At 69.5% G+C, this 54603-nt stretch carries 58 protein-coding genes and 3 pseudogenes (1 of these 61 only partly in view); 37 read left to right on the forward strand and 24 right to left on the reverse strand.

The features are described from left to right. Positions 1–342 precede the first annotated feature (342 nt). Positions 343–912 (reverse strand): GNAT family N-acetyltransferase, encoded by a 570-nt coding sequence (locus tag ACGF2Y_RS22105; protein ID WP_392950060.1) that lies wholly within the window; start codon positions 910–912, stop codon positions 343–345. After that, positions 909–2192 carry an XRE family transcriptional regulator gene (locus tag ACGF2Y_RS22110; protein ID WP_392950063.1) on the reverse strand — a complete coding sequence of 428 codons (1284 nt, stop codon included), beginning with the start codon at positions 2190–2192 and terminating at the stop codon, positions 909–911. The genes ACGF2Y_RS22105 and ACGF2Y_RS22110 overlap by 4 nt, the downstream gene beginning before the upstream one ends. A gap of 225 nt (positions 2193–2417) precedes the next feature. Here ACGF2Y_RS22110 and ACGF2Y_RS22115 point away from each other — a divergent pair. The 7 genes and pseudogenes from ACGF2Y_RS22115 to ACGF2Y_RS22145 all read left to right on the forward strand — a co-directional run bounded on the left by ACGF2Y_RS22115 (position 2418) and on the right by ACGF2Y_RS22145 (position 12841). After that, positions 2418–2863: pseudogene (locus ACGF2Y_RS22115) on the forward strand (ATP-binding protein). A 511-nt stretch (positions 2864–3374) separates the two neighbouring features. Beyond that, on the forward strand, positions 3375–3554 hold the full coding sequence (locus ACGF2Y_RS22120) for an FxLD family lanthipeptide (protein ID WP_016825826.1): 180 nt from the start codon (positions 3375–3377) through the stop codon (positions 3552–3554). 226 nt (positions 3555–3780) lie between these two features. Beyond that, positions 3781–6735, forward strand: coding sequence for a lantibiotic dehydratase (locus tag ACGF2Y_RS22125; protein ID WP_392950390.1), 2955 nt, complete (start codon positions 3781–3783; stop codon positions 6733–6735). Further along, positions 6702–7997 carry a lanthionine synthetase C family protein gene (locus tag ACGF2Y_RS22130; RefSeq protein WP_392950067.1) on the forward strand — a complete coding sequence of 432 codons (1296 nt, stop codon included), beginning with the start codon at positions 6702–6704 and terminating at the stop codon, positions 7995–7997. Before ACGF2Y_RS22125 ends, ACGF2Y_RS22130 begins: the two co-directional genes overlap by 34 nt. A 21-nt stretch (positions 7998–8018) precedes the next feature. Further along, the gene (gene fxlM, locus ACGF2Y_RS22135; RefSeq protein ID WP_392950069.1) at positions 8019–10100 is read left to right on the forward strand and encodes a methyltransferase, FxLD system; all 2082 of its coding nucleotides are present in this window, start codon (positions 8019–8021) and stop codon (positions 10098–10100) included. Between the two features lie 88 nt (positions 10101–10188). Further along, entirely contained in the window at positions 10189–11307 is a 1119-nt protein-coding gene (locus tag ACGF2Y_RS22140; protein WP_392950072.1) for a hypothetical protein, read from the forward strand. 193 nt (positions 11308–11500) lie between these two features. Continuing rightward, complete coding sequence (locus tag ACGF2Y_RS22145; protein WP_392950392.1) at positions 11501–12841, forward strand: tyrosine-type recombinase/integrase; 1341 nt, start codon at positions 11501–11503, stop codon at positions 12839–12841. A gap of 47 nt (positions 12842–12888) precedes the next feature. Here ACGF2Y_RS22145 and ACGF2Y_RS22150 read toward each other — a convergent pair whose 3' ends face one another. Next, positions 12889–13473, reverse strand: coding sequence for a hypothetical protein (locus tag ACGF2Y_RS22150; protein ID WP_392950075.1), 585 nt, complete (start codon positions 13471–13473; stop codon positions 12889–12891). Between the two features lie 331 nt (positions 13474–13804). Between ACGF2Y_RS22150 and hemL the strand changes: the two genes are divergently transcribed. The 7 genes from hemL to ccsB all read left to right on the forward strand — a co-directional run bounded on the left by hemL (position 13805) and on the right by ccsB (position 21903). Then, positions 13805–15076, forward strand: a complete 1272-nt coding sequence (gene hemL, locus ACGF2Y_RS22155) for a glutamate-1-semialdehyde 2,1-aminomutase (RefSeq protein WP_392950394.1) — start codon at positions 13805–13807, stop codon at positions 15074–15076. Continuing rightward, positions 15073–15822 (forward strand): histidine phosphatase family protein, encoded by a 750-nt coding sequence (locus tag ACGF2Y_RS22160; RefSeq protein WP_392950078.1) that lies wholly within the window; start codon positions 15073–15075, stop codon positions 15820–15822. Before hemL ends, ACGF2Y_RS22160 begins: the two co-directional genes overlap by 4 nt. Positions 15823–16251: 429 nt before the next feature. Beyond that, positions 16252–17526: a hypothetical protein gene (locus ACGF2Y_RS22165; RefSeq protein ID WP_392950081.1), complete on the forward strand. Its 1275-nt coding sequence runs from the start codon at positions 16252–16254 to the stop codon at positions 17524–17526. Positions 17527–17593: 67 nt separating this feature from the next. Further along, a complete protein-coding gene (locus ACGF2Y_RS22170; protein ID WP_392950084.1) occupies positions 17594–18196 on the forward strand; it encodes a TlpA family protein disulfide reductase in 603 nt (200 codons plus the stop codon). Positions 18197–18200: 4 nt separating this feature from the next. Next, positions 18201–18983, forward strand: coding sequence for a cytochrome c biogenesis CcdA family protein (locus ACGF2Y_RS22175; protein WP_392950086.1), 783 nt, complete (start codon positions 18201–18203; stop codon positions 18981–18983). 5 nt (positions 18984–18988) lie between these two features. Beyond that, entirely contained in the window at positions 18989–20824 is a 1836-nt protein-coding gene (locus tag ACGF2Y_RS22180; RefSeq protein ID WP_392950089.1) for a cytochrome c biogenesis protein ResB, read from the forward strand. Beyond that, positions 20821–21903 (forward strand): c-type cytochrome biogenesis protein CcsB, encoded by a 1083-nt coding sequence (ccsB, locus tag ACGF2Y_RS22185; protein ID WP_392950092.1) that lies wholly within the window; start codon positions 20821–20823, stop codon positions 21901–21903. The genes ACGF2Y_RS22180 and ccsB overlap by 4 nt, the downstream gene beginning before the upstream one ends. A gap of 128 nt (positions 21904–22031) precedes the next feature. Here ccsB and ACGF2Y_RS22190 read toward each other — a convergent pair whose 3' ends face one another. Continuing rightward, positions 22032–22535: a PLD nuclease N-terminal domain-containing protein gene (locus ACGF2Y_RS22190; protein ID WP_392950095.1), complete on the reverse strand. Its 504-nt coding sequence runs from the start codon at positions 22533–22535 to the stop codon at positions 22032–22034. Positions 22536–22677: 142 nt separating this feature from the next. On the opposite strand from ACGF2Y_RS22190, the gene ACGF2Y_RS22195 reads away from it, so the two are divergent. After that, a complete protein-coding gene (locus ACGF2Y_RS22195; protein ID WP_392950098.1) occupies positions 22678–24135 on the forward strand; it encodes a menaquinone biosynthesis decarboxylase in 1458 nt (485 codons plus the stop codon). Continuing rightward, positions 24132–25055, forward strand: a complete 924-nt coding sequence (gene mqnP / locus ACGF2Y_RS22200) for a menaquinone biosynthesis prenyltransferase MqnP (RefSeq protein ID WP_392950100.1) — start codon at positions 24132–24134, stop codon at positions 25053–25055. Before ACGF2Y_RS22195 ends, mqnP begins: the two co-directional genes overlap by 4 nt. A gap of 19 nt (positions 25056–25074) precedes the next feature. Here mqnP and ACGF2Y_RS22205 read toward each other — a convergent pair whose 3' ends face one another. Next, a complete protein-coding gene (locus tag ACGF2Y_RS22205) occupies positions 25075–25701 on the reverse strand; it encodes a rhomboid family intramembrane serine protease (RefSeq protein ID WP_392950103.1) in 627 nt (208 codons plus the stop codon). Between the two features lie 121 nt (positions 25702–25822). Between ACGF2Y_RS22205 and ACGF2Y_RS22210 the strand changes: the two genes are divergently transcribed. Beyond that, complete coding sequence (locus ACGF2Y_RS22210) at positions 25823–26509, forward strand: UbiX family flavin prenyltransferase (RefSeq protein WP_392950106.1); 687 nt, start codon at positions 25823–25825, stop codon at positions 26507–26509. A gap of 52 nt (positions 26510–26561) precedes the next feature. On the opposite strand, the gene ACGF2Y_RS22215 is transcribed toward ACGF2Y_RS22210, so the two are convergent. Then, positions 26562–26708 (reverse strand): hypothetical protein, encoded by a 147-nt coding sequence (locus ACGF2Y_RS22215; RefSeq protein ID WP_392950419.1) that lies wholly within the window; start codon positions 26706–26708, stop codon positions 26562–26564. A 121-nt stretch (positions 26709–26829) separates the two neighbouring features. Between ACGF2Y_RS22215 and ACGF2Y_RS22220 the strand changes: the two genes are divergently transcribed. The 5 genes from ACGF2Y_RS22220 (at position 26830) to ACGF2Y_RS22240 (ending at position 31615) form a co-directional block, all read left to right on the forward strand. Next, positions 26830–27285 carry an Lrp/AsnC family transcriptional regulator gene (locus ACGF2Y_RS22220; protein ID WP_392950108.1) on the forward strand — a complete coding sequence of 152 codons (456 nt, stop codon included), beginning with the start codon at positions 26830–26832 and terminating at the stop codon, positions 27283–27285. Positions 27286–27379: 94 nt separating this feature from the next. Further along, positions 27380–28543 carry an aminofutalosine synthase MqnE gene (gene mqnE, locus ACGF2Y_RS22225; protein ID WP_392950397.1) on the forward strand — a complete coding sequence of 388 codons (1164 nt, stop codon included), beginning with the start codon at positions 27380–27382 and terminating at the stop codon, positions 28541–28543. A gap of 251 nt (positions 28544–28794) precedes the next feature. Further along, a complete protein-coding gene (locus ACGF2Y_RS22230; protein WP_392950110.1) occupies positions 28795–29334 on the forward strand; it encodes a GNAT family N-acetyltransferase in 540 nt (179 codons plus the stop codon). Between the two features lie 117 nt (positions 29335–29451). Continuing rightward, the gene (locus ACGF2Y_RS22235; protein ID WP_392950113.1) at positions 29452–29745 is read left to right on the forward strand and encodes a DUF4229 domain-containing protein; all 294 of its coding nucleotides are present in this window, start codon (positions 29452–29454) and stop codon (positions 29743–29745) included. Positions 29746–30241: 496 nt separating this feature from the next. Next, entirely contained in the window at positions 30242–31615 is a 1374-nt protein-coding gene (locus ACGF2Y_RS22240) for a dicarboxylate/amino acid:cation symporter (protein ID WP_392950116.1), read from the forward strand. Between the two features lie 98 nt (positions 31616–31713). Here ACGF2Y_RS22240 and ACGF2Y_RS22245 read toward each other — a convergent pair whose 3' ends face one another. Next, entirely contained in the window at positions 31714–31974 is a 261-nt protein-coding gene (locus ACGF2Y_RS22245) for a hypothetical protein (protein ID WP_392950119.1), read from the reverse strand. Between the two features lie 200 nt (positions 31975–32174). Between ACGF2Y_RS22245 and ACGF2Y_RS22250 the strand changes: the two genes are divergently transcribed. Continuing rightward, complete coding sequence (locus ACGF2Y_RS22250; protein WP_392950122.1) at positions 32175–32819, forward strand: TetR/AcrR family transcriptional regulator; 645 nt, start codon at positions 32175–32177, stop codon at positions 32817–32819. Positions 32820–32832: 13 nt separating this feature from the next. On the opposite strand, the gene ACGF2Y_RS22255 is transcribed toward ACGF2Y_RS22250, so the two are convergent. Both ACGF2Y_RS22255 and ACGF2Y_RS22260 read right to left on the reverse strand, forming a co-directional pair. Beyond that, positions 32833–33759: a MaoC/PaaZ C-terminal domain-containing protein gene (locus ACGF2Y_RS22255; RefSeq protein ID WP_392950125.1), complete on the reverse strand. Its 927-nt coding sequence runs from the start codon at positions 33757–33759 to the stop codon at positions 32833–32835. Continuing rightward, the gene (locus ACGF2Y_RS22260) at positions 33756–34256 is read right to left on the reverse strand and encodes a hypothetical protein (protein WP_392950128.1); all 501 of its coding nucleotides are present in this window, start codon (positions 34254–34256) and stop codon (positions 33756–33758) included. The genes ACGF2Y_RS22255 and ACGF2Y_RS22260 overlap by 4 nt, the downstream gene beginning before the upstream one ends. Positions 34257–34740: 484 nt before the next feature. On the opposite strand from ACGF2Y_RS22260, the gene ACGF2Y_RS22265 reads away from it, so the two are divergent. Beyond that, a complete protein-coding gene (locus ACGF2Y_RS22265) occupies positions 34741–36675 on the forward strand; it encodes an AMP-dependent synthetase/ligase (RefSeq protein WP_392950131.1) in 1935 nt (644 codons plus the stop codon). Between the two features lie 48 nt (positions 36676–36723). Here ACGF2Y_RS22265 and ACGF2Y_RS22270 read toward each other — a convergent pair whose 3' ends face one another. After that, positions 36724–37332, reverse strand: a complete 609-nt coding sequence (locus tag ACGF2Y_RS22270) for a hypothetical protein (protein ID WP_392950133.1) — start codon at positions 37330–37332, stop codon at positions 36724–36726. A 142-nt stretch (positions 37333–37474) separates the two neighbouring features. Continuing rightward, positions 37475–37828, reverse strand: a pseudogene (locus ACGF2Y_RS22275) (PIN domain-containing protein); the annotation flags it as partial. Positions 37829–37915: 87 nt separating this feature from the next. Between ACGF2Y_RS22275 and ACGF2Y_RS22280 the strand changes: the two are divergent. Then, positions 37916–38170 carry a DUF6332 family protein gene (locus tag ACGF2Y_RS22280; RefSeq protein ID WP_392950400.1) on the forward strand — a complete coding sequence of 85 codons (255 nt, stop codon included), beginning with the start codon at positions 37916–37918 and terminating at the stop codon, positions 38168–38170. A 20-nt stretch (positions 38171–38190) separates the two neighbouring features. On the opposite strand, the gene ACGF2Y_RS22285 is transcribed toward ACGF2Y_RS22280, so the two are convergent. From ACGF2Y_RS22285 to ACGF2Y_RS22295, 3 genes are read right to left on the reverse strand one after another with little or no spacing between them, the layout of a single operon-like run. After that, positions 38191–38703 (reverse strand): hypothetical protein, encoded by a 513-nt coding sequence (locus tag ACGF2Y_RS22285; protein WP_392950134.1) that lies wholly within the window; start codon positions 38701–38703, stop codon positions 38191–38193. Continuing rightward, positions 38700–38996: a hypothetical protein gene (locus ACGF2Y_RS22290; RefSeq protein WP_392950137.1), complete on the reverse strand. Its 297-nt coding sequence runs from the start codon at positions 38994–38996 to the stop codon at positions 38700–38702. The genes ACGF2Y_RS22285 and ACGF2Y_RS22290 overlap by 4 nt, the downstream gene beginning before the upstream one ends. 47 nt (positions 38997–39043) lie before the next feature. After that, entirely contained in the window at positions 39044–39466 is a 423-nt protein-coding gene (locus tag ACGF2Y_RS22295) for an ATP-binding protein (protein ID WP_392950138.1), read from the reverse strand. A gap of 193 nt (positions 39467–39659) precedes the next feature. On the opposite strand from ACGF2Y_RS22295, the gene ACGF2Y_RS22300 reads away from it, so the two are divergent. From ACGF2Y_RS22300 to ACGF2Y_RS22310, 3 genes are read left to right on the forward strand one after another with little or no spacing between them, the layout of a single operon-like run. Further along, complete coding sequence (locus ACGF2Y_RS22300; protein WP_103531531.1) at positions 39660–40514, forward strand: helix-turn-helix transcriptional regulator; 855 nt, start codon at positions 39660–39662, stop codon at positions 40512–40514. Further along, positions 40511–40735: a DUF397 domain-containing protein gene (locus ACGF2Y_RS22305; protein WP_103531532.1), complete on the forward strand. Its 225-nt coding sequence runs from the start codon at positions 40511–40513 to the stop codon at positions 40733–40735. The genes ACGF2Y_RS22300 and ACGF2Y_RS22305 overlap by 4 nt, the downstream gene beginning before the upstream one ends. A gap of 35 nt (positions 40736–40770) precedes the next feature. Further along, a complete protein-coding gene (locus ACGF2Y_RS22310) occupies positions 40771–40974 on the forward strand; it encodes a DUF397 domain-containing protein (RefSeq protein ID WP_392950143.1) in 204 nt (67 codons plus the stop codon). Positions 40975–41005: 31 nt separating this feature from the next. Here ACGF2Y_RS22310 and ACGF2Y_RS22315 read toward each other — a convergent pair whose 3' ends face one another. From ACGF2Y_RS22315 to ACGF2Y_RS22330, 4 genes are read right to left on the reverse strand one after another with little or no spacing between them, the layout of a single operon-like run. Next, positions 41006–41308, reverse strand: coding sequence for a DUF6087 family protein (locus ACGF2Y_RS22315; protein WP_392950146.1), 303 nt, complete (start codon positions 41306–41308; stop codon positions 41006–41008). 54 nt (positions 41309–41362) lie between these two features. Continuing rightward, positions 41363–42226 (reverse strand): helix-turn-helix domain-containing protein, encoded by an 864-nt coding sequence (locus ACGF2Y_RS22320; protein WP_392950149.1) that lies wholly within the window; start codon positions 42224–42226, stop codon positions 41363–41365. Between the two features lie 10 nt (positions 42227–42236). Beyond that, on the reverse strand, positions 42237–42755 hold the full coding sequence (locus ACGF2Y_RS22325) for a DUF6879 family protein (RefSeq protein ID WP_392950152.1): 519 nt from the start codon (positions 42753–42755) through the stop codon (positions 42237–42239). Next, a complete protein-coding gene (locus ACGF2Y_RS22330; RefSeq protein ID WP_392950154.1) occupies positions 42755–43066 on the reverse strand; it encodes a hypothetical protein in 312 nt (103 codons plus the stop codon). Before ACGF2Y_RS22330 ends, ACGF2Y_RS22325 begins: the two co-directional genes overlap by 1 nt. Before the next feature lie 223 nt (positions 43067–43289). Here ACGF2Y_RS22330 and ACGF2Y_RS22335 point away from each other — a divergent pair, with 223 nt between their 5' ends. The 4 genes from ACGF2Y_RS22335 (at position 43290) to ACGF2Y_RS22350 (ending at position 46249) form a co-directional block, all read left to right on the forward strand. Then, positions 43290–43826: a CYTH domain-containing protein gene (locus ACGF2Y_RS22335; RefSeq protein ID WP_392950156.1), complete on the forward strand. Its 537-nt coding sequence runs from the start codon at positions 43290–43292 to the stop codon at positions 43824–43826. Positions 43827–43889: 63 nt separating this feature from the next. Beyond that, entirely contained in the window at positions 43890–44996 is a 1107-nt protein-coding gene (locus ACGF2Y_RS22340; protein ID WP_392950159.1) for a radical SAM protein, read from the forward strand. Positions 44997–45002: 6 nt separating this feature from the next. Next, positions 45003–45380 carry a DUF6924 domain-containing protein gene (locus tag ACGF2Y_RS22345; RefSeq protein ID WP_392950161.1) on the forward strand — a complete coding sequence of 126 codons (378 nt, stop codon included), beginning with the start codon at positions 45003–45005 and terminating at the stop codon, positions 45378–45380. Between the two features lie 125 nt (positions 45381–45505). After that, a complete protein-coding gene (locus tag ACGF2Y_RS22350) occupies positions 45506–46249 on the forward strand; it encodes a CPBP family intramembrane glutamic endopeptidase (RefSeq protein ID WP_392950164.1) in 744 nt (247 codons plus the stop codon). Here ACGF2Y_RS22350 and ACGF2Y_RS22355 read toward each other — a convergent pair. The 6 genes and pseudogenes from ACGF2Y_RS22355 to ACGF2Y_RS22380 all read right to left on the reverse strand — a co-directional run bounded on the left by ACGF2Y_RS22355 (position 46222) and on the right by ACGF2Y_RS22380 (position 49010). Beyond that, positions 46222–46428 (reverse strand): VOC family protein, encoded by a 207-nt coding sequence (locus tag ACGF2Y_RS22355; protein ID WP_392950167.1) that lies wholly within the window; start codon positions 46426–46428, stop codon positions 46222–46224. The genes ACGF2Y_RS22350 and ACGF2Y_RS22355 overlap by 28 nt on opposite strands. Positions 46429–46614: 186 nt before the next feature. After that, on the reverse strand, positions 46615–47022 hold the full coding sequence (locus ACGF2Y_RS22360; protein ID WP_392950169.1) for a PIN domain nuclease: 408 nt from the start codon (positions 47020–47022) through the stop codon (positions 46615–46617). Then, a complete protein-coding gene (locus tag ACGF2Y_RS22365) occupies positions 47019–47246 on the reverse strand; it encodes a type II toxin-antitoxin system VapB family antitoxin (RefSeq protein ID WP_392950172.1) in 228 nt (75 codons plus the stop codon). The genes ACGF2Y_RS22360 and ACGF2Y_RS22365 overlap by 4 nt, the downstream gene beginning before the upstream one ends. A gap of 145 nt (positions 47247–47391) precedes the next feature. Beyond that, a pseudogene (locus tag ACGF2Y_RS22370) lies at positions 47392–47568 on the reverse strand (aldo/keto reductase); the annotation flags it as partial. A gap of 62 nt (positions 47569–47630) precedes the next feature. Then, entirely contained in the window at positions 47631–48029 is a 399-nt protein-coding gene (locus ACGF2Y_RS22375; RefSeq protein ID WP_392950175.1) for a VOC family protein, read from the reverse strand. Between the two features lie 171 nt (positions 48030–48200). Continuing rightward, the gene (locus tag ACGF2Y_RS22380; RefSeq protein WP_392950178.1) at positions 48201–49010 is read right to left on the reverse strand and encodes an NAD-dependent epimerase/dehydratase family protein; all 810 of its coding nucleotides are present in this window, start codon (positions 49008–49010) and stop codon (positions 48201–48203) included. Between the two features lie 351 nt (positions 49011–49361). Between ACGF2Y_RS22380 and ACGF2Y_RS22385 the strand changes: the two genes are divergently transcribed. From ACGF2Y_RS22385 to ACGF2Y_RS22405, 5 genes are all read left to right on the forward strand, one after another. Further along, a complete protein-coding gene (locus ACGF2Y_RS22385) occupies positions 49362–50018 on the forward strand; it encodes a GntR family transcriptional regulator (protein WP_392950180.1) in 657 nt (218 codons plus the stop codon). 74 nt (positions 50019–50092) lie between these two features. Further along, positions 50093–50995, forward strand: a complete 903-nt coding sequence (locus ACGF2Y_RS22390) for a dihydrodipicolinate synthase family protein (RefSeq protein WP_392950402.1) — start codon at positions 50093–50095, stop codon at positions 50993–50995. Further along, positions 50992–52734: an L-arabinonate dehydratase gene (araD, locus tag ACGF2Y_RS22395; protein WP_392950183.1), complete on the forward strand. Its 1743-nt coding sequence runs from the start codon at positions 50992–50994 to the stop codon at positions 52732–52734. Before ACGF2Y_RS22390 ends, araD begins: the two co-directional genes overlap by 4 nt. 287 nt (positions 52735–53021) lie before the next feature. Further along, complete coding sequence (locus tag ACGF2Y_RS22400; protein ID WP_392950186.1) at positions 53022–53954, forward strand: carbohydrate ABC transporter permease; 933 nt, start codon at positions 53022–53024, stop codon at positions 53952–53954. Further along, a protein-coding gene (locus ACGF2Y_RS22405; RefSeq protein WP_392950189.1) for a carbohydrate ABC transporter permease crosses the window boundary here: on the forward strand, positions 53951–54603 show its 5' portion. The gene runs 259 nt beyond the window's last position; 653 of the gene's 912 nt are visible here — the first part of the coding sequence; its start codon is at positions 53951–53953; its stop codon lies beyond the right edge, outside the window. Before ACGF2Y_RS22400 ends, ACGF2Y_RS22405 begins: the two co-directional genes overlap by 4 nt.

Below are 54603 nucleotides of genomic sequence, written 5' to 3' on the forward strand. Positions count from 1 at the left end.
GGGTATTTACGGGGTGCTGCCATGGTGCTGGTAGTTCTCCTTCGCCAGGACGGTAACCCTGGCATCAGGGACTCCACAAATCTCAGTACAGCTCACGCCGGGCGGAGAATCGTCCATTGCCCTGCGTGGACCGGGAACCCCCAACCGTGTCTCCGTCCTCGTCCTCCGTTCATTATTCGACGACGTGAGACGGCGAATGAGCAGCGTGCCGAGGCGCATTGCTTTGACACTCCCTTTGTGGTCGGCGCTATGCCAGCGGATGGGACAGGCGTGCATGGAGCCATGGCCGTCCCATAACCCAAGTGCGATTACGGTCGCACGGAGCACTGACAATGCCGCCGCCTACTCCGCCATTCCCAACCTCCGCGGTGGTCGACGGTTGGTGTGGAACATGACGGTAAGCACAGGTGAGGCTGGCGATGGCTGGCTCTGCCCGATGTCCTCGTACCCCCACGACTTGTAGAGCGCGTGGACCTTTCCGTCGCCGGCGGCCCGGTTGACCATGAGCGTGACGTGCGGCTCGTCGCGTGTGGCGAGGAGGGCGTCGTGGATGCGGCGGGCCGTGCCGGTCTTGCGCCAGGCCGGGTGCACGCCGATCTCCTTCAGAGCCGTGGCCGGGCGCTTCGTGTACTTCTCCGCCGGCGTCGGGCTGGTGCGCTGCCAGTAGCGGTCCCCGTGCTCGATGGTGTTGCTGTACGCGTAGCCGACCGGTTGGCCGGCCGCGTACGCGAGGACGGCCGTAAAACCTGGTTCGGCGGAGTGCCGGTCGATGCGTTCGCCGAACGCGGTCACCGCGTAGTTCGGCAGGTGGAGCAGCGGGGCGCGTACCTCGGCGTACACGTCGAGGAGGTCGCCGCGAGCGGTGTCCAGGTTAGTGAAAGTGCGCAGCTCGGTGGCGGGTGCCATGGTCATGCGGCCGTTCTCCATGTGGTGGTGTGCTCGATCCAAACCTGGACGGTGGTGCTGCGCGGGGCGGTGGCGCGGAGCGCGGCCCCGAACTCTTGGAGCATCCGCGACACGCGGGCGTGGCGGGTGGCGGCGTCGATGGGGACTTTCATCGCGGTGGCTGTTGCGGCCTCGGCGGCGCCCTGGGCGAGCAGGGCGTGTGCGAGACGGGTCGTGGTGATGGCCCGGGACCTGAGCATGTGGGGCCGGAGCGAGGACAGGCAGCGGTGAGCGTGGTACTCGGCCGTTGGGTAGTCGCCGAGCGCCAGGTACGCGGAGAGGGCCAAGGAGTCCAGTTCGGCCTGGTCGTAGAAGGCGAGCAACCAGACCGGCCGGTCGTCGGCGGGATCGGCGCGCAGCATGGCGTCCTGCGCCTGCTCGAACGCGCGGCGTGCATCGGTCCGGTTCTGAGCCGTGCCGTGGATGGCGCCTTGGCGGGCCATGCCGAGGGACGCGAACAGCGGGTCGCGGCGGGTGAGGTGCAGGTTGCGGGCGACATCGTTGGCGGCGCATGCGTCGGCGGGGCGGCCCATGTGGCGGTACATCGTGCCCGCGTGACTCCAGATGCGGAACTTGATCGCCTGGTCCCCCGACATCTCCGCGAGGGCCTGGGCCTCGCGCATGTGCGCCTTCGCGACGTCGTAGCGCCGGCCGTCGATGGCGGCCCACATCGCAGACGAGCGGAATGCGGCTCCGGAGGCGTAGAGACTGCTGCGAACCCGCTGCGTGGCACTGCCTGCGTTCTGGAGGTTGAGCGCCTCGTCGGCGAGCGCGGCGGCCCGCTCCTCGATGCCAGGTTGCCCGCCGTGGCGGTGGTCGCTGGCGATGATCTCGGCGAAGCGCTTGTTCAGCCGGTTGACGTCGCTCATGCCGATTCGGCGCGGTGACGCGGTCCCTGGGGTTGCTGCTGCGGCAGCCGCAGCAGCGATGCCGCCGACGAGGGTACGGCGCTTCATGTCGGGCTCCTCCTGCTGCGATGGCGCTGGGGTGGGCGAAGGCCGGCCCCGTGGCACGAACCCTAAGGCGACGGCGGGTAATCCGGTGACGACCTCAAGTGCGGTACGTGTTGCTGACTTTGGCCAGGTGACTCGGCCCGCTTTCCACGCCCGGACCGATGACCCGTCGAGCCCGCCTACGTGTCCCGTCAGCTGTTCAACAGCCCTGTTCACGGCGTCGGCCAGGCTGTTTGAGCTGTATCCGTGCTCGGTCATCCACGCCTCAAGGACGGTGTTGCGGATCGCGTCCATGCGGGCACGGTAGCCCGCGCGCTCCCTACCCACCAGGTAAAGAGCAGGTCAAAACGTCCTAGGTAAGCCCGTCGGACGAGCACCTGAACGCCCTAACCAGCCCTCCAGGCAAGGGAGTTATCTGGGTGTCGGCCACTCCCCGCAGCGGCTGTTGACGGCTCGGTCCGCCCCTGGAAAGCCACAAGGGGTGGAGCGAGCGCCGAGACGACACGAAGGCTCCATCCCATGCCGATTCTGAAGAAAGCAGTTGAGACGGTCCTCGCCAGCCACCCCACGTACAGCGAGGTCTTCCCGTGCGTGCCGTCCACGGCCGAGACCGGACGCAGGCTCGTCCGGGGGGTTCTCGCGATGTGGCGCCTCGATGTCCTCGCCGACCGCGCCGAGCTGATCGTCACTGAGTTGATCGCGAATGCGTCCAGGTATACCCCTTGCCCCGAGATCCGTCTCGTCGTCGGGCGGCCCAGCACAACACGGGTACGCGTCGGGATCGTGACGAGGAACCGTCGCGTCTGCCGGAGCTGAGCCACGCGGGCGAGGAGGACGAGTCGGGCCGCGGGCTCTTCCTCGTCGAGGCTGTGGCCGACCGCTGGGGCTGTGACCTTCAGAGTTCAGGCGGACGTCTGCGAGGCAAAGAGGTCTGGGCCGAACTCCGTACCGAGGGCGACGAGTGAGAGCCCGGATGCGATGCCCTCGCTTTTTCTGGGCCCTGCCCGCCCGCCGTTTCAGCTCTGGGCCGGCACCGCCAGATACCAGGCTGCCGGATCGGCCGTCTCGGCCAGCTGGGGGAAGGTCCGTTCCTCGATGAATTCATCGTGGATCACCGGTGACTGCTGGCTCGGCTGCGAACGGACCGGAGTGCGGGTGATCTGGCTCGGCCCGGTTCAGTGGGACGGGCAGCACGCCCCCTTCTACGCATGTGAGCTGTGCCTTGATCGTCTCAAGGCACAGGCCCTCACCTACCTCATGGGGCATTGATCGGCCTCCGCTCGATCAGCCCCTCGTACACGACTTCCCGGCGTGAGCGGGCGGTCCGGCCAGCGCTTTCTGTGCGGGTCGCGCCCCCTCGTGCCGGGCGGCCAGGAGCTGGTCCGAGGGCCAGCCGTCCGGCATAGCTCCTCTGGCGGCTCCTGGTGGGCATTCCAGCCCAGCTCAGCAACAACCAACGATGAAGAGGAGTGCAGCATGACGCGCAGCACCGTGGTGCCCAGCCGTACCGAAGTACGACCGCAGATTCCGGGTGCATCAGACGGCTTCGACCTGGATGTCTCGCTCGTGGAGATCGCCGACCCGGCAGGTCTGGTCAACCTGACCGACGACAACTGCGGTTCCACCTGCGGCGCCTGCACCACCAACGTCGCCTGACGCCTGAATTGAAACCCCAGGTCACCTTCGGTCTGGTGCCGTCGCGCTCCCGCGCGGCGGCGTCAGCCGCCCATCCCTTCGCCCATGGAGGTCATCGGTGGTTGCTCAACCCACAGTGTTCCGGGCCGGTTCCACCGCTCTCGTGCGCGCCGTGGCCCGACTGCTTCTGCCGGTTCCTCCGTGCCCTGACCCGGATGACCACTCTTCCGACGGCTCCTCTTCCTGCGTGACGTGGCTTCGCGCGGTCTGGGCGGACCAGCACATCGCCGGCGCCGTGGCGCACTCCAGCCCAGCCTTGGCCATGCAGGTGCGGGCCGTGTGTACCACCGAGAATCCTCCCCTTCGAGACATACGGCGCGCGGCGCTGTCGGTGTCCCGTTACCTTCTGCGGGCCCAGCACCGGGCGACGCCCTTCGGCCTGTTCGCCGGAGTGACTACTGTGGCGTTCGGCTCGCGGGCACGTGCGGAGTGGGGCAAGGCTCACGTGGCCGTGGGCCGCGCGGGTGCGGAGTGGCTCGCCGCTGTGGTCGAACGGCTCGAGTCCTGCCCGGAACTCCTCGACCAGCTGCCCGTCGTCGTCAACAACACCGTGATGAGCCGGGGGGACCGGCTCATCGTGCCGTTCCAACCCGATCCGAATGACGACCGGATGCGCGCGGTCGAGGCATCCCTGGCTCTGACAGAGCCGGTGCGTGCGGTCCTCGCCGAGGCCCGGACGCCGATTCGCTGCGGAGCTCTCGCGGAAAGGCTCCGGGCGGAGTTCCCCGAGGCCGATACGGAGAAGGTGCACCGTCTGCTTGCGGAGCTGGTCCGGAGGCGAGTGCTCATCACGAGCCTGCACGCTCCAAGTACCGAGACCGACGCCCTCGGGTATCTGCTCGACCAACTCGACACGATCGGCGTCGACAACCTTGCGTCGGTAGCGGAGACGGCACGCGAGCTGCACGCGGTCCGAATGGGCTTGAAGGAGTGCGCCACGCGCGGCGGCCGGGACAGCACCCCAGCGCGGATGCGGGCCCTCGTGCCCGGCCTGCGTCGACACCCTGTTGCGCTTGACTTGCGGTTGGATGCGCGTCTCGTCCTACCGGAGGAAGTGGCTCGGGAGATCGAGCGCGCCGCCTTCATCCTGACCCGGGTGAGCACCCGCCCGTACGGGACAGCCGCGTGGAACGCCTACCACCAGCGCTTCTACGAGCGGTACGGCATCGGCACGATGGTCCCGCTCGCGGAGGTCGTCGCGGACAGCGGGACTGGCTACCCCGACGGCTACCCGGGCAGCCCTGACGGTTCGCGTCGGCCCCGCGTCTCCGCTCGGGATGACGCCCTCGTACGCCTGGCGCAAGGTGCTGCGCTCGACCGCCGCGACGAGGTTGTACTCACTGACGAACAGATCGACGTCCTGGACGTGGGGCCCGACGAGCCACGACTGCCGCCGCATCTGGAGGTAGGGGTGCGAGTGCACGCCGCCAGTCTGGAGGACTTGCAGCGCGGACGATTCCAGCTGGAGGTCGTGAGCGTGTCGCGCGGGGCCGGCGTTTCGACAGGCCGGTTCCTCGACGTACTGGCACCCTCCGAGCGTCAGGCCCTGGCCACGGAGCTGGCCGATCTTCCGGCTGCGGACAGCGACACCGTGCCCGCCCAGCTCTCCTTCCCGCCGCTGCTCCCGGAGAGCGCTCATGTCACCCGCGCCCCGCAGGTCCTGCCTACCCTGATCAGCCTCCAAGAGCACTGCGCACCGAAAGACACCGTTCTCACCCCGAAGGACCTGGCCGTGGGGTGCGATGGCCGCCGCATGCACCTGGCCGCTCCGGAACGGGGGCACCGCGTCGAAGCCGTCGGCATGAACGCGCTGAACCTGCACACGCACACTCCGCCGTTGGCACGCTTCCTCACTGAACTGTCCCGTGCCCAGTGCGCGCAGGTCACCGCCTTTGACTGGGGCGTCGCAGCAGCGATGCCGTTCCTGCCGCGCCTGAGGTACGGGCGTACGGTGCTGACCCCGGCGCGCTGGCGTCTGGAGGCATCCGAATTACCCGGCCGTGCTCGTCCTCGTGCTGAGTGGGACACCGGGCTCTCCGAATGGCGGGCACAGCGGGGATTGCCTCGCCGCGTGCTCCTTGTGGAAGACGACCGGCGTCTCTTCCTCGACCTCGACGAAGGCGGCCACCGGACGCTCCTGCTCCGACACCTCGACCGCGCTCACCAGGCCGTGCTCACTGAGGCCCCGGAACCAGAAGCGAACGGCTGGTGCGGCGGGCGAGCCCACGAGATCGTGGTGCCGCTCAAAGCGACCCGGCCGCCGTCCTGGCCGCCCCTGCCTGTTCCCACTGAGGCTCGCGCCCTCTCGTCGGCCCAGGTGCAGACTCCCGCTGCTTCATCGGTGTTGCTCGCCGCCTTGTACGGAGATCCCCGCCGCCAGGACCTCCTGCTTTCCCAACACCTCCCCGGACTCATCGAACGACTGGGCAACCCGCGGTGGTGGTTCATCCGCTTCCGTGACCCGGACCAGCACCTCCGCGTCCGCATCGCTCTCCCTGACCGCAGAACTTTCGCTCAGACGGCGCGCACCGTGAGCGCGTGGGCCGACGACCTGCGCAACGGCGGCCTGCTGGCAGACCTGCGCTATCCCACCTCTTATCGAGAAATGGGTCGTTGGGGCTCCGGTGCCGCCTGGGAGGCGGCCGAGGATGTGTTTCGGGCAGACTCGCACGCCGTTCTGGCCCAGCTCACAGAGCCGCAGAGGCCGGCGCAACGCACGCTGGTGGCGGCCCATACCGTCGCCATCGTCTCCGCGTTCCTCGGCAGCGCCGAGGCCGCGATGCGCTGGCTGGCCGACCACGTCTCGCCGACGGCGCCTGCGTCCGTTCCCCGCCCGCAGTTCAGCGAGGCCGTACGGCTCGCGAACCCAGCCGACGACTGGGCCGCCCTGCGCGAGGTCCAGGGCGGAGACGCCATCGTGTCGGGTTGGGCGGAGCGCGATGCGGCACTCGCTGCGTACCGGTTGCACCTTCCCGGCCCGGACACCCAGGGCATCGCCGTCGATGACGTCCTGACCTCCCTTCTGCACGTCCACTTCGTGCGGCACGTCGCGGTGAACTTCCCCGAGGAAGAGGTGTGCCTCTACCTGGCTCGCGCTGCTGCTCTGGCGTGGACTGCCCGCACCACCAGGAGGCCGGCGTGACCGTGCTCCCGACGCTCGGGCTGGTCGATGCCGTTGCTGCGAGGCTCGCCGACCCCGGCACGGTGTCTTCCGTCCTCCAGACACATCGGCAACATCTCGCCTACGGCCCGCCGGGGATCGCGCTTCTCCACATCGAGCGGGCCGCGAACGGCCTCGGACCGTGGCAGCATGCGCACGGCTGGCTCGCTGCCGCGTCTCACGGATCCCTCACGAGCGGACCCGACAGCCACCCCTTCTACGGGGTGCCCGCCTTCGCCCACGCCCTTGCCTGCGCCGCCGACCGTCTTCCTGGCTCCTACCAGCGCGCCTTGGACTCGATGGACCGGCAGATCGAGATCGACGTCAGACGCCGTCTCGACGCAGCGCATCGCCGCATCGATGCCGGATGCCTTCCGCAACTGGCCGAGTTCGACACCATCCGGGGCCTGACCGGATACGGGGCCTACCTTCTACGCCGGAACTCAGACAGTCCTATGGTGTGCGCTGTCCTCGACTACTGCGTGCGCCTCACCGAACCGATCAGGCAATCTGGCGAGGACCTTCCGGGTTGGTGGACTGCGACCGGGCCCTCGGGCAGGCCGGACGAACGATTCCCCGGTGGGCATGCCAACACCGGCATGGCCCATGGCATCGCCGGAGTGCTCGTGCTTCTGGCCCTCGCCGCCCGGAAGGGCACCGTTACGGACGGGCACCTCAGAGCGCTGCGCACCATCCTGACCTGGCTCGACTGCTGGCAGGAGGAGGCAGGCCGAGGATCAACCTGGCCGTACTGGATCACTCGGAGCGAGCTACGTACCGGTCGCCGCGCCGGGTCCAAGCTCCTGCGGCCGTCATGGTGTTACGGCACCGCCGGCCTCGCCCGCGCCCAGCAACTTGCCGCGCTCGCTACCGGTGACACCGAACGCCGGATCACGGCGGAGAACGCGCTCGCCGCCGCCCTCACCGACCCGGACCAGCTCGGAGCCACGACGGACCACGGCCTGTGCCACGGCTTCGCCGGCCTCACCCACATCGCCGTCCGCACGGCCGAGGACGCCCATCCTTCGACCGCCGGTCGACTCCGAGCCGCGATCCCGGGACTTTCGGCCGCGATCTGCTCGGTGAACGACGACCTCGAACGCGCGGCCACGGCACTTGTCAGCGGCACCGGAGCGGGGCCCGGCCTGCTCGATGGAGCCGCCGGAATAGCCCTGGCTCTTCTCGCTGCCGATACCGCCGCACCGCCCCAGTCCGCCTGGGATTCCTGCCTGCTCATTGCCTGATTCACCGACCGAAGGACTTCGATGCCCCCTGACCGCTGGCGGCAGCACAACATCACCTTCATCGACCGCGAGAGCGCCCGGCACGCCATCGACGAACGCCTCGGGCCCGCCCTGATCACAGCCGAGACCGAGGGGCAGCTCACCGGCTGGTGGTTCATGAACAAACAGCCCTGGCCGCTGCGGTACCTCGCCGACGCGCCCTCGCCGATCATTGAGTCGCTACTGAGCGATCTCGTGGGCGAGGGGGCTGTCGTGTCATGGCTGCCCTCTGTCTACGAGGCCGAGTCCGAGGCATTCGGCGGCCCGGACGCTATGGACACCGCCCACGGACTGTTCCACAGCGACTCTCGCCACCTGCTCACCTACCAGCCAAGCCTGGACCACCTGGGGCGCAAGGAGACTGCGGTCCTGCTGGCGAGCGCCATGATGCGCGGCGCCGGACTCGACTGGTTCGAGCAGGGCGACGTATGGGCGAAGGTCGCTAACCTCCGGCCGGTCACCAGCGCTCTGTCACATGCACGAGTCGCCGAACTGACCCCGTTCGTGCGGAAGCTCATGAGCGCTGATGCCCAAGGCCTGTCCCTCCGGGACGGCCCACTCCACGGGCACGGCGCATGGGTATCCGCTTTCGAGCGGGCGGGGGCCACACTCGCCGGCCTCGAGAAAAGGGGCGCTCTCACACGTGGCCTGCGAGCTGTCATCGCCCACCACATCATCTTCCACGCCAACCGCGCCGGTCTCCTCAGGGGCGACCAGAGCGCTCTGTCCACCATTGCACGAGAGGCAGTCATGGGAACGAGTGACCACATCGCGTCGCCGACCGAGTCAACGGCCAACGCCGATAGCGTGAAAGGGGTGAACACCGACACGATCACCAGCCCGACGTCCGTTGCCGAGCGCCTCCGTAACGCCCTGGTGGACCAGCTCCGCGCTGACGGAAGCGCCCGCACTCCCGCCGTGGAGACCGCGTTGCGGACCGTGCCCCGTCACGTGTTCGTGCCCGATGTGCCGCTCGAAGACGCATACGCCAACGCGCCGGTGCACATCAAGTACGACACCGACGGCAGTTCGATCTCCTGCGCCTCCCAGCCGGGCGTGGTCGCCCTCATGCTGGACCAGCTCGACGCCCGGGAGGGCGAGCGCATCCTCGAACTGGGCGCAGGCACTGGTTACAACGCCGGTCTGCTCGCCCATCTGGTCGGTGAGAGCGGGCACGTCACCACGCTCGATGTCGACGACGACCTCGTGGAGGGCGCCCGCGCGCATCTGTCCGCCGCCGGAACCACCAATGTTGAGGCGGTGGCGCGAGACGGGGCCCTCGGCTACGCGGAAGGTGCGCCGTACGACCGAATCATCGCCACCGTAGGCGCGCACGGCGTGCCGCATGCCTGGTTGCAGCAGCTTGCTCCCGGGGGCCGCCTCCTCGTCCCGCAGCGCCTCAAGGGCACGGTGTCCCGGTCCATCGCCTATGGGCAGCGCGATGGCCGGTGGATGTCTCTCGGTAGCGAGATGAACACCTTCATGCCGCTCAGGCGGGGCATCGCCGACGACGACCGCCGGGTCATCCCGCTCAGCACGGACGGAATCGTACGGCTCCAGGCCCCCGCCGGGCAGAAAATCGACGCCGAGGCCCTCGACGGCGTCCTGCACGAGCCGCGCACCGAGGAGTGGACGGGCATGACGGTCCGCGCCATGGAGTCGCCGGAGTGGATGGAACTGTTCCTCACCTGCTCTCTTCCCTCCGGCCTGATCCGGATGCTCTTCCCGCAAGCCGCCAAGGGCACTCTGCTCACCGAGGACCCCTACCCCTCCTCGACCGCAGCCGTCGACAAGGGCGCCGTCACCTACCTCGCCCGGCGTCTGTCGGAGAAGAAGACCCCCGAGGGCGGCAAGCTGTGGGAGTTCGGGGTCATCGGCCACGGTCCCGGCAGCGATGAACTGGCAGCAAGGGTTGCTGCGGCCATCCGTGCGTGGGACCTGGAGTACCGGGGCCGTGAAGCCACGTTCGAGATCCAGCCTCTCGACGCCCCCGCGATCGAGCAGCGAGCCGGCCTCTTCGCGCTTGACACCCCGCTGAACCGCATCGTCGTCAACTGGAGTTGACGCTCCACGCGTAGTGGGCGGTGGCAGCCGGCGCGCAACCGGCGGCCACCGTCGCCCTACCCGTCTTCACACACACCTGGGGGAGTCCATGGACCCGCACGGATCCACCGCTCACCGCTTTCCGCTCGTCGCCCGATTCCGGCCCGCCTGCCTTCCCCTGCCGAAGCGCGTGCGCGCGCTCGTCGACCTGGCCGACACCGCGATGACGGAGACCGATCAGGGGGTGGCGTCCTCCGTCTACAACCAGGCAGCGCTCATTGCCTCCGATCTCTGCCTTCCCGACCTCGCGCGCGAGATGTGTCACGAGCATGCCGCCGCATATCTCCACGCCTGCCCCCTGCCCGCCATGAGCGCGATTCGCGGCTTGGAGCCCGTCGTCAATCTCGCCCGCCTCCAGATCCGCGGCGGCCACGCCGATGTGGGTCGTCAGTGGCTACTCGACCTGTACGCAGCTGTCGAGGCGGGCACACCAGCCAGGTTTGGAGGCGTTGCGATTCCGGCGGACCTCACCGCCACAGACAAGGACCGCCATGAGGTCGTGGCGTGGCTGTGGCGTGTGCTGCTCGCTGACGGGACGCGCGCTCTTACTGCCGAGGGACGCTGGTCCGAGGCCCTGGCGCACATGGAGACCCATCGAGGCGTGGGCAGGCGAATGCTCGATGGACGCCAAGTAGCGGTACTCGCCTCGCTCGCTGCGGGAGACACGGCACACGCCGCGACGCTCCTCGCCGGTACGGTGCCCGGCGAGCCGTGGGAGCAGACTGTCACGGCATGCCTGACCGCCCTGTGGCGCCGCGAAGCGGGACAACCAGTCGGCGATCACCTGGCGGACTTGGCAGACGCCTACCTTGAGCGGAAGGCTGAGCCGGGGATGACCGTCTTCGATATCCGGCTGGGCCTGACCGTCCTCGACATGGTCGGGTCCCCCAATCTTCCGGCCGCGTACCGCATCGCCGAGGACTTGCACCGGAGGGCGACGGAGGCCGAGGACGGCTACGCGGCACGTGAGAACTTGGCGAACTCTCTGTTCATCGGGCTTGCTACGAACCGGCAAGAGCAGAACTGCCGCGCTCTGGTGCGGGCTTGCGCCCTCGGGGCAGAGACCCTCCCGGACCAGTTGCAGGGAGCGCTGTCAGCAGCTCTGCGTGCCGCCGACAGCGTCATCCGGAAGAGTCTCGTGCCATCAACGCCTCTGTCCCCGCAGTGAGCGCGAAGCCTGGACGGTGGCTGCCACGTGGGGCGAGGGGACGGAGCGCTGTGCTGAGCTGCGGGTCATCGCTGCACGCGCTCGTGCACTGGGGGCCGGACGTGCGCTGAGACGCTGGATACACCAGGCCAGAGTCCTTGCCGGGGAGCGGGCATCATCCAGACCCCCATCCAGGAGGCCCTTCTTGGCTGATGTGTACGACCGCCGGCACAAGTCTCACCCCAAGCCCACAGAGGCCGAGTGCGGCGAACACAAGAGCCGCACGAAGCGGATGGTCTCCACCGCCGACCACGGCATTGGCAAGCGCTGGCAGGTTCGTTACCGCGACCTTGATGGCCATCAGCGCAAGGAGAGCTTCAACACGAAGGCCGAGGCGGACAACCGCTCCGCCGAGGTCGACGTCGAGATCCGGCGCGGCTCCTACGTCGTCCCGGCCGAGACGAAGCAGACGCTCGGCGCCTACGCGCAGAAGTGGCTCGACGCGAACTCCGTCGGCCCGACGACCGCACTCCGCTACGAGGCGACGGTCCGAAACCGCATCGTCGAGCTCCTCGGCCGACGCGAGCTGCGGTCTCTCAACCAGCCCTCACTCGTTCAGGGATGGATTCGCAGGCTCCAGGACGCCGAACTGGAGGTATCGACGATCGAGGGCATCTTCGACGTCCTCTCCAGCATCCTCGGCATGGCCGTGGAGGACGGGCTGCTGCCGAAGAACCCCTGCAAGGCGAAGTCGGTCAAGCTACCGACGGCGACCAAGAAGAAGATCATCCCTTGGTCGTTGGAGCGCGTACTCGCCGTCATAGCCGGTCTGCCGGGGCGCTTCCAGGCGGGAGGCAAACTCGCCTTCGGCTGTGGCCTGCGGCAGGGCGAGGTGTTCGGCTCCGCCGTCGAGGACATCGACTTCAAGGGCGGCCGGATCCACGTCAACCGGCAGGTGCGGCTCGTCGGCACGAAGGCCGTCTTCGCCCTGCCGAAGGGCAACAAGATCCGCTCGGTGCCCCTACCCGCCCAGCTCGCCGCCGCTCTCAAGGCGCACATGAAGGACTTCCCGGCGGTCGATGTCACCCTGCCCTGGGCCAAGCCGGACGGTGAGCCCAAGACCTTCCGTCTCCTCTTCGTCGGCCAGAAGAAGCGGGCCTACAACCGTAGCGTCTTCAACATGGGCGACTGGAAGCGCGCCCTGGCCGCCGCCGGCGTGATACCTCCCCGCCAGCACGGCGCGCGCTACCTTCAGGCGGCGCGGGAAGACGGCATGCACGCTCTCCGGCACGCCTACGCCTCCGTGCTTCTGGACGCGGGCGAGGGCATCAAGGCCCTCTCCGAGTACCTCGGCCACTCGGACCCGGGCTTCACGCTGCGGACGTACACCCACCTGCTGCCGTCCAGCGAGACCCGCACCCGAAAGGCGATCGACGACGCCTTCACGGAAGCTGAGATCGAGGACGACGGCGATCCCGCTGCCGCCCAGGCCACATCAGTGCCCCAAGCGAAACCAATGTGCCCTGGCTGCCTGACGGCCCTTCTCAGGCACTAGCGAGAGCGGGACCCGGAAGCCCCGCCCGAACCCACCGAAACCCCAGCTCAGGGCCACACCAGGCAGTACGCCTGGTGCCCCGCGTCGTGCAGCCGGTGGGAGAAGTCCTGCCACTCGTGGAGCAGCTGGTAGACGTTGAAGGCGTCGCGCGGGCCGCCGCGGTCGGGGACCGTGGACCAGATGAAGGCCGCCGCGCCTACCGACTCCTCGCCGACGCCGCGCAGCGGGTCGACGACGGTCATCGGGAGCCTGACCACGGCGTAGTCGGGGTGGAGGACGACCAGCTCCAGCGGGGGGACCTTGTGCAGGGGTATGCCCTGGATTCCGGTCAGGACCATGGCGGCCACGGTCTCCGGCTTGATCTTGGTGAACATGCCGCCCATGCCCAGCTCGTCACCGCCGAGCTCCTCCGGACGCATCGAGATGGGCACGCGTGCGGCGGTGGCCCCGTCCGGGGCGCCGAAATACTTGTACGTCACCCCCATCCCGCCCCCGCTCCTGGTCCCGGGCGGCGGCGTGCTGTCCGCGCCCCTGCTCTGCGCGCGCTCGGCCCTGCGCCGGTGCCGCCCTCGCCGGGCAGGCTCGGGCCCCAGGTCGTCGGTCCCTTCGCCCACTCCGCCACCGCGATGCATATCTCATCCACCCGACTACTTCTTAGGAGACACAGCCCCCGCCGCGCAACCCGATCATCGTGTCAGTGACCTCCCCCGCGGGCGTGCGGTGAAACACCTGTCCGCAAGTCCGTCCGTGCCTCTGACACCATGGCATGTGTGAGCTTTCCCTATGACGCCCCAGTTTCGCAGACGCGAGGGGGCTGACGCTCTTTCGTGATACGAGGGGAGCCCGCTCCCTGCTGACCGGTGGCCGAGATTGTTAGGGATTTCCCGGCCCGGCCTCCCGATACCCGAATCGCAGATCAGGACCAAAGTGGCGTATTCATACGAAGCCCCAGTTTCGCAGTCGCTGTTCGACCGGGCGTCCGTCGTGACGCCCGGCGGCGTGAACTCTCCCGTGCGTGCCTTCCGGGCCGTGGGCGGTACGCCCCGGTTCATGGTGTCCGGCACCGGTCCGTACCTCACCGACGCCGACGGCCGCGAGTACGTCGACCTTGTGTGCTCGTGGGGGCCGATGATTCTCGGCCACTCTCACCCCGAGGTCATCGCCGCCGTCCAGGAGGCGGTGTCCCGGGGCACCTCCTTCGGTACGCCGGGTGAGGGCGAGGTCGCGCTCGCCGAGGAGATCGTGGCGCGGATCGAGCCCGTCGAGCAGGTGCGCCTGGTCTCCTCCGGCACCGAGGCGACCATGTCGGCGATCCGGCTGGCCCGCGGCTTCACGGGCCGCGCCAAGGTCGTGAAGTTCGCCGGCTGCTACCACGGGCACGTGGACGCGCTGCTCGCCGCCGCCGGGTCGGGCGTGGCCACCTTCGGGCTGCCCGACACCCCGGGAGTCACGGGCGCCACGGCCGGGGACACCGTCGTGCTGCCGTACAACGACCTGGACGCCGTGCGCGCCGCGTTCGCCGCGCACCCGGGCGAGATCGCCTGCGTGATCACCGAGGCCTCGCCCGGCAACATGGGCGTCGTCCCGCCGGCGGACGGCTTCAACGCCGGGCTCAAGGAGCTGTGCGCGGCGAACGGCGCCCTGTACATCTCCGACGAGGTCATGACGGGCTTCCGTACGTCGAAGGCCGGCTGGTACGGCGTCGACGGCGTCCGGCCCGACCTGATGACCTTCGGCAAGGTGATGGGCGGCGGCTTCCCGGCCGCGGCCTTCGGCGGTCGCCGCGACGTGATGGCGCACCTGGCCCCGGCCGGCCCGGTCTACCAGGCGGGCACCCTCTCCGGGAACCCGGTCGCCACCGCCGCCGGGCTCGCCCAGCTGCGGCTGCTGGACGACGCGGCGTACGCGAAGATCGACGCGGTCTCCGCCGAGCTTCGGGGCCTGGTGGGCGAGGCGCTCACCAAGGAGGGCGTCGCGCACACCGTGTCCGCCGCGAGTAACATGTTCTCCGTCTTCTTCACCGACGAGCCCGTCCGCGACTACGACGACGCCAAGAAGCAGGACGTCTTCCGCTTCACCGCGTTCTTCCACGCGATGCTGGAGCAGGGCGTCTACCTGCCGCCCTCGGCGTTCGAGTCCTGGTTCGTCTCCACGGCCCATGACGAGCGGGCTGTCGAGCGCATCGCCGCCGCCCTGCCCGCCGCCGCCCGCGCCGCATCGGAGGCCACCGCATGAGCGAGAACGCGAACCGTGAGAACGCGAGCAGCGAGAGCGCGAGCAGCGAGAACGTGAACCGTGATGAGCAGCTGACCGTGGTGCACGTCGTCCGGCACGGCGAGGTGCACAACCCGGACGGCGTGCTCTACGGGCGCCGCCCCGGCTACCACCTCTCCGACCTGGGCCGGAAGATGGCCGACCGGGTCGCCGAGCACCTGGAGAAGCGCGACATCACCCATGTCGTCGCCTCCCCGCTGGAACGCGCCCAGGAGACGGCCGCGCCCGTCGCCAAGGCGCACGGACTGGACCTGGCCACCGACGCCCGGCTGATCGAGGCCGCCAACGTCTTCGAGGGCAAGACCTTCGGCGTCGGCGACGGCGCGCTGCGCAAGCCGGACAACTGGAAGCACCTCACCAATCCGTTCAAGCCGTCCTGGGGCGAGCCGTACGTCGAGCAGGTCGTCCGGATGATGGGCGCGCTGGACGCCGCCCGGGACGCGGCGCGCGGGCACGAGGCGGTGTGCGTCAGCCACCAGCTGCCGATCTGGATCCTGCGTTCCTTCGTGGAGCGCCGCCGGCTGTGGCACGACCCGCGCAAGCGGCAGTGCACGCTGGCCTCGCTGACCAGCTTCACCTACCGGGGCGACCAGATCGTCTCGGTCGGCTACTCGGAGCCCGCCCGGGACCTGGTGCCCGTGCACCTGCTGGCCGGGGCCAAGCCGGTGAAGGGGAAGCCGGGGCAGTCCAAGGCGTTCGGCGCGTAGCCGCAGTTGCCTCGACCGCCGAAAAGCACGCGGGACGCGAAAAGAAACGACACGAGACGACACGACACGACACGACGGACATGACGGGACCGGTCGCCGGAGCAACGGCGGCCGGTCCCGTCCTCTTTGCGGCCGGCGCGTGTGGCCGGTGCGTGCGGCCGGCCGACGATCCGTCGGCCGGCGGCAGAACTGCGGAGTGCCGCTCCTGCGTCTCCCCTCAGGAACGCCCGTAAGAGCGTGCGAGCGCCGTACGGACATCGCACCATGATCGGCCGGGCGGGTGGCCGGACGGGTGGCCGTGCGGGCAGGTCGGCAAGGTAAAGCGTAAAGAAAGTCCCTAAATGCACGGAACCGACGTGTTACGCGGCTCATCTAACTCTTCAGCAGTTTGTATGTGCTTGAGATAAAACGACCGCAGATGAGGACGGTATGCGCGACATCAATCGAAGGGGTCTGCTCGGGGCAGGGCTCGGCGCCGCAGCCGCGATCGGACTCGCCGGCTGTGGCGCCTCGGACACCTCCGGCGACGGAGGGTCCGGCCAGGGCGGCAAGGGCGACACCGGCGCCGGCGGCAACGGCGACGCCAACGGCAACGGCAGCGGAAACGGTTCACCGAAGAACAAGGTCCGGCTGATCGGTGACGGCTCGACCGCCGACACCGGCAAGCAGCCGCACCAGCCGTCGGCGCCCGTTCCGCTCGAACCCGGCCAGAAGCCGCCGCAGTTCGTGATCTTTTCCTGGGACGGCGCGGGCGAGGTCGGCAACGGACTCTTCCCGCGCTTTCTCGACCTCGCCAAGGAACACGACGCGGCGATGACCTTCTTCCTCTCCGGGATCTATCTGCTGCCCGAGTCGAAGAAATCCCTCTACCGTCCGCCGAACAACCCCCGTGGCGCATCCGACATCGGATATCTCACCGATGATCACGTCAAGGACACGCTGAAGTACGTGCGCCAGGCATGGCTGGACGGCCATGAGATCGGTACCCACTTCAACGGGCATTTCTGTGCCGGCTCCGGATCCGTGGAGCGCTGGACGCCCGCCCAATGGCACAGCGAGATCAATCAGGCTGTGTCGTTCGTCACGGAATGGCGGACCAACACCGGCTGGGAGAGCGAGGACCCGCTCCCGTTCGACTACCGCAAGGAACTGATCGGCGGCCGCACCCCCTGCCTGCTCGGCCAGGACAATCTCCTGCCGACCGCGAGCAAACTGGGCTGGCGCTACGACGCCAGCTCGCCCGGCGGCCGTCAGGTCTGGCCCGTGAAGCGCGGCGGCGTCTGGGATCTGCCGCTACAGGCGATGCCGTTCCCCGGGCACTCCTTCGAGGTGCTCTCGATGGACTACAACATCCTCGCCAATCAGTCGAAGAATTCGACGAAGGGCATGCCCTCGCGTTATCCGGGCTGGCGCACCCAGGCGGCCGGGGCGTATCTCGCCGGTTTCCGGCGCGCGTACGAGTCGAATCGTGCGCCGTTCTACATCGGCAACCACTTCGAGGAGTGGAACGGCGGCATCTATATGGACGCCGTGGAAGAAGTGATCAAGAAGGTGGCGGACAAGGACGACGTGCGTCTCGTCTCGTTCCGGCAGTACGTCGACTGGCTCGACGTACAGGATCCCGCCGTGCTCGCCAAGCTCCGGACGCTGGACGTCGGTCAGGCGCCCGCCGGAGGTTGGAACTCCTTCTTTAAACAGGCTTGACAAGGGGCTTTACGGGCACCGAGGGGGGCGCGGGGAAGCCCGGAAACTGCCATGCGAAACTTTTCACATGAGCTTTGGCCGCGCGTCCCGACGCCGCTTCACCCTGCTCGCCGCCACCGCCGTGGCCGGTGCCCTGACGCTGTCCGCGTGCGGCGGCGGCAGCAAGGCCGGGGGCGGCGGCAACACCAACTTCGTCACCGGCAGCGGGGGTATCTCCACCGTCGCGAAGGGCGACCGGGTGGCGGCGCCGAAGCTCGACGGCGAGGGTCTGGACGGCAAGCCGCTCGACCTCGCCGACTACAAGGGCAAGGTTGTCGTGCTCAACGTCTGGGGCTCCTGGTGCGGCCCCTGCCGCCTGGAGGCGAAGTACTTCGCGAAGGTCTCCGAGGAGACGGCGGACCAGGGCGTCCAGTTCGTCGGGATAAACACCCGCGACGCCCAGCGGGACGCAGCGATCAACTTCGAGAAGGACTACGGGGTCGAGTACCCGAGCTTCTACGACCCGATCGGCAAGCTCATCCTCCGCTTCCCCAAGGGCACCCTGAACCCGCAGGCCATCCCGTCCACCGTGGTCATCGACCGGGACGGGAAGATCGCGGCCCGCACGCTCCAGGCGCTCGACGCGGACGAACTGCACAAGATGATCGACCCGATCATCGCGGAGAAGTGATCCGGTGATCCCGTTCGCCGCCCACCACGAGACCGTCACGCTGGCCGCGTACAACGACACCGTCCTGAACGGGGCTCTGCTGCTGGCCCTGCCCGTCGCCCTGCTGGCCGGTCTCGTCTCCTTCTTCTCGCCCTGCGTGCTGCCTCTCGTCCCCGGCTATCTGAGTTACGTCACCGGGGTCAGCGGCACCGACCTGGCCGAGGCCCGGCGCGGCCGGGTGGTCGCGGGCGCGTCGCTCTTCGTCCTCGGTTTCACCGTCGTGTTCGCCTCCACCGGCGCGCTCTTCGGGTACTTCGGCAATGAGCTCCAGGCGTACTCCGAGGTGCTCAACAAGGTCCTCGGCGGCCTGATGATCCTCATGGGGATCTTCTTCATGGGACTCCTGCCGGGGGTGACGCAGCGCGAGTTCCGCCTCCACAGACGGCCGGTGACCGGACTGGCCGGCGCACCGCTGCTCGGCGCCCTGTTCGGGATCGGCTGGACACCGTGCATCGGCCCGACGCTCTCGTCGGTGCTGTTCCTCTCCACCGAGAGCGCCACCGCCGGACGCGGCGCGATACTGACCGTCGCGTACTGTCTCGGACTCGGTGTCCCGTTCGTCCTGGCCGCGGTCGCCTTCCGCAAGGCGCTCGGCGCGTTCGGCTGGGTCAAGCGGCACTACGCGTGGGTGATGCGGATCGGCGGCGGCATGATGATCGTGACCGGAATCCTGCTGCTGACCGGTGCGTGGGCCACGCTCATGCAGCACATGCAGAGCTGGTCCAGCGGCTTCGTTGTAGGGATCTGAGTCCAATGAGCAAGGCGAACAGCACGGAGACGCGGCAGCACGAGGACGAGCGCGCGCAGGGCTCCGCCCACGGCGCGGCCGGCGACCGGCTCTCCACCGCCCCCCGCGAGGAGCGCCCCGACACCGGAGCGGGCGTCCCCGCGATGAGCGTGACCGGCTGGGTCCGCTGGTTCTGGCGGCAGCTCACCTCGATGCGGGTGGCGCTGATCCTGCTCTTCCTGCTCTCCCTCGGCGCGATCCCGGGGTCGCTGATCCCGCAGACCAGCGTCGACGACATGAAGGTGCAGGCCTTCAAGGACCAGCACACCACCCTCACCCCGGTCTACGAGAAGCTCCAGCTCTTCGACGTCTACAGCTCGGTGTGGTTCTCCGCGATCTACATCCTGCTGTTCGTCTCGCTCATCGGCTGCATCGTGCCGCGCACCGGCCAGTTCGTCGGCCAGCTGCGCAGCCGCCCGCCGGGCGCGCCGAAGCGGCTGACCCGGCTGCCCGCGTACACCACCTGGCGCACCGACGCGGAGCCCGAGGCGGTCCGTGCGGCGGCTCTCGCCGTGCTGCGCAAGCGGCGCTTCCGGACGGACGAGGCAGGCGACGCGGTCGCCGCCGAGAAGGGCTACCTCCGCGAGGCCGGGAACCTGGTCTTCCACATCGCCCTGATCGTGATGCTGGTGGCCTTCGCCTCCGGGCAGCTCTTCAAGTCCGAGGGCGGCAAGCTGGTCGTCGAGGGCGACGGTTTCTCCAACACGCTCACCCAGTACGACGACTTCCGGTCGGGCTCGCTCTACGACTCCGACTCCCTGGCCCCGTTCAGCTTCGTGCTGGACGACTTCGTCGGTACGTACGAGAAGAGCGGCCCGCAGCGCGGCACCCCGCGCACCTTCGAGGCCCGGGTGACGTACACCGAGGGAGCCGAGGGCGCGGAGCGCAAGGGCGTCATCAAGGTCAACGAACCGCTCGTCGTGGACGGCACCAAGGTCTATCTGATCGCCCACGGCTACGCCCCCGTCGTCACCGTCCGGGACGGCAAGGGCGAGGTCGTCTCGCGGTCCGCCGTCCCGCTGCTGCCGATCGACAACAACATCACCTCGTCCGGCGCCATCAAGGTGATGGACGGCTACAAGGACAAGAAGGGCGTCAAGACCCAGCTGGGCTTCAAGGCGTTCTTCGTGCCGACGTTCGCCGGCCATGGCCAGGGCCAGATGTTCTCGCAGTTCCCCGGCCTGGACTTCCCCGTGCTGGCGCTCAGCGCCTACCACGGCTCGCTCGGCGTCGACTCCGGGCTCGCGCAGAACGTCTACCAGCTCGACACGTCCAAGATGAAGGAGTTCAAGGACAAGGACGGCGAGCTGCTCAAGAAGCTGCTGACGCCGGGCGAGAAGCTGGAACTGTCCGGCGGCGCCGGGTCGATCACCTTCGAGGGCGTCGAGGAGTGGGCCAGCTTCCAGATCTCGCAGCAGCCGGGCAACGGCTGGGCGCTCGGTGGAGCCGTCGCCGCCATCGCCGGTCTCGCCGGATCGCTGTTCATCCAGCGCCGCCGGGTGTGGGTGCGGGCGGTCCGGGGCGCCGACGGCGTCACGGTCGTGGAGATGGCGGGCCTGGGCCGCAGCGAGTCCGCGAAGCTCCCCGAGGAACTGGGCGACCTCTCGGCCGCTCTCGTCACCACGGTCCCGGTGGCCCCCGCCGCCCCGGAGGAGCCGGAAGAGCCGGAATCCCGGGAGAAGCCGGACGCCCCGGAGAAGCCCGACGCGCCGGGCGGGCCCGGCACCACCGATGCCACGAACGAGGCCGGGAGCCGGCCCGTACACCCTGCCGAAGCACCTGCCGAAGGGGCTGAGAAGTGAATCTCGCCGCCGCAACCAACGAGAGCCTGGCGCACACCAGCAATGTGCTGATCTATTCGTCGATGGCCGTCTACACCCTGGCCTTCTTCGCGCACATCGCGGAGTGGGTCCTCGGCAGCCGCAGCAAGGTCGGCCGCACCGCCGCAGCGCTGTCCGCCTCCGGAGCCGGAGCCGGAGCCGCCGCCCCGGCGGTGAAGGCGCGGTCCGGCGGCACCGCCGTGCTGGAGCGGCCCGAGGTCATCACCCGCTCCGCCGCCGGCACACGTGACGTGCCCGACGGCCCGGGTGCGGCCGGCGGCACGTTCAAGGGCGACCTGTGGGGCCGGATCGCGGTCTCGCTGACCGTGGTGGCGTTCCTCGTCGAGGCGAGCGGCGTCGCCACCCGCGCCCTGTCCGTGCAGCGGGCCCCCTGGGCCAACATGTACGAGTTCTCCATCACCTTCTCCACGGTGGCGGTCGGCTCCTACCTGGTGCTGCTCGCGCTGAAGAAGAACGTCCGCTGGATCGGCCTCCCGCTGGTTACCACGGTCCTTCTGGACCTCGGCATCGCGGTCACGACGCTCTACACCGACAGCGACCAGCTGGTGCCCGCGCTGCACTCGTACTGGCTGTGGATCCACGTCTCGACCGCGATCATCTGCGGTGCCGTCTTCTACCTCGGCGCGGTCGGCACGGTCCTCTACCTCTTCCGCGACAGCTACGAGAGCAAGCTCGTCTCCGGCGGTACGCCCGGCAAGTTCGCGGCCTCGGTCATGGAGCGGTTGCCCTCGGCGTCCACGCTGGACAAGTTCGCGTACCGGATCAACGCGGCCGTCTTCCCGCTGTGGACGTTCACGATCATCGCCGGCGCGATCTGGGCCGGCGACGCCTGGGGCCGGTACTGGGGCTGGGACCCCAAGGAGGTCTGGTCCTTCATCACCTGGGTCGCCTACGCCGCCTATCTGCACGCCCGCGCCACCGCCGGCTGGAAGGGCCGCAAGGCCGCCTACCTGGCGCTCGTCGCCTTCGCCTGCTGGCTGTTCAACTACTACGGCGTGAACATCTTCGTCTCCGGCCTGCACTCCTACGCGGGAGTCTGAGCCCGGACACGGATACGCCCCCCCGCACGGATCGCGACGATCCGTACCGGACACGGAAGCGGCCCCCGTACGGATCATCGCGATCCGTACGGGGGCCGTACACGTTCCCCGGGTGAGGTCAGGAGGCGTCAGGAGGCGGGCGGGGCCGTGTCGTCGGGGCCCGCGCTGCGCTCGCGGCGCTTGAGCTCCTCCTCGCGGCGGCGCAGATCCGCCTCCCAGTCCTTCAGGGCCGAAGGGTCCTTCTCGTCGTCCTTCGGCCCCTCCTGCTGGGGGTCCTGCTGGGGGTCCTTCCGCGCGTCGGCCTTCCCCGGCGCGGCCGCGTCGTCGTCGCCGTCGCCGCCGTTCTTCTCGTCGCCCTTGAGGGACTTCAGGAAGTCGGGGTTGTCGTCCGGGGCCACCCACTGCGTACGCCTGCCCCGCTGCCACGAGGAGGCGCCGCCGCCCGCCGCCGCGCCGTGCCGCACCTTGCCCGCCGCGAGCCACACGACCGGGCCGACGATCCAGAACAGCAGGATGATGAAGACCCAGGCGACCTTCGGCAGATGCTTGGTGTCCTCCTCGGAGGTGTTCAGGCAGTCGATGAACGCGTAGATCGTCAGAGCCAGCGGCACGAGAAAGATCAGGGCTCTCATGGTGCGTCCCCCAGGAAGCGGCGGTGGGCGGGATGATTGCCCGGTATCGCGGCCAGGGTACCGGCTCGGCACGCAGGATCCGGGGCCCGGCAACGGGGAGCCCCGGCGAGGCCGCGCGGGCGGGGATGACAAACTGGACCGCATGGCTTACGACGATCTTCGCTCCCTGCTCCGGGCTCTTGAGCGCGATGGTGATCTCAAGCGCGTCAAGGTCGAGGTCGACCCCCATCTGGAGGTCGGTGAGATCGTCGACCGGGTCAACAAGGCCGGCGGCCCGGCCCTGTTGTTCGAGAACGTCAAGGGGTCCTCGATGCCCCTGGCCATGAACGTCTTCGGCACCGACCGGCGCCTCCTGAAGGCCCTGGGACTGAAGGCGTACAGCGACATCAGCGACAAGATCGGCGGGCTCCTCAAGCCGGAACTGCCGCAGGGTTTCGTCGGGGTGCGGGAGGCCTTCGGGAAGCTCGGCTCGATGGTGCACGTGCCGCCGAAGAAGGTGAAGTCCGGTGACGCGCCCGTCCAGGAAGTGGTGCTGACCGGCGACGACGTCGACCTGGAGAAGCTGCCCGCGCTGTTCACCTGGCCCGAGGACGGCGGATCGTTCTTCAACCTGGGTCTCACGCACACCAAGCACCCCGAGAACGGCGTCCGGAACCTGGGCCTCTACCGGCTCCAGCGCCACGACAAGCGCACCATCGGGATGCACTGGCAGATCCACAAGGACAGCGCCAACCACTACCAGGTCGCCGCCCGGCGCGGCGAGCGGCTGCCCGTCGCCATCGCGTTCGGCTGCCCGCCCGCCGTGACGTACGCCTCCACCGCCCCGCTGCCCGGGGACATCGACGAGTACCTCTTCGCCGGGTTCATCCAGGGCAAGCGGATCGAGATGGTCGACTGCAAGACCGTGCCGCTCCAGGTCCCCGCGCAGGCGGAGGTCGTCATCGAGGGCTGGCTGGAGCCGGGCGAGATGCTCCCCGAGGGCCCGTTCGGGGACCACACCGGCTTCTACACCCCGCAGGAACCGTTCCCCGCCCTGACCATCGACTGCATCACGATGCGCAAGCGGCCCCTGCTCCAGTCCATCGTGGTGGGCCGCCCGCCGACCGAGGACGGGCCGCTGGGCCGTGCCACGGAGCGGTTCTTCCTGCCGCTGCTGAAGATCGTCGTGCCGGACATCGTGGACTACCACCTGCCGGAGTCGGCGAGCTTCCACAACTGCGCGATCGTCTCGATCGACAAGAAGTACCCGAAGCACGCCCAGAAGGTGATGAGCGCGATCTGGGGCGCGCACATGATGTCGCTGACCAAGCTGATCGTGGTGGTGGACGCAGACTGCGACGTCCACGATCTGCACGAGGTCGCCTGGCGGGCGCTCGGCAACACCGACTACTCCCGCGATCTCACGGTCGTCGAGGGCCCGGTCGATCACCTCGACCACGCCTCGTACCAGCAGTTCTGGGGCGGTAAGGCGGGCATCGACGCCACCAGGAAGCTGCCCACGGAGGGCTACACCCGGGACGGGGGCTGGCCGGAGATGGTCGTCTCCGACCCGGGGACGGCGGCGAAGGTCGACCGCCGCTGGAAGGAGTACGGGCTGTGAGCAGCGCGGCGGAGGCGGCGGCGTCCGTACCCGGTTCCGCGCCCTCGGGCAGCAAGGTCAAGTCGTTCCTCCGGCTCGTGATGATCGAGCACTCGGTCTTCGCGCTGCCCTTCGCCTACATCGCCGCGCTGACCGCGATGTTCCTGCTGGACGGCACCATCCACTGGGGCACGCTGCTGCTCGTCACGCTGGCGATGGTGGGGCTGCGGACGTTCGCGATGGCCGCCAACCGGATCATCGACCGGGAGATCGACGCCCGGAACCCGCGCACCGCGGGCCGCGAGCTGGTGACCGGCGCGGTGTCGGTGAAGTCCGCGTGGACCGGTGCGCTCGTCGCGCTGGTCGTCTTCCTCGGCGCAGCCGCCCTGCTCAACCCGCTCTGCCTGGTGCTCGCGCCGCTGGCCGTCGTGCCGATGGTGGTCTACCCGTACGGCAAACGGTTCACGAACTTCCCGCACGCCATCCTGGGCCTCGCGCAGGCCATAGGGCCGGTCGGCGCCTGGCTCGCGGTGACCGGCAGCTGGTCCTGGGACGCGGTGGTCCTCGGGCTCGCCGTGGGGATCTGGATCGGCGGCTTCGACCTGATCTTCGCCTGCCAGGACGTCCAGGCCGACCGGGCCCACGGGGTGCTCTCCTTCCCGGCGCGCTTCGGGATCCCGGCCGCGCTATGGGGCGCGCGGGTGTGCCACGCGGTCACGACCGGGCTGCTGGTCTGGTTCGGGCTGGCCACGGACGCCGAGGCCTTCTACTGGATCGGCATGGCCATCGTCGCGGTGGCGTTCGTCTACGAGCACCGCGTCGTGCGGCCGCACGACCTGTCCCGGCTGAACCGGGCGTTCTTCTCGGTGAACGGCTTCATCGGCATCGCGCTGTTCGCCTGCGCGCTGCTGGACCTGCTGGTGCGCGGTCTGGCCCCGTAGGACCCCGAGCCGGCCCCGGTCAGACCGTGACCAGGTTGTCCGGTGCGCGGCGCGGGCGGCGGAAGAAGAAGGCCGCCGCCACACCGCCGGCCAGCCCGAAGAGGTGGCCCTGCCAGCTGACGCCCGACTGGGTGGGCAGGACGCCCCACAGCAGCGAGCCGTAGACCAGGGCGACGCCGATGCCTATGAGGACGTCCCAGGGGCGGCGGTCCACGAAGCCGCGGACCAGCAGATAGCCGAGCAGCCCGAAGACCACGCCGGAGGCGCCGAGCGTCACGGTGTTCGCCGGGGCGGTCAGCCAGACGCCGAGGCCGCTGACCACGATGATCGTCACGACGACGGCGGCGAACCGGCGCAGCCCCGCGAGGGCGGCGATGAAGCCGAGGACCAGCAGCGGGACGCTGTTGGAGGCCACGTGCTCCCAGCCGCTGTGCAGGAACGCGGCGGGGATCACGTCCCGCAGCTCCGCCGGGTCGCGCGGGCTGATGCCGTAGGTGTCCAGGGCGTTGCCCGTGGCCGTGTCGATCCCTTCGAGGGCCCACAGAAGGGCCACCCAGCCCACCATCAGGATCCCGGCGGTCAGGGCCCGCGCGCCCCCGGTGGTGCCGTTGTTCGTGGTGCGGTCGGTGGTCCAGTAGTCGCCCATGGTCTTCCCCTGCCCCCGGGTTGCCCGTCACTCGGTGAACGTGCGGGGCGCTTGCCCGGTTCCGGGTGCCGGGTGCCTGGGCGTGCCGGATAGGCTCGCAGATGTGGAATCCAGGACTTCAGTGACTCATCAGCAGCGGCGGCCTTGGATTGTCGGGGTGTCCGGCGCTTCGGGTACCCCGTTCGCGGCCGCAGTTCTGCGCGGACTCCTGGCGGCCGGTGAGAGCGTGGACCTGGTGGTGAGCCGGGCCTCGCGGCTCACCCTGCTGGACGAGACCGGTATCGCGTTCCGGGACGGGCACTGGCGCGAGGACCTGCGCGGTTGGCTGGATCGCGGTGCGGACGGGAAGCCGGACGCCTTCGCGGTGGGGGACGCGGAGCTGGAGCGCGTACGCCACTGGCCGGCCGGTGATCTGGCCGCCGGGCCGTCCTCCGGGTCGTACCCGGCGAAGGGGATGCTGATCGTGCCGGCCTCGACGGCCTGTGTGGCCGGAGTGGCGCTCGGTCTGTCGAAGGATCTGCTCCAGCGGGCCGCGAGCGTGACGCTCAAGGAGCGCCGCCCGCTCGTGGTCGCGGTGCGCGAGACCCCGCTGAGCGGTCAGACGCTGAAGCAGATGGTGACCCTGGACGAGGCGGGCGCGGTCGTGCTGCCCGCCTCTCCGGCGTTCTACGCGGGTGCGACGCACATCCAGGACCTGGTGGACTTCGTCGCGGGGCGGGTGCTGGACGCGGCAGACGTGCCGCACCGGCTGTACCGCCGCTGGGAAGGAGAGCTCGGTGGCGGCTCCCGCAACCCGCAGGACCGGTAGGTCCCAGTCGGGCAGGTCCCGGTCGGACAGGTTCCGGTCGGACCTGTCCGGGTCAGTGCTTCTTGGGCGCGCGCGGGGAGCGGGTCTTGTCGACGCGGTGCGCGGCGGCGGGCTGGTGGGCACGCGAGCGGTTGGCCAGGTCCTGCAGCTCGCGCATCCGGGCGTAGGCCATCTCGATCGTGTACACGGTGAAGTTCACTCCTGAAGATTCGAAAGCGTTTCTTGGATGTTCTAGAAGATTTGCAGGGTCTCGGCCCCGCATGCCTTAGATTCTACACGTAAACTCGCGGTACTGCTGAACAATGGAAGGTTTCAGTCATATGGACGCGGTGGACAGGCAGCTCATCCAGGCCCTCAGGGAGAACGGCAGGGCCTCGTACGCCGAGCTGGGGCGGCTCGTGGGGCTCTCCGGGCCCAGCGTCACCGACCGCATCAACCGGCTGGAAACCGCCGGGGTCATCACCGGCTACCGCGCCACCGTCGACTCCGCGTCGCTGGGGCTCGGCGTGACCGCGCTGATCGGGATCTCGCTCTCGGACGCGGCCGACCACGAGGACGTGGCGGTCCGGCTGAAGGACCTCGCGGAGATCGAGGACTGCTGGTTCATCGCGGGCGACGACTCCTACATGCTCAAGGTCCGGGTCGGCGACGTGGACGGCCTGGAGAAGACGATCCGGCGCCTGAGCGGCACGAAGGGCGTCTCGCGGACCCGTACGACGATCGTGCTCTCCACCAAGTGGGAGAACCGGGTCGGGGAACTCCCCGAGGAGCCGTAGCGCGGAGCGCCGTAAAGGGGGCCCCTCCTGCCCGGAGGGTGGGGGAGTACGGTTGGTCGGAGTCTGAATGCACGGAGAAATGGGAGGCGGCCTAGTGGACGCGGGACTCAAGCGCGAGCTGGAGGAGAAGGTCCGGGCCGGCGAGCGGCTGACCCGCGAGGACGGGATCGCCCTCTACGAGTCCGACGACCTGGCGTGGCTGGGCGGGCTGGCGCACGAGGTGCGCATGCGCAAGAACGGCGACGTGGTGCACTTCAACGTCAACCGTCACCTCAACATGACCAACGTGTGCACCGCATCGTGCGCGTACTGCTCGTTCCAGCGCAAGCCGGGCGAGAAGGACGCGTACACGATGCGCATCGAGGAGGCCGTCCGCCTCGCCAAGGCGATGGAGGGCGAGAACCTCACCGAGCTGCACATCGTCAACGGACTGCACCCGACCCTCCCGTGGCGCTACTACCCGCGTTCGCTCAGTGCGCTGAAGGAAGCCCTGCCGGACGTCGCGCTGAAGGCGTTCACGGCGACGGAGATCCACCACTTCGAGACGATCTCCGGCCTCTCGGCCTCCGAGATCCTCGACGAGCTGATCGAGGCCGGTCTCGAATCGCTGACCGGCGGCGGCGCGGAGATCTTCGACTGGGAGGTCCGCCAGCACATCGTCGACCACCGCACCCACTGGGAGGACTGGTCGCGCATCCACCGTCTCGCGCACGAGAAGGGGCTCAAGACCCCCGCGACGATGCTGTACGGGCACATCGAGGAGCCCCGTCACCGCGTCGACCACGTGCTGCGGCTGCGGGAGATGCAGGACGAGACCGGCGGCTTCCAGGTCTTCATCCCGCTGCGCTACCAGCACGACTTCGTGGACATGAAGGACGGCAAGGTCCGCAACAAGCTCCAGGCGCGTACCACGATGGCGACCGGCGCGGAGGCGCTGAAGACCTTCGCGGTCTCCCGGCTGCTCTTCGACAACGTGCCGCACGTCAAGGTGTTCTGGGTGATGCACGGCGTGCAGACCGCCCAGCTCGCGTTGCAGCACGGCGCGGACGACATGGACGGCTCGGTCGTCGAGTACAAGATCACGCACGACGCCGACGACTTCGGCACGCCGAACAAGCTCGGCCGTGAGGACCTGCTGGACCTGATCCGCGACGCCGGTTTCCGGCCGGTCGAGCGGAACACCCGGTACGAGATCCTGCGCGAGTACCCGGGCCCGGACGCGGACCGGCGCGAGTCGCCGCAGCCGATGCGCGTCTGACGCGCACCCCGACCGTCCCCGCTCCGAAGGAAAGCCCCGGCCGCCGCCCCGACCGGGGCTTTCCCGCGTCCGGGCCAGCGGGCGGGGTGCCGGGCCGGGTCGCCGGGGCGGGCCGGGTCGCGTCGCCGGGCCGGATCGGGCCGCCGGGTCGCCTTCCGGGCTGTCGCCTGCCCATGCTGCGTAAACGATCCTCCTGCCCGTGCCGCGGAAAGGGGTTGAGCCGAGCAGCATGTAATGGTTAGCCTGCCTCTATGGCACTTACATTCGAGCTGGATCCCGACTTCACCCCCGCCCTGCGCGACGGCGTCACCGCCCTCTGGGCCGATGTCACCAACGCGGGCGGCGCCGTCGGCTTCGTCCCGCCCGTGACGGCCGAGGACGTCCGGCCCGACCTGCTCAAGCACCTCGTCGCCATCGAGCAGGGCCGCACCCGGCTGCTCGTCGGCCGCGACGAGGACGGTGTCGTCGCCGCCACCGCCTTCCTCACCCTCAACGACCACCGGCTGCTGCGGCACTGGCTGTGGCTCTACACCGTCATGGTCCACCCCCGCCACCAGGGCAAGGGGTACGGTCGCGACCTCATGGCCGCCACCGCCGACGCCGCCCGCTCCATCGAGGGCATCGAGGCGATCCGCCTCACCTGCCGGGGCGGCACCGGCGCCGACCGCTTCTACGCCGCCTGCGGATACAAGGAGGTCGGCCGGGTGCCGGACGCGATCCGGGTGGCCGACGGCGACGACCGCGACGACATCGTCATGCTGCTCCCGCTGGGGAGCGCCCACCGGGGATGAGCGGACAGCCCTTGGCCGCCCCCGGGCCCGGCAACCCCCTGAACCGAGAGAATTCGGGCCATGCTTCACTGGACGGGCAGAAGCGTGTCGAGAGTCCATGGGAAGAGAGGGCCAGCCGTGTCCGCTGCCAAGCCGAGCGCCTTGATCCGTTACACGGCGTTGCGCCTGCTGATCTTCGTCGGCTGCTTCCTCGCCGCCGGTGTCGCCGTCCACTTCGGGCTGGTGCCCGCAGGGCTCGGGGGCTCCAACGTCGTCTGGGTGATCCTCCTCGGCCTCCTTCTCTCCGCCCCGCTCAGCTATGTGCTGCTGCGCAGGCAGCGTGACGAGATGTCCGTGCAGATCGTCTCCACCGTCGACCGCACCAAGGCGCGCCTCGACGCCAACCGCACCCGCGAGGACGCGGTCCAGTAGCGCCGGCGGCGCCACCCCGTCCAGCCGACGCGCCGGACGCACCGGTAGGCGCCACGTAAGCTTCCTCACACGCGCACGCCGTGCGCACCCCTTCTCCGCCGGACCCCGGGCGGGAGCCGACCGGCTCCAGCACCGGGGTCCGTGGCGTTTCCCGCTGCTCTCCGGTGCCTTCCACCGCATTTCCGGCCATTCCTGCCCGGCGGAGCCCTGCCCCGGAGCCAAAGGCAGGCTTTGAGGTTCTCAAAGTTCAAGTGTTAACGTATTCGATGTGAAGACAGCTGTGCGCCTCCGTCATGCCGCGAGCATTCCGCTCGTGGCGCGCCTGCATGTCGATCTCTGCCGCTGTATGTCCGCGGTCTGTTGCCGCAAGGTCTGATACGGCATCATGCAGCGGCGCCGCCCCTGACGCGGGCGCCGCGACCCCGTCCCCGTTCCACCGCACGACCGCACGGATTGCCTCCGTGCGTCCCGATGCGTCCTTAACTGGAGTGTGTCCGTGTCCGCGAACCCCGCGTCCGCCGCCCCCGAGGCCGAGCAGCCCACCGGCTCCGGCCCCGGTTTCCGTATACCCAAGGTCCCGTTCTGGGCCCAGATCGTCGCCGGTCTGGTCCTCGGCGTGCTGCTCGGCTGGCTGGCCCGCAGCCAGGACCTCGGCTGGCTCGTCACCACCCTCGACGAGATCGGCTCGCTCTTCGTCCAGCTGCTGAAGCTGGCCGTCGCACCGCTGGTCTTCTTCGCGATCCTCGTGTCGATCACCAACCTGCGCCAGGTCAACAACGCCGCCCGGCTCGCCACCCGCACCCTGCTCTGGTTCATGATCACCTCGCTGATCGCGGTCGCCATCGGCCTCACGATCGGCCTGGTCACCAACCCGGGCTCCGGCACCGGCCTCACGCCGAAGGACGGCAAGCTCTCCGACACCAAGGGCAGCTGGATCGACTTCCTGACCGGCATCGTCCCGGACAACGTGATCACGCCGTTCACCGAGCTGAACGTGCTCCAGATCGTGTTCATGGCCGCCGTCGCCGGTATCGCCGCCCTCAAGCTCGGCGAGAAGGCCAAGCCGATCCTCACCCTCAGCCAGTCGATCCTGGAGCTGCTCCAGAAGGCCCTGTGGTGGGTCATCCGCCTCGCCCCGATCGGCACCGTCGGCCTCATCGGCTACGCCATCGCCGACTACGGCTGGGACCTCATCGGCAAGTACGCGACGTTCACCGCCGACGTCTACATCGGCTGCGCCCTGGTGATGTTCGGTGTCTACCCGCTGCTCCTGGCCACCGTCGCCAAGGTCAGCCCGCTCCAGTTCTTCAAGGGCGCCTGGCCCGCGATCCAGCTGGCCTTCGTCTCCCGCTCCTCGGTCGGCACCATGCCGGTCACCCAGCGGGTCACCGAGCGCCTCGGCGTTCCGAAGGAGTACGCCTCCTTCGCCGTCCCGTTCGGCGCGACCACGAAGATGGACGGCTGCGCCGCGATCTACCCGGCACTGGCGGCGATCTTCATCGCGCAGATCTTCGACGTGCAGCTGGGCATCGGCGACTACCTCCTGATCGCCTTCGTCTCGGTGATCGGCTCGGCGGCCACCGCCGGCCTCACCGGCGCGACGGTCATGCTGACCCTCACCCTGTCCACGCTGGGCCTCCCCCTGGAGGGCGTCGGCCTGCTGATGGCCATCGACCCGATCCTCGACATGATCCGCACCGCCACCAACGTGGCCGGCCAGGCGCTGGTCCCGGTGATCGTCGCGGCCCGGGAGAAGATCCTCGACCACGACGCGTACAACTCGGCCTCGTCCTCCCCGGTCGACGCCTTCGGCGGCACCGACCGGGACGAGGTCGCGGAGCCCAAAGGCGCGGTGCCGGTCACCGCGTAGCGCCCTGCGGCGGCAAGCCGTACACCGAGAGCGCCCCCGGTCCACCACGTACGTTCGAGTACGTGGACCGGGGGCGCTCTCATGTCACCCGGACCCGTTCAGGGGCGCTGGAAGAGGACCTCGCGCCGCGCGGCGTCGTCGGGCTGCGCGTCGACCCGGTCGCAGGCGGCACAGGTGAGGACCCGCCCGTCGGGCAGCTGCGTACCGGTCGACTCGTACGGATGGTCCGCGGACGCCACGACGTAACCCCGGCTCGCCAGTTCCTCCGCGAGCCCGGTCAGAGCGGCCAGAGCGGTCAGGGCGAGCGCCGCGGCGGTCGCGGCGATCCCGGCCGGTCCGGTGCGAAGGGAGATCGGCATGTCCGCAAAGCTGAGGGCTGTCCCGGGCGGGCACATCGGACGCCGGGTGGAGCCGGTGTCGCACCGGGGGAGGACCCTCCTCGTCCGCCGGTCGCGACAGGCCATCGCTCCGCGGGTGATCGCTCCCTGCGACGCCGGGGCCGTCCACCGCCGTACCCTGGGCGGTGAGCAGGGCAGTGGGGGCGGGGAGGAAGCCGGACGTGGGTGCTGTGAAGAGCAAACGGATGCCGCGCGCCGTGCGCGAGCAGCAGATGATGGACGCGGCGGTGCGGATCTTCGGGCAGCGCGGCTACCGGGCTGCCTCGATGGACGAGATCGCGGAGCTGGCGGGCGTCTCCAAGCCGTTGGTCTACCTGTACCTGAATTCCAAGGAAGAGCTGTTCTCCGCCTGTATCCGCCGCGAGGCCAAGGCACTGCTGGAGGCGGTGCGGGCCGGGGTGGAGCCGGGGCTGCCCGCCGACGGCCAACTGTGGGCGGGACTGCGGGCGTTCTTCCTGCACACCGCCGAGAATCCGGACGGCTGGTCGGTCCTGCACCGCCAGGCGCGCTCGCACGGGGAGCCGTTCGTCAGCGAGGTCGGCGGCATGAGGGACGAGATCGTCGCGTTCGTGACGGGCCTGATCGGGGCCGCCGCCCGCGAGGCCCACAGCGACCCCGCCCTGGCGGACCGGGACGTGGCAGGGCTCGCCCAGGCACTGGTGGGGGCCGCGGAGTCGCTGGCGGGCTGGGCCAACGACACCCCGGACGTCTCGGCCAAGGAGGCCGCGGCGACCCTGATGAACTTCGCCTGGGCGGGCCTGGAGAACCTGATGCACGCCCGGCCGTGGACGCCTCCGGCCACCTAGCCCCTCCGGTCGCCTAGCCCCTGCGGTCCACCGACCCCACGAGGTGCGCGCGCCCGTCGGCGCCGCGCAGTTCGAAGACGTTCCCAGGGCCGTCGGCCGCGTACGTCACGGTGGCGGGCAGCAGGACAGGGGCCCTGAACTCCGCCCGTACGCAACGGATTTCTGCCGGATCGCCGACCTCGGCGAGGCAGCGGGCGACGCTCCACATGCCGTGCGCGATGGCCCGGGGGAAGCCGAACGGCCGGGCGGTCAGCGGGTACAGGTGGATCGGGTTGCGGTCGCCGGAGACGGCTCCGTACCGCCGCCCCAGATCCCCGGGCAGCCACCATTCGGCGAGGCCGGGCAGGCTGTCGGCGGCCGGGACGGCCGGCTGGGCGACCGATTGGGCGGCGATGCCCGGGGCGGCGGCTGGGGCGGTGGGCGGAGCGGCTGCCGGGGCGGAAGCCTGTGAAGCCGACGCCTGATCGAGGGTCGCTGCTGCTGCCGTCTGCCGGTGCCGGGACAGATAGCCGCTGCGGGACTCCCACACCAGCTCCCCGCCCACCCGCGCCTCGGTCGCCATCGTGACCTCGGTGCCCCGCCGGTGCGGGGCCAACCCATCTGCGTACACCGTCAGTTCGAGCGGCTCGGTGGGCCGCATGGTCCGGTGCGGGGTGATCTCGATCCAGGTGTGGACGAGCCCGACGACCGGCAGCGGGAAGGCGCGTGCGGTCATCAGCCGCAGGGTGAGCGGGAAGGCCGTCACATGCGGGTACGTGAGCGGAAGAGGCCCGGACTCCGGGAAGCCGCAGACCCTGCCGTACGCCGCGAGGGGGCCGGGCGCGACGGGCGCGGCCGGGCGGGTGAGGCGGCTCGGCGGCAGCGTGACGTCCGGCCGCACGGCGCGCTTGAACGGTGAGGAGAGAGCCCCGCGCACGAGCGAGGCGCTGAGTGAGGTCATCGGCCTCGCGCCCCCAGCGGGCTCTGGCCGCAGACCCGCAGCATCTGGCCGCTGACGTACGCGGACCGGGGGGAGAGGGGCGGGAGGGGTGAGAGGGGGAAGTGGAGGGCGAACTCGGCGGACTGAGGTGTTGCGCCGTCCGGGATCTGCGGGCGCCGGGCGGTGGAGCCGAGGCCGGTCCCCTTGCCCGGCGACCGGGCGAGGCCCTCCAACACCCGCTGGGCAGCGGCCTGATGGTGATCCCCGGAGGAGGGTGGCCTGCCGATGACGACGATCCGGCCAACGGGAGCCGGCGACCGTACAGCGGGATGGAGGGCGTCCAGGACGGCGGGGCGGGGATCGGGATGGGGAGCGTCCGGGGCAACGGCGTGGGGAGCGTCCAGGCGCGGCGTGTGCGGGGGCCGGCGGTGCGGCGCGGCGGGGCGCGGCAGGCCGGCCCGCCGGGTGAGGAAGCGGCCGGGAGTTGTGGCGGTGAGGTGCGGATAGCGATCGGCCATTGTCCTGACTCCCTGCGTGGTCGTAGATTTACTCTTGAGTAAGGTTACTGAAGAGTCAGGAGCTGGTCGAGATGAGCGATCCCGGACCGACCGGACCGGGCCGGCCACCGTGACGCCGTCGCGCCTGCCGCCGTCACCGTGCGCCGCCGGGAGGTGGGCCACGAGGAGGAGAGCCGGTCGTCCGCCACGAGCCGCCCGCGCCTGGCGGCCGCGTGCGAACGAGGCTTCCTGAGCTGCCGGGTGGTTGTCTGCCGGGGACCTGGGCCGCGACCAGAGACCCGCGCCCGGGATCGACGTCCGAGCAACTGGAGGGACTGAAGCCGGTGTTCGTGGCAGCAGGCCCCAACACCGCGATGGCGGCGGGCCATTCGACGCCGCTGATGGACGGACGGCTCCGGCTTCTGCCGGAAGGCCGCCCCCGGCTGCTGCCGGACGGACGAACCGGTGAAACGACCCGCCCGACCCCCGAACCGAGGAGCCGCACGTGTCAACGCCACCTTCCGCCCCCGCACCTTCCACGGCCCACGCACCCGCAGCCCCGCCCGTCCTGGTCGAGCCGGCGAAGAGGCTGGGTCCCGACGGCAGGGTCCAGGAGGTCTCCGTACCGAAGTTCGCGCCGGCCGTGGAGCACGGCTCGCTGGCCGAGATCCCGTTCGACAACGCCCGGGAGGCTCCGGGCGAGCCGGTCCTCAGCCGCAAGGACGCCGAGGGCGGCTGGCGGGACGTGAGCGCCGCCGAGTTCGCCGCCGAGGTGCTGGCGGTGGCCAAGGGCCTGATGGCGGAGGGGCTGCGGGCCGGTGACCGGGTCGCGATCATGGCCCGTACGACGTACGAGTGGACGCTGCTGGACTTCGCGTCCTGGGCGGCGGGCCTGGTGACGGTCCCGATCTACCCCACCTCCTCCGCCTTCCAGGCCCGCTGGATCCTCCAGAATTCGGGCGCGGCGGCGTGCGCGGTGGAGACGAAGGAACAGGGCCGGATGATCAGCCAGGAGCGCAGGCAACTCGCCGGCCTGGCACATCTGTGGCAGTTCGACACGGGAGCCATCGGCCACCTCAAGTCGCTGGGCAAGGACATCCCGGACGCGGCGGTGGCGGCTCGCCGGGCCACCCTGGAACCGGACAGCCCCGCCACCCTCATCTACACCTCGGGCACCACGGGCCGGCCGAAGGGCTGCGTCCTGACCCACGGCAACTTCTTCGCCGAGGTCGACAACGCGATCGAACTGCTCCACCCGGTCTTCAAGTCGGTCTCGAAGGACCCCGCCTCCACGCTCCTCTTCCTCCCCCTCTCGCACGTGTTCGGCCGCATGGTGGCGATCGGCTGCATGCGGGCGAGGGTGCGCCTGGGCCACGCCCCCTCGATCCGGACCGAGGACCTGCTGGCCGACCTGGCGGGCTTCCGCCCCACCTTCCTCCTCGCCATCCCGTACGTCCTGGAGAAGGTCTACAACACGGGCCGCGCGACGGCCGAGAAGATGGGCCGGGCCTCCTCGTTCGACCGGGCGGCCCGCATGGCCCAGCGCTACGGCAAGGCGGTCGAGGCCGCCGAACACGGCACCGGACCGGGCCCCGGCCTCGGCCTGCGCGCGGCCCGCGCCCTGTACGACCCGCTGGTCTACCGCCGTATCCGGGCGGCGCTCGGCGGGAGGGTCCGGTACGTGATCTGCGGCGGCTCCCCGCTGGGCCATCGGCTCGCCGCGTTCTACGAGGGCGCGGGCATCAGCGTCTTCGAGGGCTACGGCCTCACCGAGACCACCGCCGCCCACACGGTGACCCCGCCCCTCAAACCCCGCCTGGGCACGGTCGGCTGGCCGCTTCCGGGGACGTCGGTGCGCATCGCGGACGACGGCGAGGTGCTGCTCAAGGGCGGCCAGGTCTTCCGGGGCTACTGGGACGCCGAACGGGCGGAGGTGGCCCCGGCGCTCCTGCCGGAGGGCTGGTTCCCCACGGGCGACCTGGGCGTGCTGGACGAGGACGGCTATCTGACGATCACGGGCCGCAAGAAGGACATCATCATCACGTCGGGCGGCAAGAACGTCACCCCGGCCCCCCTGGAGGACTGGCTGCGCGCCCACCCCCTGATCAGCCAGTGCATGGTCGTCGGCGACAACCGCTCGTTCATCACCGCCCTGATCACCCTGGAGCCGGACGGCCTCCAGCACTGGCGCCGGATGACCGGGAAACAGGACATCCCGCTGCGGGACCTGGTCCACGACGAGGATCTGCGTACGTCACTCCAGCGGGCGGTCGACGAGGCCAACCGCCTGGTCTCGCGGGCCGAGTCGATCCGGAAGTTCACGGTCCTGCCGGTGGACTTCACGGAGGAGAGCGGCCACCTGACACCGTCGCTGAAGCTGAAACGGGACGCGATCACACGGGACTTCACGGGGGAGATCGAGGCGTTGTACCGGAGGTGAGGGGGCTCCGTCCCCGGTCGGCCGGAGCCCGGCCGACCGGGACCCGGGTCAGGCTGCCCGGAGCACGTCACAGGAGCAGTGGCGGAACTCCAGACCGAGTTCGCGGTCCACGGCCGCGCTCGAACGCGTGGCGGCGTCGGAGACCTTCTCCCAGGAGCCGTACTTCAGGTAGAGCTGGTCGGCTGTCGGGCCGAGGGGGTTGCCGTACTTCTTCTGGTTGCGTGCCTCCAGCTCCGCGACCTGTTCCGGGGTCATGCCGGCGCGGACGACGTCCTTGGCGTCGTTGCGCATCTGGACCAGAGTGCGGGCGATGTCCTCCTCCGAGCGTCCTTCGGCACGCATGGCGCACTCCGTGCGCTCCATGTCCTCAAGGAGGTCGTGATAGCGCATCCGCTGATCGCGGGCGACCTCGCGCTCCTGCGGAGTCTCGCTCCGGATCAGGCACACGACCGGTTCCGGACTGGTGCAGTCACCGTGATCCGGAGCTGCCTGGGAGACGGGCGCGACGATGACCGAACCGCATTCGGCGGACGCCGCGCACGGGGGCGCTGTGTGCTCGGCGGCATAGGCGGTCTGAAGCGGAAGGAAGACAACTTGGGCGACCAGCAGCGTGGGAACCACGCGGCGGGCCAGCGAACGCAGACTGTTCAGTGACATGCGCTCATCGTTCGGCACCCGACCACGAGACCGAAGCATGGCGAGGCCGGGCCACCCCTGCGGGCGGCCGACTCCACTCCGCCGGGTGAAGACGGCCCCGGGCAGGCTGCGGCCGGCTCCACTCCGTCGGGTGAAGCCGCTCTCACAGGTCGTCGGGCAGCAACCGGAATGCCTTGTGCCCGGTCAGCGGCCGGACCATACGGAAGTGGCGGTCCGAGGTGAAGACGACCTCGGTACGGTACGCGGCGGCCAGAGCGACGTTCATCGCGTCCGCCAGCCCGATGCCTTTGCCGCCGTCCGCGTAACCCTCCGCGACGACGATCGCCGCGCTCAGGTGTGGGCCGACGGCGGGGATCTCGAACCTGCGGGTGGCTGCGTTGCGTTCGATGAACCGTGGTGCTGTCAGGGCCTTGTCGGCGCCTGCACTGGTGGTGATCAGGTAGTCCAGTTCGGCAAGGACGAGCGGGGAGATGATCAGGTGGCTGATCGTTGCCGGCGCCTTCTTGTGTGGGGTGCGCGGTTCCTGGCGTCGGGTGCTGTTCGGCCGGGCGCCGGGCCTTGACCGTGGTGCGAGACTTCCGGCATGGACATGGGGCGCGAGTCGCGATGGGAGAAGGACGCGATGACGGTGGAGGTCGTCTTCGCTCTGGTGACCGCGGTCGCCCTTGCTGCGGCGGTCTTTGCCGTCGCGCTGGCCCTCACCCTCGTCTTCGACCTCTCTGGTTCGGCGTCCAAAGGTGTGCTGACAGGGGGAGCCCTGGTCGGGGTGACGGCCGGAGTGTGGCGTCTGGTGCGGGTGCTGTACCGCTTCGACGCGGAGCGCCGCAAAGGCCACTGACGACAGCAGCGGGAGCCCGTTCAGAACTGGAGTGCGCGGATCAGGCGTCGCGCGGTCCTGGCGTCGATCGAGCCCAGGTCCAGGAGGCCACGGGTGTTCTCCCGTACGGATACGGAGAGGGCGCCGCCGCCCGTGGCCTGCGGGAAGACCTGGCCCAGCATGGCCCTCACGATGTCGGGGTCCGGCCGTTCGGTGGTCGGCGGCACCGCACCCAGCAGCCGGGCCAGCCGTGCGGCGTCGTCGACCTGGACGGGCCCCAGGGTGATGCGGCCCTGCCGGACCCGTAGTCCGGGAAGCTCGATGCGGTGAGCCGCGCAGATCTCCCGCAGGGCGCGGGCGGCCTTCAGCGTGCGCTTGGTTCCGGTACGGATCAGGCGGGCCAACTGCCGTGCGTCGGCGGGGCTGAGAGGCGTGATCCGTACGCGGTTCTCCGCCACCGTGTCCGTGGCTCCCGCGCTCAGCCCCGCCTCGCCGAGCGCGGCGCGCAGCTCAGCGGCGGGTGAGGGCGGTGCGGGCATGCGTGTGTCGTTCATCGGTGGCTCCTGAGCGGCTGGTCGGTCGGCGGCAGAGGGAGGGCGGAGACCGGGTACGCCGTCCAGCGCCAGGTCCCGTCGGGGGCGGTCAGTTCGTACGCGTAACCCTGGCCGCGCCGCAGGCTCTCCACGGCTGCCTCGGCACTCCGGTGGTCGCCGAGCCAGGACCAGGCCCGGTGAAAGGTGTCACGGTCGAGTCGCGGCGTCAGCCGTCGCACGGATGCGCGCATCCAGGCCACGGCCTGACCGGGCGCGGTGGTGACCAGGCCGTCCGGAGGCTCTGCGGCCGGCACGGGGTCGACATCTGCGTGACACCAATAGGTGCGCGGCAGAGGCCTGTTCACGTGGCGGGCACGGGTGCCGTGGTGCGGATGTCGGCCCAGACGTCCTTGCCGTCCCGCCGCATCACCGTCCCGCACTGCGCCGCGAGCGCCGCGATCAGGAGCACTCCGCGTCCGCTCTCCTCGCTCCAGCCGGGGTCGCGACGCTCGGGCGGAGCAGTGTCGGAATCGCTGACGGTCACGCGTACGCCGTCCGGCCTGCGCCGCAGGGTGATGGTGCAGAGCGGCGACCCGGTGTGCCGCATGACGTTGGTCAGCAGCTCGTGGGCGCAGAGCGTGGCGGCGTCGCTCAGGTCGCGCAGGTCCCAGAGGTCGAGGTGTGCGCTGACGATGCGGCGCATGATCGCGAGCGTCTCGGGGCGGGCGACGAGTTCCTGGCGGTAGTCGGGCGGGTCCAACTCGATGGTGGGGGTGATGGCCATCGGTTCCTCCAGAACGAAGTGAGTGCCGCGCACACGGTCGACATTCCGTGATCGGGTGGGCGCTGTTGGTTACGGGAAGATAGTGGTGTGCGAAGCATCTCTTAGGCAAGTATTTCTTCACGGCTTCATCCGGGAGGGTGCAATATTCCGAAGTGTGTTGTGCCTGAGCGAACTTGGCCGCCAGGATGACGCCATGGCTCAGAGCGACATGCCCACGATGCGGAGCCGCCGACTCGGCGGTGAACTGCGACAGCTCCGATTGGACGCCGGTCTCAAGGTCCAGGACGCGGCGGAGGCCCTGGAGTGTGGGCAGCCGAAGATCAGCCAGATCGAGAACGGCAAGCGGGGCATTCGCCCGCTCGACCTGACGACCCTCCTCAACCTCTACGGAGTGGAGGACGAGCGGCAGCGGGCCAGCCTGAAGCGGCTGGCGAAGGAGATCCACAAGGTCGACTGGTGGAGCGGGCAGGGGCCGTTTCTCCACGATGTCCTGAAGGACTACCTGATGCTGGAGGCGGACTCGCAAGCGGTCCGCACGTTCGAACCGATGGTCATTCCGGGGCTGCTCCAGACCGAGGCGTACATGCGCCACCTGTACGCGGTGGCGTCACCGGCCGACCAAGTGGAATCCCTCGTCGATACCCGCATGAAGCGCAAGGAGTTGCTCGGCGACAAGCTCGGCTTCAGGCTCCGAGCCGTGATCGACGCCCCCGCACTACACCGCATCGGAGGTGGGCCGGACCTGATTGCCGGGCAGTTGGACCACCTGCTGGAGGCAGGTTCGTCGTCGAATGTCAGCATTCAGGTGCTGCCGCTGAATTCCGCCCTGCCGATGGAGCAGTACGCGCCGTTCACCGTCTTCGGGCTACAGGCCGATCCGCCGGTGGAAGTGGTGTGGTTGGAGCACATCACCGGTGGTACGTTGCTGGAGCAGCGCCCCGATGTGCAGGCGTATATCAAGGCGTGGGACGAATTGACCGCTGCCGCTCTGTCACCCACTGCATCCCGGCAGTACATTCGCGACCTCATCGAGAAAACGAGATCATGATCGAGGAATCGGCTCCCCGAGTTTCGGAGACCGAGCTTGAACGTGCACGCTGGCACAAGAGCACGTACAGCGGGTCGAACAACGGCTGCGTCGAGCACGCCCTTTTGGCCTCCGGCCGTCACGCGATCCGCGACACCAAGGACCGAACCCTCGGCGCGCACACTTTCGCCCCCGCCCAGTGGCAGGCCTTCATCGCCGCCGTACGGGACAGCCTTCTCTGAAAAGCGTTACCAGAGCGTAGAGGTGGACACAGCAGATGGCGCGATACGGCCTGCCCGACAGTGCCTGGGTGAAGTCTTCGTTCAGCGGTGACAACGGGGGGACATGCGTCGAGACCCAACCGACGCCGGACGGCCTCGTCGCCATCGGTGACAGCAAGGACCGCGCCCTTGGCGCGCACATCTTCGGCCCGGAGCAGTGGCAGGCCTTTGTCACCGCCGTACAGGACGGCTCCCTCTAAAGGGCGTTGCGGGCGAGGCTCCAGCCCCGGATCACTCCCCCGGCCGGGGCTTGCGCTGCCTGCCCCGGCCTGCCTTCAGTGGCTGCGCCTGCGGTGCAGTCACCGTCGGCCGTTCCTCGGCGCGCGGGTGCAGGAGGCGTCGGGCCTCGGCGAGGTTGGCCGCCGTGCCGTGTGGCTCCCAGGCGTACCCGTTCCATCGCTGGATGACGCGAGGCGCGTCCGGGTTGAGGTGGGCGCCCTTGGGGCCGTCGCCGGTCACGAGCGGCATGGCGCGGAGCCGGCCGATCTTCGCGTCCCGGCGTTCCGCCCAGTCCGACAGCGGCTCGTCGTCCATCGTGCTTCCTTGCTCTCCGGAGGCTTCGTTCCCGCAGGGTAGTGCGGCCCTGCCTCAGCGGTAGTCGGGTCGGTCGAGCGCGTCCAGCGCGGCCGTGATCAACCTGCGGGCAGCCGTGCCGTAGACGGCGCATTCCGCCAGCTCGGAGAACGTCATCGCGTAGGAGGCGACCTCGCTCGGAGCCGTAACGGTCAGGTAGCCCGACACCAGTTCGACGTTGACCTGCGCGGCGTCGTAGATCCAGAAGCCCTCCACCGGCCAGCGCTCACGGTCCGGAGCGGCCGGGACGATACCGACGCTCACGTTGGGCAGTGAGCCCGCGGCAATGAGTGCCGCCAGTTGCTCGATCATGACCTGTGGTCCGCCCACGCCCGCCCGAAGAACGGATTCCTCTACCAAGAAGGCGAAGCGGCGATCACCCTCGTGCAGAACCCGCTGGCGGGTCATGCGTGCGTCCACGGCCTCGGCGACATCGTCCACGAGGCCGCGCCGTCGTTGTACGGCTCCAAGAACCGCCGTGGTGTAGGAGCGCGTTTGGAGCAGCCCGGGGACGAGCCAGGAAGAGTACGAGCGGAAGCGATGCGTGCGCTCGTACAGAGGCAGGCGGTTCATCTGCGCCTGGCGGAGACCTGAGCGCTCCATCCGCCGCCATTCGATCCACATGCCTTCCGCGGCCCGCAGCGAGGCGATCAGGTCCCCTGCTGTGTCCTGCGCTCCGCACGCACCGCACCAAGCCGTGACGTCATCAGCCGTCGGCGCGGTGCGGGCGTTCTCGATGCGTGAGGATTTCGACGGGTGCCATCCGCATAGGCGGGCGAGCTCACGGCCGGTCAGGCCCGCCTCGCGCCGCAGCTCGGCCAGGCGGTTCGCGAGGGCCAGCCGGGCTTGTTGAGCGTGGGAGTAGGGGGAGAGGGGCATGCGTCCATACTCAGGCCGGCCGGTACTCCTTGTGTGGTATCCCTCGTTGCCATGCGGCGTCGTAGGCACGTGCATACCGCTCCGCCGCCTGCGCGTCGTCGCAGACCTCCATACCGGGGCCCGCCCACTGCCCCTCGCCGCTGAAGTGGTGCAGGATCAGCAGTCGGTCGTCCATGACCCAGCCGTCCAAGGCCGGGAGCAGAAGGTCGCGTGCGGCGGATCGGGGCAGCCAGCGCACGTCCTCGCCTGCCGCGACGTTGGTGAAGGTGCCGTCGTACTCGTACCGCGTGTAGTCGCTGAGAGGTTCTGACACGACGCGCAGCCGACGTATGACGATGCCGCGTGCGGTCGCCTCGGCCACCACGTCGAGCCACGGGCGCCACCAGGATGCCCGGTCGTCGCGGTCGTCGCGGTAGCCCTTTTTCCAACGGAGGAAGTTGGGGTCGTCTCGCATGTAACTGTCCCGCATTTCCAGGTGCTTGGCCGTATGGTGCGCCTTGGCCAGTGCCTCGCGTACTGCCGTTGCCACTACTGGTCCTCGCTGACCTTGTTCGCCGTAGGAGTCCCGTCGGTACCCGGGGAGGGCGGCGTGTGGGCTGGTGCGTTCTCGGTGCGGGGGATGAACTGCAGCATGTTGGCCGGTAGCCGGATCACCGTTTCGTGGTCCGGTACGTCGGTGGAGTGCCCGGGAACCGATCCGACCTCCTGAGCCGCTCGGAGGGTTTCCTGATCTGCCTTCCAGGATTGGATGATCAGGTCGCCTGTCGTCTCCTCCAGCCAGATGGTGGGAGAGCCGTCGTCGGGAGTATTGGGCCAGATGCCCAGAAACCGTAAAGCCATGTCGTGCTCCTTCGAGGGATGTTCGGCTCGATGTGACTGAGCGTCGCCTCTTTGCTCACGCCAGGTCAAGGGCGTCGCCAGCGGTTCAGCACCGACCCGTGAAGTCGGGTGCAATCCTGTGCAACCCGGTGGTCGCCGCGCCCAGCGGCCGCCTAGCTTCAACTCTGGCCGGCCCTGCAAGCCGGTGCGATGCGCCCTGTTTCATCGGACCAGCGGGAGAGCCGTGCCGGTCGTCGAGTACGAAGCGAAGTACCTGGACATCGACCCCGCCGCCATGGCGGGCCGAATTGCTGCCGCTGGTGGTGAGCACAGCGGCGGTCGGCTGATGCGCCGGTATGTCTACGACACTGTGCCCCCGCTGGAGGGACGGTGGGTGAGGCTTCGTGACGACGGGGAGGAGGCGACCCTGTGCGTCAAGGAGATCACCTCCGACGCGATCGACGGGACCAGCGAGACAGAGACCACGGTCGGGAATTTCGAGACAGCACACGCCTTGCTGGGACGCATGGGCATGCGGCATCGCTCGTACCAGGAGAACCACCGGGACTCCTGGGTGCTGGAAGGCGTTCGGTTGGAGATCGACTCCTGGCCGCTCATTCCTCCGTACTTGGAGATCGAGGGCGATACAGCAGAGGACGTCCGAGTCGCTGCTGCACGGCTCTCCATCGATATGTCGGAGTTGACGAGCGAGAACACGACCAAGGTCTTCGCCCGATACGGGATCGATCTGGATGGCATTTCTGACCTGCGGTTCCCCTAGGAGCGATAGGGGTGCGGACAGAAGGTGACCGGCCCTGGGCCGGTCCGTCGTGGAGGTGGACAGATGAAGCAGCACGACCTGCCCGTCCCGGTGACCGTGGTGGCTGACAGCACCCTGAGAATCAAGGTCATCGACGCGTGCGGGCTCGCCTGCACTTTCTGCCACAACGAGGGCACGCCTGTCGCCTCGGACAATCGGTCGCGGTCGGCTCCGGAGTTCACGGGCACGCCTGGTCGAACCGGGCGTGTGTCTCTCTACCTCTCGACGAACGGAGCTGGGTTCCTGCCCGAGGCAATCAAGGCCGACCCGGACTTCGCCCTCGCTCTGGCCGCCATGCGGGGAAGCATGGCCATGGACGAGGTCCATCTGACCGGCGGCGAGCCCACCCTGCACCCTGATCTCCCTGGGCTGGTCAGGATCGCCCGTCGCCTGGGTCTGCGGGTGGGCGTCACGTCCAACGGGGAGAACGGTGCGGACGTGCTGCCCGCGTGCGCGGCGGAAGGCCTCGACCGGATCAACCTCAGCGTGTTCGGTACCACCCCTCAAGAATTGGCCGCTGTCCAGGCCGAGCGGTTGAACTCCGTCGGTCTCGCTCAGCGGAAGCTCGATGCCCTGCGCTCCACCGTCGAGGCCGCTGTGCGCTGCGGCGTGAAGGTATCCGCCAACATCGTGATCCCGGACAGTGCCCACGTGGACCGGGTGCTGCGCATTGTGGAGGACTTCGGAAGGGACGTGATCGTGCGGATGCTGGTGTCGCTGGAGGACGGCGGTCGGTCCCTCGCCGCCATGCAGGAGGTGGTGAACACCTTGGGGGCTGTTCCTGAACGGCGCATCATCACGGCGGGGACTTCCGATCAGCGCACTCGCTATCGGCTTCCCGGAGGACGCGAACTGTATGCGAAGAGCATCCGGCCGGTACGTCTTCCCGAGACCTGCGCCGACTGCCGCTTCAACAATGACCGTGACTGCCAGGAGGGGTATTACGGAGTGCGTCTCTACCGGGCCGCGGCCGGCCCGTTCATGGTGGGCGTATGCATTCGGCGCATGGACCTCTGCGTTTCGCTCGGAAGCTTCGTCATGAGTCAGCTCTGCCGTGAGGTCACCACCTTCCGTGAACAGGAGATGGCGCGCCTCACCGCGCTCTCCACCACTCCCGGTTCGGTGCTGTAGGAGCGCATGGCGCTGTCAGTGGTGGGTGAGAGGGTCCGTGCGACAGGACCGAATCCGTCCGGGGAGCAGACGGTGAACGAGCTGCTGGCGATCGTCAGGGCCGACGAGTGTGCGCCTCTCGTCATCCGGACCGACTACACCGATGACGCCGCGTGGCGGGAGGTCGTCGCCGAGCTGGACCGTGTCGTCGGGGACGAGGGGCGGTCGGAGCCGCCGGCGCACCTGGTCGACGACCGGCGGTGGGCCGGGGCATGTGAGGCAACTGGCCTACGGCGCCCCGTGCCTGCCAGATATCCGAGGGTTGTTCAGGCACGTGAGGGCGCCTCGTGTCGGTGTGAGGCGCCGCAAGCCCCTGCTGCAGAAGCGGACCGGGTTGCCCGCTGACTGTTCAATCTGGTCCGTAGCCCCAGCTCGTGGGTCGGAACAGTGATCGCCGGGCGCCCGGCCAAACGGCGTTGGGGTTTTCGGCCGTACTCGGACCCCGCGCCGCTGGGGCACACTGGCTGATCGTGACCTCGTCAAGCAGCCCTCCCGTACGGTTGCCTCTTCTGGCCGCCATCGGCGTGAACGTCGGATGGCATCTGGCTCTGTTCGCCGCTGCGTTCGCACTCCCTTCGATCGGTTTCGCGGGGCCGGTCCTTGTCAATACGGCTGCCTGCGTCGTCCCGTTGGCGGTGGTGGCGCTGTTTCGATGGTGGCGGTCCCCGTGGTTGGCGACTCTGTGGCCGCGCCGCCCATGGCTACTGGTACCGGCGTACCTCGTGGTCTGCCTGGAGCTGACACGGGGCGTCGTCGGCCCGGCGAGTGCCCTGGCGGCGAGTGCGCTGCTGATGCTGTCGGTCGGGATCAGCGAGGAGCTGTATGCACGCGGCGTCATGCAGGAACTTCTGCGTGCACTGTCACCGTGGCGGCTCACCATCTGGGTCGGCCTGCTGTTCGGCCTGGGACACGTCCTCTCCGGACTTGTCTTCGGCCGGTCGCCGGAGTACATGGCGTTCCAGGTCCTACACGCGTCCGTCTTCGGATTCGTGCTGGCGGCGCTTCGCCTCCACACCGTCTCGATCTGGCCGCTGGCGCTTCTGCATGCTGTGAGCAACTGGATCAATTCCAACAGCCCGGGCGAGCTTCCGGTCTGGTGGGAGGCCCTCCGCCTTCTCGCGCTCACCGGCTACGGCGTGGCACTGGTCCGGATATGCGCGCAGGAGGGTCGCTACGGGGAGAGCGGTCAGCCGGAGGCCAAGCAGAAGAGGTGACCGGCAGGGTCCAGGCGCACCCGCCACCGCTCGCCGCCGGGTTGGGGGTCGGGCTCGACCGCACCGAGCCGCAGTGCGAGTTGCTCCGCCGCGTCGAGGTCCTCGTCGCCGAGGTCCAGGTGGACCGCTGCGGCACCTCCTGACCGGGCCGCCGCGGGGCCCGGTACGGGCGCGAGCATCCGGCCGTGGTTCGACCGAAACGTTTCCGACTACCTGCCTTACCTGCCTGAACAGCCGATCACGCCTCTGACTTGCACAGAGTGCCGCTCGGCACTGGACAACCCACGAGGTCGCCGCCGATCCGAACGTGGTCGTACGAGGTCAGTGAGGTGCGGCCCGGCCCGGGGGCTGCCGTAGTTCGGCGGCTACCTCAGGTCCAGCATCCTGGTGGGCTGTCCGGTGGTGCGGGCGATGGTCTCGAAGTCGCGGTCGTGGTGGAGCAGCGTCAGGCCCGACTGCTCCGCAGTCGCAGCCAGCAATAGATCCACGGGGCCGGCGCTTCGGTGCTCTCCCTTGGTGGTGAGTTGTTCCTGTACGGTGCGGGCGCGCCGGAACACGCCGTCCGGCGTCGGGCACCAGGTGAACATGGCCAGACGCTCCCTGACCTTCTCGCGGTCCTCGGCGGAGCGGGCGGAGTAGAGCAGCTCCAGTTCGGTCAGGTCGCATAGGGCGACGAGGCCCGCACCGATACGACGGTCCCACTCCTCGGTGCTCTGGCGCAGGAGGATGCGGGCGAGTGCCGAAGTGTCGATGAGGTAGTCGGCGACACTCACGCTGCGGAGCCTCCTCGATAACGGTGCTTGTCAAGGAGAACGTCCATGTCCAGGCCGCCCTCCTGAGCGATGTCCTGCAGCTCGTGCAGGGCGCGCAGACGGCGGTTGCGCTCGACGATCTCGCGCAGCGCGGTGTTGATCGTCTCGCGCTTCGTCGTGGTTCCCAGCTCTATTGCGGCGGCCGCAAGCGCTTCGTCGTCGAGGTCGATGACTGTTCGGCTCATGCTTCACTCCTCGATATATACATTCGCATGTACCAATGTACCTGATCGAATGTATACAGAGGATTTCGGGCGGCTGTAGTTACGCGCGCCCCCGACCCCGTCCAGCCGCGCCCGCACCTCCGGCGTGAGCACGATGTCCCCGGCCGCCGTGTTCGTACATGTGGGCCGTGTCGATCAGGGTGATGCCCAGCTCCACCGCGCGGCGGGCCACGGTGATGGCCGCCTTCCGGTCCTCGGGCCGTTCGGTGGGCAGGTACATCGCACCGAACCCCAGCCGTCCCACGGTCAGGTCTCCGCCGATGCGGAACGTCGTCGATCGCATACCCTCTGAACTTCCCCTCGTTCGAATGCTCTTGATAATCCAGGGGGTGTCCAGGGGAGGCGTCAGGGCGTTTCCGGGCCCTGGAGGATCTGGAGGTAGTTGCCCACCGGGTCCACGACCGTGGAGAAGAACCAGCCGCCGCCGACCTCCTCGACCGGGCGCACCCACGTCACCCCGAGGGAGCCGAGGTGCCGCTCGGCCGCCCGGATGTCGCGCACGGTGACGTTGATCAGGTGCCGGCCCGGTTCGGCGGCCTTGTCCGCCACGTCGTCCCGCCGGTCGAATCCGATGATCGCGCCGGGGCCGACGAGCAGCATGTGTTCCGCCCAGCGTGCGCCGAGCGGCTCCAGCGCGGCCCGATACCAGGCGATCAGAGCGTCGGGGTCCGTGCTGCCGATGACGACTCCGAGGCCGGTGACGGTGTCGGTGTTTCCGGTGTTGTCGCTGGTGGGGGCTGCCATGGTGGTTCCTCGCTCGATCGGTGCTCGTGCGCCCGGGTGGGCCTGGGGTCGGGACGACCCGGTCGCTCGATGCGCCCCACCACTCATGACCGTCCGCGCCCGCGAAACTCATCGGTGCCCACGGCCGGGCCCGCCCCGCCGCAGCCCCGCCCCGCCGCAGCCTCGGCCCCCTCAGTGCGGCCAGATCGGCGGATCGGTGACGAAGTGGCCGCCGAGGCGGGCGTGCGCCGGGTCGGTCGGGTCCGGCTCGCCCTGTTCGGCGATGAGCTTCGCCGCGTACGGTTCCGAGTCGTCCTGCGGCGCGTAGCCCAGGGCGCGCGCCGAGGTCAGGTCCCACCACAGGCGGGTGTTGGCGGAGGAGCCGTACACGACGGTGTGTCCGACGTCCTCGGCGGTGAGGGCGGCGTGGAAGAGGCGGGCTCCGTCGCCGGGGCTCATCCACAGGGACAGCATGCGCACCGAGGTGGGCTCCGGGAAGCAGCTCCCGATCCGCACCGAGACGGTCTCGACGCCGTGCTTGTCCCAGTAGAGCTGGGCCAGGTCCTCGCCGAAGCACTTCGACAGGCCGTAGAAGGTGTCGGGGCGGTGCGGGGCGTCGACCGGGATCGGCGGGTCCCCGGGGAGCGGGCGGGGGGTGTGGCCAATGGCGTGGTTGGAGGAGGCGGAGACGATGCGCCGGACGCCCTCCTCGCGGGCGGCCTCGTAGAGGTGGTAGGTGCCCTCGATGTTGGCGCGGAGGATCTTGTCGAAGGTGGACTCCAGCGAGATGCCCGCCAGGTGGATGACCACGTCCACCCCGCGCACGGCCTCGCGCAGCGCCTCCCGGTCGTTCAGGTCGGCGGTGATCGCCTCGGGCGCGCCGTCCACCGGGACCAGGTCGAACAGCCGCAGGTCGTAGCCGTACGCGGGCAGCAGCTCCCGCATCACCGTGCCGAGGCCGCCTGCGGCACCGGTGAGCAGGACGGTGCGGGGAGCGGTCATCGGAGATCTCCTCGGGGCGATGCGATGCGATGCAGGGTGGAGTGGTGCGGAGTGGAGTGGTGCTGTGCTGTGCGGCGTGGTGCTGTGCGGCGTGGCGAGGCACGTCGCGTGGCGTGGCACCGGGCGTGCGGTCGGGCGTCGTGACGCCCTCGGTCTTCAAGGCCGTGGACCGCATTCGCATACGTGGACAAGCTAAGAAGTCCGTGAGGTTACGTCAAGTGCCCGGCGGACCCGGAAAGTTGTTCTGTCCGAAGCGTTGACGAAGCCTTCCGGGCGGCTCTAGCTTCATCGGGTCGTACTTCGTACGTCATATATGAGACGCGATATGCGAGATGTGAGAGCCCGTCACCCATGACCTTTGCGCCCGCCCCGAACCCGTCCCGGACCCAGTACGTGCTGGAGGCCATCAAGCACGCCATCCTCACCGCGCGGCTCCAACCGGGGCAGGCGCTGGTGGAGACGGAACTGGCCGCGCAGTTCGGGGTGTCCAAGACGCCCGTGCGCGAGGCGCTGAAGACGCTCGCGGGCACGGGGCTCGTGGTGATGAACCAGTACAAGGGCGTCACCGTGCGGCTCGTCGACGCGACGATGGCCCGGGAGGTGTACGACGTACGCCTGCTCCTGGAGCCGGAGGCGCTACGCCGGTCCATCCGCCGGGGCGCCTCGCTGGAGGCGGCCCAGGACGCGCTGGAACGGGCCGACTCGGCGCTCGACAAGGCCGACAGGTCGCTGGCCAACCGGGACTTCCACCGGGCCCTGTACCTGCCCTGCGGCAACCCGCTGCTCTCCCGGATGCTCGACGAGGTCCGCGACCAGGCGGCCCTCGTCTCGACGGTGGCCTGGTCGGCCGTCCCGTCCTGGGACCGGGAGGCGGCCGAGCACCGCGAGATCCTGCGGCTCGCCCTCGCCGAGGACGCGGAGGCCGCCGCGGGGGCTCTCCACCACCACATCGCCTCCTTCGTGCGCCGCGCCTTCCCCGACGACGAGGACGGGGGTGGGGCGGCGTGAACCGTCCGCCGGCCGCGCACCACCAGCACCCAGACGAAAGGCCGGTCCGCATGGACATCCGCACGGACATCCGCATGGACATCCTCCCGCTGAAGGCGGCCCTCGCGGACGTGGTGGCGATCCCCGTCACCCCGTTCGCCGAGGACGGGAGCATCGACGCTGTGACGTACCGCGCCCTGGTGCGCCGGCTGTTCGACGGCGGCGTCCGCGTCGTCACCCCGAACGGCAACACCGGGGAGTTCTACGCGCTCACCCCCGGCGAGCGGCGCACCGTCACGGAGCTGACCGCGCAGGAGGCCCGCGGCCGTGCCACGGTCCTGGTGGGGGTCGGCCACGACGTGCCCACCGCCGTGGCCGACGCCGAGCACGCCAGGGACGCCGGGGCCGGCATGGTGATGGTTCACCAGCCGGTGCACCCCTATGTCGCCCAGGAGGGCTGGGTCGACTACCACCGGGCGATCGCCGAGGCCGTCCCGGAGCTCGGAGTCGTCCCGTACATCCGTAACCCGCTGCTCGCCGGCGACCGGCTCGCCGCACTCGCCGACAGCTGCCCCAACGTCATCGGCGTGAAGTACGCGGTGCCCGACGCGGCGCGCTTCGGGGCCTTCGCCCGCGACGCCGGGCTGGAGCGGTTCGTCTGGGTCGCGGGCCTCGCCGAGCTGTACGCCCCCTCCTACTTCGCCACCGGCGCCACCGGGTTCACCTCGGGCCTCGTCAACGTCGCCCCCGGCGTCTCCCTCGCCATGCTGGAGGCCCTGCGGGCCGGCGACTACGGCGCGGCGATGAAGGTGTGGGAGCGGATCCGCCCCTTCGAGGAGTTCCGCGCCGAGGCGCAGTCCGCCAACAACGTCACGGTCGTCAAGGAGGCCCTGTCCGTGCTCGGACTCTGCCGCCGCGAGGTACGCGCGCCGAGCCGGGTCCTTCCGGAGGCCCGGCGGGCCGAGGTCGCCGCGCAGATAGCCGGGTGGTCCCTGTGACCGACGACCCGAGAGCGGTGCCCGTCGCCCCCGGGGAACTGCGCAGTCACCAGTGGTACGGCACCGAGGGCCTGCGTTCCTTCAGCCACCGGGCCCGCACCCGCCAGCTCGGCTACCTCCCCGAGGAACACCTCGGCAAGCCGGTCATCGCGGTCCTCAACACCTGGTCCGACATCAACCCCTGCCACGCCCACCTGCGCGAGAGGGCGCAGGCCGTGAAGCGGGGCGTCTGGCAGGCGGGCGGATTCCCGCTCGAATTCCCGGTCTCCACCCTCTCGGAGACCTTCCAGAAGCCGACCCCCATGCTCTACCGCAACCTGCTGGCGATGGAGACGGAGGAGCTGCTCCGCTCGTACCCCGTCGACGGCGCCGTACTGCTGGGCGGCTGCGACAAGTCGACGCCCGCGCTGCTGATGGGCGCGGCGTCCGTGGACCTGCCGACCGTCTTCGTGCCGGCCGGGCCGATGCTGCCGGGCCACTGGCGCAACGAGGTCCTCGGCTCCGGCACGGACATGTGGAAGTACTGGGACGACCGGCGGGCCGGGCTGATCGGCGACTGCGAGATGGGCGAGCTGGAGAACGGCCTCGCCCGTTCGGCCGGCCACTGCATGACGATGGGGACCGCCTCCACGCTGACGGCCGCCGCCGAGGTGCTGGGCGTGACCATGCCCGGGGCCTCCTCCATCCCGGCCGTCGACTCCGGGCACGACCGGATGGCCGCCGCGTCCGGCCTGCGGATCGTCGAACTCGTCCGGCAGCGCACGAAGTTGTCGCACATCCTCACCGCCGACGCCTACCAGGACGCCGTCGCCACCGTCCTGGCGCTCGGCGGCTCCACCAACGCCGTCATCCACCTGACCGCCATGGCGGGCCGCTCCGGCGTCAAGCTCACGCTGGACGACTTCGACCGCATCGCCCGCACCGTGCCGGTCCTCGCCGACCTCCGGCCCGGCGGGCGGTATCTGATGGAGGACTTCCACTTCGCCGGCGGGCTGCCCGGATTCCTGACCCGGCTCACCGACGTCCTGCACCTGGACCGGCCCACGGTCGCGCACGCCACCCTGCGCGAACAGCTCGACGGGGCGGCCGTCCACAACAGCGCCGTCATCCGCGAGCGCACCGATCCGCTGGCCGAGGAGGGCGGGGTGGCGGTCCTGCGCGGCAACCTCTGCCCCGACGGCGCGGTCATCAAGCACGTGGCCGCCGAGCCGCACCTGCTGCGCCACACCGGGCCCGCCGTCGTCTTCGACGACTACCGGGAGCTCCAGCGCACCATCAACGACCCGGCCCTGGCGCTCACCCCGGACCACGTCCTGGTGCTGCGCAACGCCGGGCCCAAGGGCGGGCCCGGCATGCCCGAGTACGGCATGCTGCCGATCCCGGACTACCTGCTGAAGCGGGGCGTACGGGACATGGTGCGGCTCTCCGACGCCCGGATGAGCGGCACCAGTTACGGGGCGTGCGTCCTGCACATCGCACCCGAGTCGTTCGTCGGCGGGCCCCTCGCCCTGGTCCGCACCGGGGACCTCATCACCCTGGACGTCGAGGCCCGCCTGCTCCACCTCGGCGTCGACGACGACGAGCTGGCACGCCGCCGTGCCGCGTGGAGCCCGCCGCCCGAGCGTTACGGGCGCGGCTACGGGGCGCTGTACCAGGATCAGATCACCCAGGCCGACACCGGATGCGACTTCGGGTTCCTGGCCCGGCAAGGAGAAGTGCCCGACCCGTACGTGGGGTGAGCCGGCCGGCCGGGGGCTCCGCGCGACGGGGCGGCCGGCCGGCCCAGCCATCAGGAGCAAGCGCTTGCTGTCGTGTGTGGCAGTCAGGCTCGCACCTCCGTACGGCAGCGGGTCCGCACCGCGTACGGCAGCGGGTCCGCACCGCGTACGGCAGCGGTCCGCACCCGCGTACGCACAGCAGGCCCGCACCTGTGTACGACAGCAGGCCCGTACGCACAGCAGGTCCGCATATCCAGCAGGTCCGCACATCCAGCGCATCGAGCGCGTACCGAGATCGGAGACGTGTCATGGCCCAACCCGCCGCCGTGGCCACCCCGCCCCCCAAGGCGCCCCGGCGCCGTACGGCGACACCCCGCCGCCTGCCGTATCTGCTGATCGCGCCCGCGGGCCTGCTGATGCTGGGCTTCATCGCCTACCCGGTCATCAGCGTCTTCTACTACAGCTTGCAGAACTACAACGTCACCAAGCCGTGGCGGAACGGTTTCGCCGGACTCGACAACTTCCGGCGGATCTTCACCGAGGACGACCAGTTCTGGTCGACGCTCGGCTTCAGCGCCCAGTGGGTCTTCACCCAGGTCTCCCTGCAACTCGTGCTCGGCCTCGCGCTGGCGCTGATCGTCAACCAGACCTTCATCGGCCGGGGCATCTCCCGGGCCCTGGTCTTCTCGCCCTGGGCCGTCTCCGGTGTGCTGACCAGCACCATCTGGATCCTGCTCTACAACTCCTCCACGGGCTTCAGCCGTTACCTCGCCGACGCCGGGATCGGGGACTACGGCACCTCGGTGCTCTCGGACACCGGAACCGTCTTCTGGGCGGCCACGGTCACCGAACTCTGGCGCGGCGTGCCCTTCTTCGCCATCCTCATCCTCGCCGACCTCCAGTCCGTCTCCAAGGAGCTGTACGAGGCGGCGTCGGTCGACGGCGCGGGCAGGCTCCGGCAGTTCTTCCACATCACCCTGCCGCACCTGCGCGACGCGATCATCCTGGCCACCCTGCTGCGCGGGGTCTGGGAGTTCAACAACGTCGACCTGCTCTACACCCTCACCGGCGGCGGCCCGGCAGGCGAGACCACCACGCTGCCGCTCTACGTCGCCAACACCGGCATCGAGGGACACGACTTCGGGTACGCCTCCGCGCTCACCACCGTCGCCTTCGTGATCCTCCTCTTCTGCTCGATCGTCTATCTGCGCCTGAGCAAGTTCGGAGGCGACAACAAGTGACCGCCGTACTGACCGAGAAGAACGGCACCGCCCGGCCGGCCGCCCGCCTCGGCGGCACATCGCCCCCCGCACGCCGGCGCACCGGAGGGGAGCGCGCCTACGACGACGTACCGCGCTGGCAGATCTATCTGCCGCTCGGCCTCTACCTGCTGTTCACGATCGTCCCGTTCTACTGGATGCTGCTGTTCGCCCTGCGGCCCGCCGGCTCCACCGCACTGGTGCCCTGGCCGATGACCGGCGAGCACTTCTCCAAGGTCTGGAACGAGCGCAGCTTCGCCGTCTTCTTCCAGAACAGCATGATCGTCGGCGTCGCCACCCTGATCGCCACCACCCTGGTCGCCCTGGCCGGCGGGTACGCCCTGGCCCGGTTCGACTTCAAGATCAAGGGCGCGTTCATGCTGGCGCTGCTCTGCTCGCAGTTCATTCCCGGCGCGCTGATGCTCGTGCCGCTCTTCGAGATCTTCCGGAACCTCCAGATGATCAACTCCCTGTGGAGCGTCGTCATCGCGGAGACCGTCTTCCAGCTCCCCCTGTCGATCATCCTGATCAGCGGGTTCATCAAGAACGTCCCGGTCACCCTGGAGGAGGCCGCCTGGGTCGACGGGTGTTCGCGCTTCACCGCCTTCCGCGCGGTCGTCCTGCCGCTGCT

This window comes from Streptomyces sp. NPDC048142 (assembly GCF_043202835.1).
Classification (GTDB): domain Bacteria; phylum Actinomycetota; class Actinomycetes; order Streptomycetales; family Streptomycetaceae; genus Streptomyces.

Coding starts and splice junctions, on each gene's coding strand:
- ACGF2Y_RS22105 (WP_392950060.1), bottom strand. CDS start 912: ATGACCATGGCACCCGCCACCGAGCTGCGCACTTTCACTAACCTGGAC.
- ACGF2Y_RS22110 (WP_392950063.1), bottom strand. CDS start 2,192: ATGGACGCGATCCGCAACACCGTCCTTGAGGCGTGGATGACCGAGCAC.
- ACGF2Y_RS22120 (WP_016825826.1), top strand. CDS start 3,375: ATGACGCGCAGCACCGTGGTGCCCAGCCGTACCGAAGTACGACCGCAG.
- fxlM (WP_392950069.1), top strand. CDS start 8,019: ATGCCCCCTGACCGCTGGCGGCAGCACAACATCACCTTCATCGACCGC.
- ACGF2Y_RS22140 (WP_392950072.1), top strand. CDS start 10,189: ATGGACCCGCACGGATCCACCGCTCACCGCTTTCCGCTCGTCGCCCGA.
- ACGF2Y_RS22150 (WP_392950075.1), bottom strand. CDS start 13,473: ATGCATCGCGGTGGCGGAGTGGGCGAAGGGACCGACGACCTGGGGCCC.
- ACGF2Y_RS22160 (WP_392950078.1), top strand. CDS start 15,073: ATGAGCGAGAACGCGAACCGTGAGAACGCGAGCAGCGAGAGCGCGAGC.
- ACGF2Y_RS22165 (WP_392950081.1), top strand. CDS start 16,252: ATGCGCGACATCAATCGAAGGGGTCTGCTCGGGGCAGGGCTCGGCGCC.
- ACGF2Y_RS22170 (WP_392950084.1), top strand. CDS start 17,594: ATGAGCTTTGGCCGCGCGTCCCGACGCCGCTTCACCCTGCTCGCCGCC.
- ACGF2Y_RS22180 (WP_392950089.1), top strand. CDS start 18,989: ATGAGCAAGGCGAACAGCACGGAGACGCGGCAGCACGAGGACGAGCGC.
- ACGF2Y_RS22190 (WP_392950095.1), bottom strand. CDS start 22,535: ATGAGAGCCCTGATCTTTCTCGTGCCGCTGGCTCTGACGATCTACGCG.
- ACGF2Y_RS22195 (WP_392950098.1), top strand. CDS start 22,678: ATGGCTTACGACGATCTTCGCTCCCTGCTCCGGGCTCTTGAGCGCGAT.
- ACGF2Y_RS22205 (WP_392950103.1), bottom strand. CDS start 25,701: ATGGGCGACTACTGGACCACCGACCGCACCACGAACAACGGCACCACC.
- ACGF2Y_RS22220 (WP_392950108.1), top strand. CDS start 26,830: ATGGACGCGGTGGACAGGCAGCTCATCCAGGCCCTCAGGGAGAACGGC.
- ACGF2Y_RS22230 (WP_392950110.1), top strand. CDS start 28,795: ATGGCACTTACATTCGAGCTGGATCCCGACTTCACCCCCGCCCTGCGC.
- ACGF2Y_RS22245 (WP_392950119.1), bottom strand. CDS start 31,974: ATGCCGATCTCCCTTCGCACCGGACCGGCCGGGATCGCCGCGACCGCC.
- ACGF2Y_RS22255 (WP_392950125.1), bottom strand. CDS start 33,759: ATGACCTCACTCAGCGCCTCGCTCGTGCGCGGGGCTCTCTCCTCACCG.
- ACGF2Y_RS22260 (WP_392950128.1), bottom strand. CDS start 34,256: ATGGCCGATCGCTATCCGCACCTCACCGCCACAACTCCCGGCCGCTTC.
- ACGF2Y_RS22270 (WP_392950133.1), bottom strand. CDS start 37,332: ATGTCACTGAACAGTCTGCGTTCGCTGGCCCGCCGCGTGGTTCCCACG.
- ACGF2Y_RS22280 (WP_392950400.1), top strand. CDS start 37,916: ATGGACATGGGGCGCGAGTCGCGATGGGAGAAGGACGCGATGACGGTG.
- ACGF2Y_RS22285 (WP_392950134.1), bottom strand. CDS start 38,703: ATGAACGACACACGCATGCCCGCACCGCCCTCACCCGCCGCTGAGCTG.
- ACGF2Y_RS22295 (WP_392950138.1), bottom strand. CDS start 39,466: ATGGCCATCACCCCCACCATCGAGTTGGACCCGCCCGACTACCGCCAG.
- ACGF2Y_RS22300 (WP_103531531.1), top strand. CDS start 39,660: ATGGCTCAGAGCGACATGCCCACGATGCGGAGCCGCCGACTCGGCGGT.
- ACGF2Y_RS22305 (WP_103531532.1), top strand. CDS start 40,511: ATGATCGAGGAATCGGCTCCCCGAGTTTCGGAGACCGAGCTTGAACGT.
- ACGF2Y_RS22310 (WP_392950143.1), top strand. CDS start 40,771: ATGGCGCGATACGGCCTGCCCGACAGTGCCTGGGTGAAGTCTTCGTTC.
- ACGF2Y_RS22315 (WP_392950146.1), bottom strand. CDS start 41,308: ATGGACGACGAGCCGCTGTCGGACTGGGCGGAACGCCGGGACGCGAAG.
- ACGF2Y_RS22320 (WP_392950149.1), bottom strand. CDS start 42,226: ATGCCCCTCTCCCCCTACTCCCACGCTCAACAAGCCCGGCTGGCCCTC.
- ACGF2Y_RS22330 (WP_392950154.1), bottom strand. CDS start 43,066: ATGGCTTTACGGTTTCTGGGCATCTGGCCCAATACTCCCGACGACGGC.
- ACGF2Y_RS22340 (WP_392950159.1), top strand. CDS start 43,890: ATGAAGCAGCACGACCTGCCCGTCCCGGTGACCGTGGTGGCTGACAGC.
- ACGF2Y_RS22345 (WP_392950161.1), top strand. CDS start 45,003: ATGGCGCTGTCAGTGGTGGGTGAGAGGGTCCGTGCGACAGGACCGAAT.
- ACGF2Y_RS22355 (WP_392950167.1), bottom strand. CDS start 46,428: ATGCTCGCGCCCGTACCGGGCCCCGCGGCGGCCCGGTCAGGAGGTGCC.
- ACGF2Y_RS22365 (WP_392950172.1), bottom strand. CDS start 47,246: ATGAGCCGAACAGTCATCGACCTCGACGACGAAGCGCTTGCGGCCGCC.
- ACGF2Y_RS22375 (WP_392950175.1), bottom strand. CDS start 48,029: ATGGCAGCCCCCACCAGCGACAACACCGGAAACACCGACACCGTCACC.
- ACGF2Y_RS22380 (WP_392950178.1), bottom strand. CDS start 49,010: ATGACCGCTCCCCGCACCGTCCTGCTCACCGGTGCCGCAGGCGGCCTC.
- ACGF2Y_RS22385 (WP_392950180.1), top strand. CDS start 49,362: ATGACCTTTGCGCCCGCCCCGAACCCGTCCCGGACCCAGTACGTGCTG.
- ACGF2Y_RS22390 (WP_392950402.1), top strand. CDS start 50,093: ATGGACATCCTCCCGCTGAAGGCGGCCCTCGCGGACGTGGTGGCGATC.
- ACGF2Y_RS22400 (WP_392950186.1), top strand. CDS start 53,022: ATGGCCCAACCCGCCGCCGTGGCCACCCCGCCCCCCAAGGCGCCCCGG.